This window comes from Devosia neptuniae, assembly GCF_025452235.1.
Classification (GTDB): Bacteria; Pseudomonadota; Alphaproteobacteria; order Rhizobiales; family Devosiaceae; genus Devosia.
Window position 1 is genome coordinate 57,672 of the sequence record NZ_CP104965.1, and the last position, 56,527, is coordinate 114,198.

Below are 56,527 nucleotides of genomic sequence, written 5' to 3' on the forward strand. Positions count from 1 at the left end.
CAGCGGCAAATTGGGCCGCGCCGTGCTGCGCGATCTGGTGGCGCATGGCTATGAGGTGCTCAATATCGACCAGCAGGCGCTCCCCGAGCCGATCTGCCCGACGGTTCGGATCGACCTCACCAATTTCGGCGAAGTCGCCGCCGCCATTCTGGGCGGGGTGGACGAGCGCAAGGGGCCGTTCGACGCCGTGGTGCATCTGGCCGCCATTCCGGCGCCGGGCCTGGCCGCCAATGCCCGCACCTTCGCCAACAACGTCACCACCAGCTACAATGTGTTCGAGGCCTGCCGCCTGGCCGACATCAAGAATGTGGTGTTTGCCTCGAGCGAAACCGTACTGGGCCTGCCCTTCGACACCCCCCCGCCATATGCCCCGGTCGATGAAGACTATTTCCCGCGCCCGGAAAGCGCCTATTCACTGGGCAAGCTGCTCGACGAAACCATGGCCGCCCAATATTGCCGCTGGGACCCGTCGCTGCGCATGGTGGGCCTGCGCTTTTCCAACGTCATGTATCCGGAAGACTATAAGGCCTTCCCCAAATTCGACGCCGATCCGCGCAGCCGCAAATGGAACCTATGGGGCTATATCGACGCCCGCGACGGCGCCCAGGCCGTCCGCCGCTCCATCCAGGCCGATTTCACCGGCTTTGAAGCCTTCATCATCGCCAATGCCGACACTGTCATGAGCCGCTCCAACATGTCGCTCCTGGCCGAAGTGTTCCCCAATGTGGAGCAAAAGGGCAATATCGCCACCAACAGCACCTTGCTGAGTATTGAAAAAGCCAAACGGTTTTTGGGGTATTCCCCGCAGTTTAGTTGGCGGAACGAGGTGTGAGGCAGATCACGCCATGATCATCGTCCTGAACGGTTATCCGGGCGTCGGAAAACTCACCATCGGCCGGGAACTCACATCGATGATTTCCGGCCGCCTGCTCGACATTCACAGTGTCTACAACATCGCCTTCGCCCTGACCGAGTTCAAATCGCCGGAATTCATGAAGACGATCGAAAAGATCGAAGCAATCGCCCATGACCTGATCCGAGCGCTGCCGGCCGAAGTTCCCGTTGTGCTCACGACAGTCCTCGCCGGCAGTAGCGACTGGGGCGACGCAGAATGGCAGCGGATCGTGCGGCTTGGCCATGAGCGGCCACCACTGCTCGTTGTTCACGTTCACTGCGATCTGGACGAAAACATCCGCCGTATCGAGGCACCGGGCCGTGGTGCGAAGAGGAAGCCACAGGACGCGGACATGGCACGCCGAAACCATGCAGGCGCTCAGCCGCTGGCAGGTACAGACGAAACCAACCTGCTACGACTCGACGTGACCGACCTCTCCCCAACCGAGGCCGCATCGGCAATCGCGGCCTGGGCTCAAAAAGCCCCGACTTGAGCACCTGCCTTCCCACCCACCGCATCTCCCTCGGGCTTCACCCGAGGGCCACTCCCAACACGGCACAAACGACGATCGATCCTCGGGTCAAGCCCGAGGAAGGCGCGGTGATGGGGCAAGATTCAGAGACCACAACTGGTCCCTCTCCACCCACGACGTCATTGGAGCTAAGCGTCAAAGCCCAGCCTTGATCATCTCCCGAATCTTTACCGCTTTCTCGAAGTGATCCAGAGCGTGGGTTTTGATCCACCACTCGGCGGCCTCCATCAGCAGTTGCGGATCATCGTTCCGATTGGCAAAAAATGCATAGAATGAGAGGCCAACGCCCGGCCCCTTCTTGGCGATCTTGTCTTCGCAAACCGATATCGCTTTCGCCCTCAAGCTGGCCCTCATCTACCCACCGCAATATGCCCAATCCCCTTGGCCGCAATCTCCGCAAAGCTCTCCTCATACCCCGCATCGGCATAGCGCATCACCCCCAACGCCGTATCATTGGTCAACGCATGCTCCAGCCGCTCATCGCCGCCCGGCGTGCCATCGGCCACCACGGTCACCCCAGCCGAGGTCATATAGCCCGCGTAACCCCCACCGCCCGAATGCACCACGACCAGATCGGCCATGGACGAGCACAGCAGCATCGCGTCCAGCAGCGGCCAATCGGCGATAGCGTCCGAGCCATCCTTCATCCGCTCGGTCATGATATTGGGATGCGCCATCGCCCCCGCATCCAGATGATCCCGGCTGAACGCCACCGGCCCGCTAAGCGTGCCATCACCCACCATGGCATTGACCGCCCGCGCCAGCGCCGTCCGCTCACCATGCCCCAGCCAGGCAATGCGCGCCGGCAGCCCCTCGAACGGCACATGCTGGCGCGCCAGCGCGATCCAATTGGTCACGATTCTGTTGTCGGGGAACATTTCGAGCAACTTGTCGTCGATCTTCCGAATGTCCTCGGGGTCGCCCGACAGCGCCATCCAGCGGAACGGCCCGATGGCGCGCGCAAATAGCGGCCGCAGATAAGCCTCGGTGAAAATCTTGATATCAAAGGCATTCTCCACACCGCCCGCCTTGGCGTGGGTGCGGATCAGATTGCCATTGTCGAACACTTCGCTGCCGGCCGCCTGAAACGCCAGCATGGCCCGCACATGATCGACAATCGAAGCCCGGCTCGCCGCCATCAGCTGCCCCGGTCCCTCCACCCGCAGACGCTTGACCTCCTCCAGCGACATCCCCTTAGGCACATAGCCATAGACCAGGTCATGCGCCGAGGTCTGATCGGTCACGATATCCGGGACAATGCCTCGCCGCGCGATTTCGGGATAAATCTCAGCCGCATTGCCGACCAGCCCAATCGAGGTCGCCCGCTTCTCCGCCACCGCCTTGTCCATCATCGCCAGCGCCGTATCGAGGTCCGGCGCAATCTCTTCGAGATAGCCGATTTCCTTCCGCTTTTTTGCGCGTTCAGCATCGATGTCCACACAGAGAATGGCGGCTCCCGCCATGCGCCCGGCCAGCGGCTGCGCCCCGCCCATGCCGCCCAGCCCCGCCGTCAGAATGAACCGTCCGGCCAGATCGCCGCCAAAACGGTTCTCGGCAATGCGCATGAAAATCTCATAGGTGCCCTGGATGACGCCCTGGCTGCCGATATATTGCCAGGCTCCCGCCGTCAGCCCGCCCCAGCAGATCAGCCCCTTTTTCTCCAGCTCATAGAACACCTCGGCCTTGGCCCATTGCCCCACAATGTTGCAATTGGCCATGATCACCAGCGGCGCCTTGGCGTGGGTTTTTAAAAGCCCAATCGGCTTGCCCGATTGGATGATCAGCGTCTGATCCTCATCCATTTTCAGCAGCGTTTCGACAATCGCCTTATGGCTCGCCCAATTGCGCGCCGCTTTGCCGAGCGCTGCATAAACGATCAGCTCATCGGGATTTTCCCCCACGCTCAGCACATTCTCGAGCAGCCGCAGCAAAGCCTCCTGCCGCCACCCCTTGGCGCGCAATTCGGGGCCGCCGGGAATGGGAAAGTTGGGATGGCGGGGATTGGGTGTGGGCATGGCTGCGTTTCCAGTAGACCTCATCCTGAGCCTGTCGAAGGACGAGGTCGTGGCACCTCGGCAGGCGACCTCGTGGTTCGACAAGCTCACCATGAGGTCTTCGGTGAGCTTGGGAGAGTTACAATTTCGGCGGCAGTGTCCGCACAAACGCCACTGCCGCCTCGAGCAGTTGCCGCCGCAAGTCGTCATCGGCGCAGGTATCGAGCCCCGCCCGCACCCAGCCGCTCATCTGCCGACCCGACATGATCATCGGCGCGACGTCGTCCAGTTCCAGCGCCCATGCATCATTGTCCTTGCCCAGCCGCACCATCAGCCCCACATCGCGGGCGCCGCACAGCATGTGGCCATCGAGCAGCCAGACCAGCCCGCCGAACATCGGCTTCTCGCTCAGCCCCGGCCGATCGCCCAAGTCCTCGCGCACCAATTCCTCAAGCCCAGGATCGCGTGCCATGGCTCAGCCCTTGGCCCCATCCAACGCATAGCGCGCCAGTTCGATCCCCATGGCCTTTTCGACCGATGGATAAACCGTTGGATCAAGTACGGACGAGCTGAGCGGAATGACCTTCTTGGGCACATGCAGCACGAAAATCTGCATGCCCTCCTGCAATTGCCCCACGCTCAGCGGTTCGCCCTCGGGGGAGAGCGTCGTGATCACATCGGGGAACGTGGCGATGCGCGCGCCGTCGCGGCCGTCCACCGCCATATATTCGTTCATCACATGCAGCACCGAACCATCCGACAGCGTCACCGCGCCAATATCGAAGGCCTCCTTGGTGTAGAGCACCGCCTTCTTGATGATCTTGCCCTCGACCAGAATGCTGCCGCCTGTGGTCTTGGCGATGGTGTCGATCACCGCCGTGCCGCCCTTGCCCTCGGCTGCAATGATTGCCTCGCCCAATTTCAGCGCCAGCGAAATGCCCCCCAGGGCCGCGTGTTTCCTCACATAGCTGGCCCGCACCGGATTGCGGCACGAAGCGATAAACCCGCCCGACATGTCCGAGGCCGTGCGCAAAATCGGCGACACCTTGGCCGTCGCGCCTTTGACCACCAATTCGATATAGCGGTTCTCGCTGCGATTACCGCCCACCGCCGTCTGGATCATCGGCTCGGGCGATCCCGCCAGCCCGATACTGCCCATGTCGCCCGTCGGATGCGCCCGCACATCGCCCACCGCGTCGACAACCTTGGTGCCCAGAATGGCCGATGGCAGCCAGCCATTCAGCGTCGAGGATTTCCCATTCTGCCCGATCATCAACCCGCTGAGCTTTTCCCCCAACGCGTCCTGCAGCATGGACACCGCCTTGATGTAATCCACCCCCTGCATTTCCCAGGGCGTGGTTGAAGCCGGCGCGCCGATGGCCGCGGCCGTTGCCACCCAGTCATTGGCATCCAGCTCGTGAATGCTCACTAGTTCGGGCTTGCCGACGCTCACCGCCGCATAGCCCAGCATGCGTCCATGATCGGCCCAGCCGCCACCGCCGGCGGCATAGACGGAGCCGCCTTTGACAGCCGCCTCGACGTCTTTTTCAGTCAGAATCCGGCCCATTATTCTGTCTCCTGCAATTGCTTGTCGAGCGCGATCACGGCATCCAGCAAAACCTGGGCGCCCAGCGCGATATCTTCCGTGCTCGCAAATTCATCCGGCGCATGGCTGCGGCCATCCACGCAGGGCACGAAGATCATCGCCGCCTTGGTGATCCGCGCCATCCAGGCCGTGTCATGCCCCGCCCCCGACGCCATCCGCCGATGCCGCGCGCCCGCGCTTTCGCAGGCCGCGCCCAGCACAGCTAGCAGATCAGGGTCGCAAGGCGTCGGCTGATTGTCCGAAACAATGCGCGGCGCCTGCACGCTCACACCGGTCTTTTCGGCAATCGCCGCAACACCGCGTTCCAGTTCATCAATGAACCGCTCCATATCATCGCGCAGTTCCGCCCGCGCATCGATCAGCATGCGCACCCGCGCCGGCACCACATTGGCCGCATTGGGCGTCATTTCGAATTCACCCACCGTGGCGGCAAAATGGGTATCGCCCGCCGCCAGCGCCTTGCCCAATTCCTCGACCCCCAGCGCAATCCAGGCCGCCGTGGTCAGTGCATCCTTGCGGGCGGACATCGGCGTCGTCCCGGCATGGTCCGCCCTGCCCTCGACGACAATCTCGATCCGCGTAATCCCGGCAATCGCCGTTACTAAGCCCACATCAAGCTGCTCGTTCTGCAACACCGGCCCCTGCTCGATATGCAGTTCCAGAAACGCCTTGATATCGTCGCGCTGCGCCAGTGCATGGGGCACCCCGCCCACCTTGGTGATGGCCCGTTCCAGCGTCACCCCATCATGCGTGCGCGCCAGCCATTCAGCCGGCCGTGTGCCGCTCATGCCCCGGCTGCCAATGCAGGACACGCCAAAAATCGAGACTTCCTCAGCCAGAAAATCCACCACTTCAAGCGTGTGATCGAGCACCACGCCCTGGTCCCGCAGCGCCCGCGCCACCTCGAGTGCTACCACCACCCCGGCAATGCCGTCGAACCGCCCACCATCGGGCACGGTATCGGAATGGCTGCCGATCATGATCGAACCCAGCTCTGGGCGTCCCCCCCCACAACGAACCCAGCTCTGGGCGTTTCCCCGGCACGACACCCACAAGATTGCCCGCCGCATCGATCTGGCTGACTGCGCCGGCCTCTTGCATGGCGTGTTCCAGCCAGGCACGCCCTTCCAGAAACATCGGGGTGAAAGCCCGCCGCGTCCAAGGGCGATCCGGCTCGGTGATGGCGGCGAGAGCATCGATATCGGCGGCGATACGGTCGGCGCGGATGGGGGCATTGGGGATCACCGCGAAAGCCCTTCCGGCCGAACAAACCGCCCCGTCCCAGGCTCGGCCACCTTCACCCCATCAAACACCTGCCGCCCGCGCAGATATGTCAACCCCACAGTCCACGGCAGCTCAATCCCATTATACGGCGACCAGCCCACCACATTGTGCCCACTCTCCGCCGCGTCATAAATCTTGGGCCGCTCGAACAGCACCGCGATATCGGCATCCTTGCCCGCACTCAGCACGCCTTTGCGCCCCAGCCGGAAATGCCGCGCCGGGTTCTCCGCCATCAGCCGCGCCGCCCAGGTCAGGGAAATATCGCGTTCCAGCGCACCCTTGACGAAGAGCGGCACCATGACTTCGAGCCCCGGCACGCCCGAGGCATTGGCCAGCATGTCGGGATTGGTCTTGCGGTTTTCCGACCAGCTCACATGGTCGGTAGAGACCAGCGTGACATTGCCCGCCCGCACATGCTCCCAGAGCTTTTCCACCTCCGCCCGCGAGCGGATCGGGGGATTGATCTTGGCCTTGCCGCCCAGCCGGGCAACGTCATGTTCTTCGTCCAGCGTCAGGTAATGAATGCAGCATTCAATGGTGGCATCGAACCCCTGATCGCGATAGCTGCGCGCAATCTCATAGCCCCGCCCCAACGAGCAATGCACGACATGCGCCGGGCACCCGGTCTGCGCCCCCGTCTCATAAATCTGCAGGCTAGCCAGCAATTCAGTCAGCGGCGGCCGGCTCAACCCATGCGCGCGATAATCGGTAATGCCAAGCGCCTTGACCTTCGCGATGGCCGCGCGCACCGCCTCGTCATCCTCATTATGCACGCCCGCCGTCAGCCCGGTCGGCGCAATGGCGGCAAAGCATTCCTCGAGCAGTGCCGGCGGAATGCGCGGGAACCGCACGGGGTCAGTGCCAAAAGTCGAAAACTTGAACGCGGCGACACCCGCCTCGACCTGTTCCAAAATCCGGCTGGCGCCCTCTTCCGGCTTGATCGTGCCATACAGCGCAAAATCCACCCTCGCCTGCGGGCTGGCATGCGCCACCTTCTGGCGCACCGCCTCGGCGGAGCTGACCAGATTGCCCTCGTCATAGGGCATGTCGACAATTGTGGTCACCCCGCCCGCCGCCGCCGAGCGCGTCGACCAGATGAAATCCTCCTGGTCCTTCTGGCTCAGCGAATGGGTCTGTGCATCGATCGCTCCGGGCAGGATCAGCGCCTTGCCTAGCTCGTGCCGCTCATGCGCCGCTGGCGCCACGCCCTCCCCCACATGCACGATTTTGCCATCGCGCACGGCCACATAGCCATTCTCGATAATGGTAGATGGCAGCACGACAGTGCCGGACAGAACGAGATCGAAATCGGACATTTTTTGCCTCTATTGTTCTAAGCCTACCGGGCCTCCCCTCTCCCCTTGAGGGAGAAGGTGGATGGCGCGCAGCGCCAGACGGGTGAGGGGTTGCCTCCACAAACTGGGCGCGTTGAGGGATCGCGGCCCCCTCATCCGCCCTTTCGGCGGAGAAGGAAGGCGGTGCACGGTCTTCACGCCGCCGCCCTCCCCAATTGCCCGGTCCGCGCCATCAGCACCCGCTCCAGCGCCGAGAGCGCGTCATAAATCAATACCGCCAGCACGCCCACGATCAGCCCACCCTGCAGCACAAAGGCGGTATTGTTGGACAAGAGCCCAGCGATGATCACCTCGCCCAGCGTCCTTGCCGCGACGGTCGAGCCGATGGTCGCGGTGGCCAGCGAAATCACCGTCGATAGCCGTATCCCCGCCAGGATCACTGGCAGCGCCAACGGTAGTTCGACCTTGATCAGCCGTTGCCAGCCGGTCATGCCCACGCCCTTGGCCGCATCGGTCACCGCCGGCGGCAGATTGGTCAGCCCGGTCAGCGTGTTCTCGAAAATCGGCAGCAGTCCATAAAGAAACAGCGCCACCAGCGTCGGGGCCGTGCCAAAGCCCAGCATGGGCACAGCCAGCGCCAGCACCGCCACCGGCGGAAAGGTCTGCCCGATATTGGCGAGCGAGCGCGACAGCGGCAAAAACTCCGCCCCGAAAGGCCGTGTCACCACAATGGCCAGCCCCACCGCCACAATAGTCGCGGCCAATGTCGCCGTCGCCACGATGGCCAGGTGGTTCAGCGTCAGGTCGAGCAGGCCACCCTGATTGTAAATCGCCGGCTGCCCGTTCTTGGTGAACAGCTCGAAAAACCCGGCAAAGGTCTCCGGCCGGACGAGGAACACGACCAGCACCAGCAGCGCAAAAATTCTGATCAACAGCCCGGTCTTCATTGCGGTCGCGCCGCCAGCTTGGCCAATTGGGCTAGCGTGACCTGGCCCACAATCTGCCCATCGCGCCGCACCGGCAGCGCGGGCCGGCCCGACCACAGCAATTCGGCATAGGCATCGCGCAGCGAGGCCCCGGCCTCCACCGGCTCGCCAGCGGCTTCCCCCGCCTCGATATGATCCGCCACCTTGGCCAGCGACAGCAGCCGGAATGGCCGCTCGCTGGTGCCGATCAATTCGGCCACAAAGGGCGTTGCCGGATTGGCGATGATTTCGGCGGGCTTGGCAAATTGCAGCAGCTTGCCCTTGTCCATCACCGCGATCTTGTCGCCTAGATGGATCGCCTCTTCCATGTCGTGCGTCACCAGCACAATCGTGGTGCCGAACTTGCGCTGGATGGCGAGCAGGTCCTCCTGCGCCTTGGCGCGGATCACCGGGTCGAGCGCGCCATAGGGCTCGTCCATCAGTAGGATATTGGGCTCAGCCGCCAGCGCCCGCGCCACGCCCACACGCTGTTGCTGCCCGCCCGAAAGCTCATTGGGCAGCCGGTCGCGGAACTGGGCGGGATCAAGCTGAAACAGGCTGAGCAATTCATCGACCCGCGCGGCGGTCTTCTTTTTGTCCCAGCCGAGCAGCTTGGGTACCGTCGCCACATTCTGCCCCACCGTACGATGCGGAAACAGCCCATGCCCCTGAATGGCATAGCCAATCCGCCGCCGCAGCTCATAGGCCGGCACATTGCTGATATCCTCGCCATCGATACGAATGGACCCCGAAGTCTGCGTCACCAGCTTGTTGATCATCCGCATCAGCGTGGTCTTGCCGGAACCCGACGTGCCCACAATGACGCAAATGCTGCGGGGGTCGATGGTCATGGTGACCTGATCGACCACCGCCGTTTCGCCATAGACCTTGGTGATGTCGTCGATTTCGATCATGCGCTGCGCCCTCCGCGAGACGTCATTTCCACCAAGGCGTCGAGCACCACTGCCGCGGCAAAGGCTAAAGCCACCGTCGGCACTGCCCCCAACAGCACCAGGTCCATTGCCGTCTGCCCAATGCCTTGGAACACGAAGACGCCAAAGCCGCCGCCCCCGATCAGCGCGGCGATGGTGGCCAGCCCGATATTCTGCACCAGCACGATGCGAATGCCGGTCAGGATGACCGGAAAAGCCAGCGGCAATTCCACCGCAAACAGGCGCTGCGAGCCGGTCATCCCCATGCCCTTGGCCGCATCGACCGCGGCCGGCGACACGCTTTGCAGCCCCACCACAGTGTTGGACACGATGGGCAGCAGCGAATAGGCGAACAGCGCCACCATGGCCGGCGCCACGCCAATACCCGAAATGCCGATGGCCGACGCGCCCGGAATATTGGCCGCCACCCACGCCAAGGGGGCGATCAGCAGGCCGAACAGGGCAATGGACGGAATAGTCTGCACAATATTGAGCACATTGAGTACCGCCGCCCGCAGCGGCTTGACCTTGTAGCAAAGAATGCCGACCGGCACGCCCACGATGGTGGCAATCGCCACCGAGCCAAAGGCCAGCCCCAGATGCGTGCGCGCCTCCTGCCAGAAAGCCGGCGCGCGGGTGGCATATTCCTTGAGCATGGAAAGATCATTCCACGCCCCGCTCCACAGCAGCGCACCAATCGCCAGCGCGACCACCAGCAGGATAGTCAGTCGCACCCATGGCCTGAACCGCAGCCGCGTCAGTGCGTCAGCCACCATCAGCGCAAAGCCAAACACCAAAAGCCAGAACCCGGCCCCGGGCGACACCCGCGCAAACGTATTATCCGGCGGCGTCAGATAGCTCCCCGACCAGCCGATCAGAATGGCCAGCACACCAAGCACGACAAACCCGGCGATCAGTTTGACCAGCGTCGGAAAGCGCAGCAGCGCGACAATGAAACCGGCCAGCAGCACACAAATGAGCACACCCGATGGCAAAGCCGGCAATGCATCGAGCAGCGAACGTGGCTCGCCCAGCACGATGCGATTGGCCCGGAACAAGGCAAACGGCAAAGCCGCCCCTGCTGCCGCGATTAACGCGATCAGCACGCCCAGCTTGTCGAGCGCCAACCAGGTAGGGCGGCTCGCTATCGAAGATGTTTCGGCGATGCTCATGCTGGCTCCAACTCTGCGCGATGTGGAGAGGCTTGCGATAGTCGGAGAGCCCCGATGCAATCCCCTCCCCCTTGAGGGGAGGGCTAGGGTGGGGGTGCTGCGGTCCCAACATGCTCGATGCCGTTGGAGGGTTCAGCACCCCCACCCTCAATCCCTCCCCTCAAGGGGGAGGGAGGCAGATCGCGGCTCACTGGGTGGGGGTATCGACGCCCCACCCCCATCAGTCATCAATCCAGAAAGCCGCCCTTGGTCAGGTAGTCCGTCGCGACAGCCGAAGCCGCCTCGCCGCCAACCTGTACGCGGCCATTGAGGTCCTGCAGCACTTCGAGCGTCAGCCCGGCAAACACCGGCTTGAGCAGCTCTTCGATCTGCGGATATTCGGTCAGCACGGCCTCGCGGATGATCGGGGCGGGCTGGTAAACCGGCTGCACGCCCTTGTCGTCCTCAAGCACTTTGAGGCCCGAGGGCGCGATGCCGCCATCCGTGCCATAGACCATGGCGGCATTGACGCCGTTGGTCTGCTGCGCGGCAGCAGCAATGGTCGCCGCCGTATCGCCACCCGACAGCGTCACCAGCTGGTCGGGCTTCAGCGTGAAGCCATAAACTTCCTGGAACTTGGGCAAAGCTGCCGGCGAGTTCACGAACTCGGCCGATGCGGCGAGTTTGACCTGCCCGCCACCCGCAACCCAGGCGCCGAATTCGCTGAACGTCACCAGCTTATTGGCGTCTGCCACGTCGGCACGCAGGGCCACGGCCCAGGTATTGTTGGCCGGCGAAGGGGTCAGCCAGACGATCTTGTTGGCGTCGTAATCGAGCTTGGCCGCCTCGGCATAGGCGCTTTCGGCATTGTTCCAGAGCGGATCATCGGCCTTGTCGAAGAAGAAGGCCGCATTGCCGGTATATTCGGGATAGATGTCGATTTCGCCGGCCGTGATCGCCTCGCGCACGATTGGCGTGCCGCCGAGCTGGATGCGGTCGGTGACCGGGATGTCATTGGCTTCAAGCACCTGCTTGATGATGTTGCCAAGCACCCCGCCCTCGGTGTCGATCTTGGAGGAAACGACGACCTGGGCATTGGCTGATGTCACCGAGATGGCGAGCGCAGCGACGGCGCTGAGAAGCGTGGATTTGAGGCGCATTGGTTTCTCCGTTTTCTCCGGGCTGTCGGGCCCGGCTGTCCCTAACCTAACGTCTTGGTAGAATTGAGCGAGGCCGCAAATTCTAGGTAATGGGCCCCAGTGCGAAAAACTCGTCCAACTCCATAATCGCCGAGTGAGAAATTAGTTCGTTCATCAACTCGTCGGAGGCCAATGCATGCTCGATGGCCTCCACCTCGGCCGATAGCGGGCGGTCCTGCCAATATGTGTCAGCATGCCGGCGTACCAGCGAATAGATGATGCCCGGAACATTGCCGGGATTGTCGTCCGAAATATCCATGGCCTGCGCCGCCAGCATGGCCTCAAGCGCCGCCAACCGCCGCAAAGCCAGCACCTGCCGCTCCAGCCGCTCGACGACCAGCGGCAGAAAGGTGGCTTCATCCTCAATGCCGCCGGCCACCACCATGGAATTGGCCGAGATCGGATTGGTCATGGTCAGCACGCGCGCAAACAGCTCGCCCGCCAGCTTGATGATCGGCCCGAACCCCGTAGCAATAGCGCCCGGCTGCACCAGGTTGACCGGCAGACCCCGCCGCTGGCCATTGCCCAGCAGCACGCAGCGATTGAACGAATTGCGCGCGATATGGGCCAGCCCCAATTGCGCGGTCTGCAAAAACACCGTGACATCAAGTGGGAGCGAGCCACCCGAGGTGATCACCTGTCCGCCCGCCACCACCGGATTGTCATCCGTCCGTCCGGTCGCCGCCAGCAAGATCTTGCCCGCCGCCACCAGCGTCTCATAGCCGGTCGCAAACACCTGACTCATCATGCGCAGGCTGAGCGGATCCTGGATATGGGTGGCATCGGGCCAGTCCCAGCCCTTGGCGTTGAAATAGAGCCAGGCGCCAATTCCCGCCTCGCGCTCAGTGCCGACATGGGCCACCGCCTTCCACGGATCGCGCGAGGCGCCCAGCGCCCCCGCCGTGGTCAGTCCCGTCGCCAGCATCACGCGCACGGCAGCGGCAGCATCGCGGATCGCGGCGGCGGCGGCCGCATAACCCACGGCATTGGTCGAAATCGACGCCAGGCTATCGCGCGGCGCCAGCCGGAACGGCTTGAGTCCCGCTGCCGACAGCGCGGTCTCCGCCGGCTGGCGGTGGCCATCGAACATGGCCTCGCCCGCCCCCGTCAGCACCGCCCCGATCTGCCCCATCAGCCCGATATCGGCGCAACCGATCGATCCCGTGCGCCGCACCACCGGCACCACATCGGCCGAGAGCAGCGCCAGATAGGCCTCCACCAGATCGGTGGTGCAGCCCACCCGTCCGGTCAGCGCCATATTGACGCGAATAGCCATGGCCGTGCGCACGATCGGATTGGAAAACGCCTCGCCCGTGCCGAAGTGATGCGCCCGCACCAGTCCTAGATTGAAGGCGTCGAGCTGGTCGGGCGTCCACTCCACATCCTTCATGGCCCCAACGCCCGTGGTCGAGCCATAAACCGGTTGCCCCGCCGCAATGGCCTGCTCGACCACTTCGCGCGCCGCCGCCACCCGCATCATGGCATCGGGATCGGCCACCAGCCGCGCCTTGCGCGCGCCGATCCGGGCAAGATCGGCAAAGCTCAGCGGCTTGCCGCTCAGGGTAATGGGAAGGCCGCTTATGCTCATTGCCAGTTCGTTCATAAGCAGCACGCTATTGGATCGCACGCAGGGATGGGATATCCCAAATACTGAACAGGCTATGCGGTTTTTCTAAGCATGGACCGGGCCTGCTCAGATGGTGGGCACATGGATACGGCAAGCCTGATCGCGATGGACCTGGTGCTGCGCACGCGCAGCCTGCGCGGCGCGGCACGCACATTGAACCGCCCCGTCTCCACTATTGCTGCGGCCATCGCCAGGGTCGAGGCGGAAATCTCGGTGCGGCTGGTAGAAAAGGCCGGGTCGGGCCTCGTCGCCAGTCTCGAAGCCATTCGGCTGGAGCCTGAAATCGCCGCTGCCGCCCAGCTAGCCCGCCAGATCACCGGGGATCGCCCCATCAAGTTCGAAGCGCTGGAGCGGTTCGGGCAAGTGGTGGCGCAGGGCAGCATTCGCCGTGCCGCCCGCGCCCTGGGCATGGGTCAGCCGCAATTGACCCGCCAGGTCACCCATCTCGAAGCCCTTCTCGGCGTCTCGCTTCTCGTACGCGGCAGCGTCGGCTCCTCAGTCACAGAGCAAGGCGCCGTCTTGGCCGCCACCGCCGAAAACCTGCTAACCGCTTGGCGAAACATCTCTCGCGCTGCCGAAGAGCGTTTCCGCAAATCCGCCGCCACCGCCCGGCTGGGCTCGATCATCCCCCTTGGCTATGAAAGCGAGATCGCCCGGCTCCTCGCCAACCTCGCCGCCCGCTGGCTCGACGAGCGCCCCCGCGCCCCGCTCTTTGTCAGCTCCACCACGGCCGAGGACCTATTGGCCGGCCTCAAGAAAGGCCTGTTCGACGCCGCGTTTCTCGATATCGATCACCTCCCCGCCGATCTCGATGGCCGCATTGTCAGCACCACGCCCCTCGCCGTGGTCAGCACCCAGCCCGCCGGCAGCATTGCCGATGCGCTGCTCTTGAGCCCGCTGGCCGTGCCCAGCGCCCGCAGTGGGCTGCGCCAGCGTATCAACCGCATTCTAGATGACCATCTGAGCGACACCGAGCGCAGCGCCATCCGCCTCATCGAGATCGACTCGATCCCGGTCATTCTCAATCTGGTGCTGCATCACGGTTTCGTCTCGGTGCTGCCGCAGGCCTCCGTTGCCCGCATTCGCGGCGATCTGACGCAAATGCCGCTGCCGGCCCGCTATGACATGGCCTTTCAGCTCTGCTGGCCGCGCGGCAATGCCACAATTGCCCAGGCAATCCTCTCCACCATCGACCGAACCGCGCCCGAAAGTCTCATTGCCAATAGCGGTGAACGCGCTACTCATCGCCAGGATCAATCGACAGTCAGCTGAGTGTCGATTGGTCCCGAATGGAGCCTCCGACCGTGCAGACACAGCTGACCGACCACCCGTATCGCACTGCCATCATGGACGAGGTGCATGCGCGCCCCGTCGAGATTATCGAAGCGGAATGCCGCATTCGCCGGCTGGTCTTTGTCATGCCGTCCGAAGCCGGCGCCATGATGCGCGTATTTCACCGCTTCGAGCAATTCTGCCGCGATGCTGGTGTCGCCGTGCCCGGCCCATCGAGCCGCCAGCATGGTTTTGACCGCGACAACCGGCACATTACCTGGGAATTCCACACCGAATTCGTCACCATCACCTGGCGCAGTGCCCTCAAGGACAAGCAGAACTATCCCGACGGCATTGGCCTAGCTGCCATCGAGGATGGCCTACTGATCGGCGCCACCCGCATTGACGTCATTGCCGACAAGACCGTGCCCGAAGCCCTGCTGCCCGCCTTCTCGCTGCCAAGCCTGTGCGTCGCCGACGTTGAAAGCGGCAAGGCGCAGGTCGCGACCGATTTCGTGCCCGATGCCGACAAGTTCACCCGCTTCGAATTTGCCGCCGGTGGCCTTTCGGTCCTGCGCCGCTCGATCATCATCCGGCGCCTATTGGAAGTGGAAACCTACCGCACCATGGCCCTGCTCGCTCTGCCGCTGGCCCGCGAAGTCTCCCCCAGCCTGCGCGCCACCGAGATCGAGCTGACCGCTTTGATGGAGAGCCTCTCGGAAGCCACGACGTCCGAGACCGTGCAGACCGCGCTCACCGCGCTCGACGCCCTTTCGGTCCGCTCGGGCCAACTCTCCGAGCGGCTGGGCTATCGCTTTGCCGCCTGCCACGCCTATGGCGATATCCTGCGCACGCGCCTCGCCGGCCTGCGCGAAAGCTCGACTGCTTTCGGCTCCAGCCTCACTCACTATATCGGCAATCGGGTCGATCCGGGCCTTGCCACCTGCGCCGCCATGGAAAAGCGGCTTTCCGTCCTCTCTAGCAAGATCGAGCGCGCCATCAGCCTGCTCAATGTCCGCATCGGCGTGGACATGCAGCAGCAGAACAACGCCGTGCTCGACAATATCGCCCAGACCGCCCGCAGCCAGTTCTACCTGCAGCGCACGGTGGAAGGCCTGTCCACCATCGCCATCAGCTATTACCTGCTCGGCATTTTGAGCTATATGCTGGCCGGCCCCCTGGAAGAGTTCCACTTCAACAAAGTCATGACCCTCTCCATCGCCGCCCCCTTCGTAGTCCTCGCCGTCTGGCTCATGGCCCGCAGCGTGCGGAAAGCCCACACCGTTAAGTGATCAATTAAGCGTTGTGGCGGGACCCGGCTAATACTAAAGTGATCACTTAACCGGAGTGATCACCATGGCCCGTTATCTGATGCAGTTACTGGAAGCCCGCAAGCGGATGTGGGTTGAAAGACTGGAGCGCCTAGCCGCCTATCTGGCGAAGAATTAGCCCCCTCATCCGCCCTTCGGGCACCTTCTCCCACGAGGGGAGAAGGAAGGGGTTGGGGCCATCCCATGCCTCGACCCCCGCACATCCCACAATGTCATTCCCGCGAAAGCGGGAACCTCCGTTTCCTTCTCTAGCCCTCTGAAACAGAGGTCCCCGCTTTCGCGGGGATGACACCGTGGTTGGGAACTGAGTGTGTAACTACTTCATCCAAAACATCGGCACGAGATCGGTGGACAGCGGCTCATTCTGCTCATTGGTCGCCATCACATCGGCCATATGCGCCCACCAGCGCTTCATCACCTCAGTGCCCGGTAGATCACCCATCGTATGGTCCACCCGCCGCCACAGCACGCCGAACAGGACATTGGTCTCTTCGTCCAGATGGATCGAATAGTCCTTCACCCCCGCCTCGTGCAGCAGCTCGACCAGTTCGGGGAAAATCTCGTCATGGCGCTTTTTGTATTCCGCCGCCTTGCCGGGATTCAGAAGCATCTTGAACGCATGCTTTTCGTAGCCGCCATCCACGATCATGCGCGCTGCCTCCACATTCTGAACAGGATGGGCAGCGCGATCACCGTGATCAGCAGCCCGCCGATAAAGATCGACATGACGATACCCGGCACATTGAGCAGCCCCAGCCCGAAGGTCACCAGCCCCATGATCAGCGCCGCCAGCACGACGCCGACAATCGAGCCCGCCCCGCCCAGGATCGACACCCCGCCCAGCACCACCATGGTAATGGCCTCAAGCTCGAAGCCCTCGGCAATGGATGGCCTTGTCGAGCCCAGCCGTGCCGTCAGCAGCACGGAAGCGATGCCGCTCATCAGCCCCGTCAGGCAAAACAGGATGAACTTGATGCGATCGACCCGCACGCCGGAGAATTGCGCCGCGACATCATTATTGCCGATGGCAAATACCCGCCGGCCGAAATTGGTGCGGTGCAGCAACACGAAATAGATCACCGCAAACACCAGGAACAGCACCAGCTCGAACGAGATCACCCACCACACATAGCCCTGCCCGAACCAGCCAAAGCTGGCCGGATAATTGCCAAAGCTCTTGTCGCCCAGGATGATGTAGGAAATGCCGCGGAACAGGCTCATCGTGCCGATGGTGACCACAATGGAGGGCAGTTTCAGCCCTGTCACCAGAAAGCCGTTAAACGCCCCGCACAGCAGCCCCACGCCCACACCGACCGCCACCAGCACCGGCGTATCGGCGCCATATTGCAGCGCCAGCCCCATCATGGTGGAGGCCAGCGCGATGATCGCCGCGACCGACAGATCGATCTCGCCCGAGATGATCAACAGCGCCATAGCCAGCGCGATCAGCGCCTTCTCGGTGAAGTTGAAGGTGAGATCGCTCAGGCTCCACTCATTGAGGAAATAGGGCGAGGCGTTGGAATTGAAGATGAAGATCGCCACCGCCACGAGAACCAGCAGGCTCTCCCAGCTCAACAGTGTCGACTTCAGGGGATTATCGAGCCGATTGGGCAGCTGGCGCCCGGTTGTTACGTCAGACATGGGCGGCCTCCGCCGATTTCAAAATCACCCGGCCCTTGCGCCGTTCGCCCCGCGCATTGAGGATCACCGCCAACAGGATCGCCGTGCCGGAAATGGCCATCTGCCAGAACGGGGAAATATTGATCACCGGCAGCGCATTGTTGATCACGCCCAGGAACAGCGCCCCCAGCAGCGCCCCGGCCACCGTGCCGATGCCACCAGCAATCGAGATGCCCCCGATCACGCAGGCCGCCACAATGGTCAGCTCATACCCGCTCGCCACTTCCACCGAGGCGATCACATAGCGCGAAATCCAGAGATAACCGCACAGCCCAGAGACAGCCCCCGCCAGCACGAAGGCCATGAACTTGGTCAGCCCGACATTGATGCCGGCATAGACCGAGGCCGTCGGATTGACCCCGATGGCATAGAGCGCCCGCCCCAAAGGCGTGCGCGTCATCAGCAGGAAAAACAGGATCGCGACCACAATGGCGATCCAGCTCAATACCGGCAGCCCCAGCACCACGGCGCGCTGCAGCTGAATAAAGTCCGGGCTCATCTGCGCTGCATTGACCCAGGCGCCGCCCGAAATGACGAACACCAGCCCACGGAAAATGGTGAGCGTGCCCAGCGTCACGACGATGGGCGGAATATTGAGCTTCCACACCAGCACGCCATTGAACGCGCCCAAAAGCCCCCCGATCACCACGCACAGCGCCATGATCAGCGGAATGGGAATGGCGGGATAGGCGGCGTTGAGCATGGCCGCGATCATCCCGGTCAGCGCCAGATTGGCCGCCATGCTGAGATCGATCGAGCGGGTCAGGATCATCGCCATCTGCCCCAAAGCCAGCATCATCAGGATCGATGTGTCGTTGAAAATGGTCAGCAGATTGCCCGGCTGGGAAAAGCGCGGGAAGCGCAGCGTCACCAGAATGATGACGGCGATAATGGCCAGGCCCAGCCAGATTTCACGATGTTTGGCGAGCGACTTCATGCTGCGACTTCCTCGGCGATACCGGCGGCCAGGCGCACCAGCGTTTCGGGGGCCAGCCCCTTATTGTCCAATGTGTCCACGATCCGCCCTTCGCGCATCACTACGATCCGGTCGCTCATACCCATCACTTCGGGCAGTTCCGAGGACACCATGATCACGCTCAGCCCCTGCGCCACCAGCTCGGCCATAAAGCCATGCACCGCGGCCTTGGAGCCGATATCGATGCCCTTGGTAGGCTCATCCAGAATGATCACCTTGGGCAGCGTTGCCAGCCATTTGGCGATCACCACTTTCTGCTGATTGCCGCCCGACAGGGTGGACACATTCTGGCTCAGCGAGGATGCGCGCAGGTCCAGCCGCTCGGTATAGGTCCGCGCCAGCTTGAATTCCTCGGCCATGCGCAAGAAGCCGGAGCGCGAGGTCTTTTGCAGCGAGGGCAGCGAGACATTCATAAAAATCGGTTCGCCCGTGATCACGCCCTGCTTGCCGCGCTCCTCGGGCACATAAACAATGCCCGCCTCGACCGCATCGGCAGGAGACTTGGGGTTGATCACCGCCCCATCCAGCACCAGCGCGCCATGCGACGGCCGCGTCATGCCGAACACGGCCTGCATCACTTCGCTGCGCCCCGCACCGACGAGGCCATAAAAGCCCAGGATTTCGCCCTTACGAACGGCAAAGGAAATATCGGCAAATTCGGTTGGGTGGCTCAGCCCCTTGGCCTCGAGCACCATAGGACCAATCTCGGCCTTGCGCTCGGGAAAAATATGATCGACCGAGCGCCCGACCATCAGCTTGACGATGTCGCTCTGCTTGGTGTCCTTGATCAGCCCCTTGCCCACCTGCTCGCCATCGCGGAACACGGTGAAACGGTCGGCAATGCGGTAGATTTCATCGAATTTGTGCGAGATGAAGAGGATCGCCTTGCCGTCCTGCTTGAGCAGATCGATCAGCACGTAAAGCTCTTCGATCTCCTTCTGGCTCAGCGCCGCAGTCGGCTCATCCATGATCACGACCTGCGCATCGATGGACAGCGCCCGCGCCACCGCGACCAGGTGCTTTTTGGCAATGCCCAATTCCTTGAGCTTGATATCGGGATCGATCCCCGCGGCCATCGACTCCAGCGTCTTGCGCGATTCAGCGCGCATGGTCTTCCAGTCGATCATGCCAAACCGGTTGCGCGGGGCATGGCCGAGATAGATGTTTTCGGCCACCGTCAGCTCGTCGAACAGCACGGTTTCCTGATGGATCGCCGTGACGCCCGCTTCAAACGCCGAATGCGCCGTGGGCAGGCTCAGCGCCTTGCCCGATACTGTGATCTGGCCTTCATCGGGTTGATAAATCCCCGTCATGATCTTGACCAGCGTCGACTTGCCGGCCCCGTTTTCGCCAATCAGCGCGGTCACCTGGCCGGGATAGAGCTCCAGCGACACATTATGCAGCGCCCGCACGCCGGGAAACGTCTTGGTGATACCGGCGAGAGTGAGGATGGGGTCTTGGTTCATGTCGGATGTCTTTGTCTTTCACCAAGTCATTCCCGCGAAAGCGGGAACCGCCGTTTTCTGAAACAGGGGTTCCCGCTTTCGCGGGAATGACTCCGCGGGAGAAGGAGGCCCGGCGCCGAAGCGCCGGACCAGTAGCGGGATCAATAGATCTTGGAGAATTCTTCGATATTGGACTTGTCGAACTGGAACGGCGCGGCCATTGGGGCCGAGTTGGTGTCGTCCAGCGTGATTTCGCCAACGCGGCCGATCGAGAACACGGCACCTGGCTTGGCTTCTTCGCCCTTGATCAGGTCATTGGCCAGATAGATGGCCGAGTAACCCAGATCGATCGGGTTCCACAAAGCCACGGCCTGCGAAGCGCCATTATCGATGAACTGCTTGAATTCGCTCGGCAGAGCCAGGCCGGTCACGTTGATCTTGCCGATCAGGTTCTGGTCGGTCACCACCTGGGCGGCAGCCACGACGCCGACCGTGGTCGGGGCAATGATAGCCTTGAGGTTGGGGTAGGATGCGATCAGGCCCTTGGCTTCGTCGGTCGACTTCACCGAGTCATCGTCGCCATAGACGGTTGCCACCAGATTGATGTTCGGGAACTTCTCGGGCAGCACGGCCTTGGCGGCTTCGATCCAGGCATTCTGGTTGGTCGCGGTCGAGGCGGCCGACAGGATCGCCACGTCGCCACCTTCAGGCAGATAGTCGGCCGCCAGCTTGATGATGGTTTCGCCGATCAGATTGGTGTCGGACGGGTTGAGGTGGATCTGGCGGCCGGCTTCGGCAACGCCGCTATCAAACGAGATCACCTTGATGCCGCGCTGCATGGCCTTCTGCAATGCCGGTACCAGAGCGTCCGGGTCATTGGCCGAAATGGCGATGGCGTCGACCTGCTGAGCGATCAGTGAGTTGATGACTTCGATCTGGGCTTCGGCAGTGGCAGCGGTTGGGCCCGTATAGATGACTTCGACGTCACCCAGTTCCTTGGCCGCTTCCTGGGCGCCCTTGTTGGCGGCGTCGAAGAAGCCGTTACCCAGCGACTTGACGACCAGCGCGATGCGGGTCTGGGCGAAAGCGGGGCTGGCGAGCAGCACTGCTACGGCAGTGGTCGCGGCCAGGACTTTAAGCAGTTTCATTTTATTCCCTCCCTGGGACGTTTGGTCTTACGATTTGGCTCAGGCCACCGAATTTCGGACGGCCTCAGCACTGGTTTCCACGACGATGAGCCGCACGCCTGCCGTTTCCAGCATTTGGCGATCTGCGTCGCGGATGCCGCTGTCGGTGATGACAGCGGTTATTCGGTCGAGCCCACACAGGATGAGGCTCGATCTGCCCGAAAACTTGGATGAATCTGCCAGCACGATCAGCTCATCCGCCTGGCCGATCAGGCCCAGTTCGGATTGAACGATCATCGGATCGGCTTCCATCAGGCCGTGCTGGCCGATGCCCTGGCAGCCGATAAACATGCGCTTGGCGTAAAAATGGGAGGCCACCACACCGCCAAAGGGCGACAGGATGACGTTCTGCTCGCGATAGATGGTGCCACCGGGAATAACCACGGAATTGCGGGAATTCTGGATCAGGAATTCGGCTATGGCGAAGGAATTGGTGAACACGCTCAGCCGCCGCGCTGTCAGGTGGTGCACCATCTGATAGGTCGTCGTGCCGCCATTGATGATGATCGGCTCGCCATCCCGACACAGGTCCGCCGCTGCGCGGGCAATGGCGCGCTTGGCGTTCATGTTGATGGTTTCGTTCACCGAGAAGGGCCGGCCCATCAGCCCACCCTGCTCGGGCGGATTGACCGCTTCGGCGCCGCCGCGCACCCGGCGCAGCTGGCCTTGCACATGCAAAGCCGCAATGTCGCGGCGGATTGTCGCTTCCGAAGTGCCGGTCATATCCACCAGCTCGGCGACAGTCGCGACGGGCCGTGCCTGGACGGCGGCCAGAATGACCCTGTGGCGCTCGGTTTCGTGCAAATGACTTCTCCCTGGGCCTTTGAGTTTCATCAAAACCAATCAGTGTCAATCATGATTTTGCCATGACCGATCAGTATCAACGAAATCTGATCGTTGATGATTGTTTCTGATTGACAGCTTGACGAGAACTATGGCCATGTCCGGCCAACTTTCCACTATCCAACTCTCTGGGAGGAGTATCATGTCCACCACCGCGCCCAAGCGCCTTGCGAACCTTTGGGATGACGCCAAGGCCGCCTCGATGAGCGAGCCCGAGCGCCTTGTTTACCGTTCCAACCTGCTCGGATCGGACAAGCGCGTCACCAATTACGGCGGCGGCAATACCTCTTCCAAAATCTGGCAAAAAGACCCACTGACCGGTCAGGACGTTGAAGTCCTCTGGGTCAAGGGTTCGGGCGGCGACAGCGCTTCGATCAAGCTCGATGGCTTTTCGACCCTCTATATGGACAAGCTGAGGGCCCTGAAGGGGCTCTATCGCGGCGTCGAGTTTGAAGACGAGATGGTGGGCTATCTCCCCCACGCCACGTTCAATCTGAACCCCCGCGCCGCTTCGATCGACACCCCGCTCCACGCCTATGTGAACCGCCCCTTCGTTGACCACATGCACCCGGACGCGATCATCGCTATCGCGGCGTCGGAGAATTCCAAGGAACTCACCAAGCAAATCTTTGGCGACACCATTGGCTGGCTGCCCTGGAAGAAGCCCGGCTTTGAGCTGGGTCTGTGGCTAGGCAAATTCTGCGAGGAAAACCCCAATGCCAAGGGCCTGATCCTTGAATCGCATGGCCTGTTCACCTGGGGCGACACGCCCAAGGAATGCTACGAAACCACGATCGGCATCATCAATCAGGCGATCGAGTGGTTCGAGCAGCAGACCGAAGGCAAGACGATCTTTGGTGGCGAAGCCGTCAAGTCATTGCCTGCGGAAGAGCGTCGCGCCATCGCTGCCAAGCTGATGCCGAAAATTCGCGGCCTTATCTCGGAAGACAGCCACAAGCTGGGCCATTTCGACGACAGCGCCGCCGTGCTGGAATTCGTCAATTCCAAGGACCTGCGCCCGTTGGCCGCCCTGGGCACCTCCTGCCCCGACCACTTCCTGCGCACCAAAATCCGTCCGCTGGTGATCGAGTTCGATCCGGCCGATCCCGATGTGGATGCGGTCATTGCAAAAATCCCTGAGGATATCGCCGCCTATCGCGTCGATTACCAGGCCTATTACGACCGCTGCAAACACGACAATTCGCCCGCCGTGCGCGACCCGAATGCCGTGGTTTACCTGATGCCGGGCGTGGGCATGTTCACCTTCGCCAAGGACAAGGCCACCGCCCGCATTTCCGGCGAGTTCTATGTCAACGCCATCAATGTGATGCGCGGCGCTTCGACCGTCTCCACCTATGTCGGCCTACCCGAGCAGGAAGCCTTCGACATCGAATATTGGCTGCTTGAAGAAGCCAAGCTCTCCCGCATGCCCAAGCCGAAGTCCCTGGCCGGTCAGATCGCCCTGGTCACCGGCGGCGCTGGAGGCATTGGCAAGGCCACTGCTGTCCGTCTCCTCCGTGAAGGCGCCTGCGTTGTCCTCGCCGATATCGACGAGACCGCTTTGGCCGGTGCAACCGAAGAGCTGGGCAAGGCATTCGGCGCTGATTTCGTCCGCCCCGTCATCGTCAACGTCACCAAGGAAGAGGCCGTTATCTCCGGCTTCGCCCATGCCGTGGTCGAATTCGGTGGCCTCGACATCCTGGTGTCCAATGCCGGCCTCGCCTCCTCGGCCCCGATCGAGGAGACCACGCTCGAGCTTTGGAACAAGAACATGGACATCCTGTCCACGGGCTATTTCCTGGTGAGCCGCGAAGCCTTCCGCCTATTCCGCAAGCAGAAGATCGGCGGCAATGTAGTGTTCGTCGCGTCCAAGAATGGCTTGGCCGCTTCCCCCAACGCTAGCGCCTATTGCACCGCCAAGGCCGCCGAAATCCATCTCGCCCGCTGCCTTGCCCTTGAAGGCGCCAGCGAGCAGATCCGCGTCAACACCGTCAATCCGGACGCCGTTTTGCGCGGCTCCAAGATTTGGGCCGGCGAATGGCTCGAGCAGCGCGCCTCGACCTACAAGACCGACAAGGACGGCCTCGAGGAAATGTACCGCGAGCGCTCCATGCTCAAGCGCTCCGTGTTCCCCGAGGACATCGCCGAAGCCATCTACTTCTTCGCCTCGGACGCCTCGGCCAAGTCCACCGGCAACATCATCAATGTCGACGCGGGCAACGCCCAGTCATTCACGCGGTAAGAAAAGGGCACAATCCAGCCCACCCACGGTGTCACCCCGGCATAGGCCGGGGCCCATCTTGAGATCTCAGGATGGATCCCGGATCAAGTCCGGGATGACATCGAGTGTGTGGATTGAGCGGAGGAAATCATGACCGATCACATCATCGACCCGTCCATCATCGAAGCAGAAAATGCCGATCGCGTGGATGATCTGCATGCCGATTACGAAAGCCTGGGCGAGCGTCTGGACCGGCGCGGCATCGATATCGACACCATCAAGGCCAAGGTCGCCGAATTTAACGTGGCCGTTCCCTCCTGGGGCGTCGGCACCGGCGGCACCCGCTTTGCCCGCTTCCCGGGTCTGGGCGAGCCGCGCGACATCTTCGACAAGATCGAGGATTGCGCCGTCATCGCCCAGCTGACCCAGGCCACCAATACCGTTTCGCTGCATATCCCGTGGGACAAGGCCGATCCCAATCGCCTCAAGCAGGCGGCATCGCGCTTCAGCCTCGGCTTTGACGCGATGAATTCCAACACCTTCTCCGATGCCAAGGGCCAGTTGCAGTCCTACAAATTCGGCTCGCTCTCCTCCGCCGATGCGGCCACGCGCCAGCAGGCCATCGAGCACAATCTTGAATGCATCGAAATCGGCAAGACCATCGGCTCCAAGGCGCTGACCGTATGGATCGGCGATGGCTCGAACTTCCCCGGCCAGACCAATTTCGCCACCCAGTTCGAGCATTACCTCGACTCGATGAAGGCGGTTTATGCCGAGCTGCCAGATGACTGGCGCATCTATACCGAACACAAGATGTATGAGCCGGCCTTCTACTCCACCGTCGTGCAGGATTGGGGCACCAATTACATCATCGCCAAGGAGCTGGGCGACAAGGCCTATTGCCTGGTCGATCTGGGCCACCACGCGCCCAATGTGAACATCGAGATGATCGTCTCCCGCCTCGCCCAGTTCGGCAAGCTTGGCGGCTTCCATTTCAATGACAGCAAGTATGGCGACGACGACCTCGATGCCGGCGCCATCGATCCCTATCGCCTGTTCCTCGTGTTCAACGAACTGGTCGATGCCGAAGCGCGCTACGCGGATTTCCACCCCGCCCACATGCTCGATCAGTCGCATAACGTGACCGATCCGATCGAGTCGCTGATGCTGTCCGCTTCGGATGTGCAGCGGGCCTATGCGCAGGCGCTACTGGTTAACCGCGACGCCCTTCAAGGTGCACAGTCCGCTAACGATGCACTCGCCGCAACGCAGGAATTGCGTCACGCTTATCGCACCGATGTGGAGCCCATCCTGGCCATGGCCCGCCTCGAAAAAGGCGGCGCCATCGACCTGCTCGGCACCTACCGTGCTGCCGGCTACCGCGCCAAAGTCGCCGAAATCCGCCCCGCGGTCGAGGGTGGTTCTGGCGGCATCGTCTAAGCCATCGCGCCCTGAAAATACCAGGCCCGGCAGCAGTGCCGGGCCTTTTTCATTTCCCCAAAGACGCCGCCAGTGGCAGCAGCCAATCGCGGAAAGCCTTGATTTTCGGGGCGTTGCGGCGTGCCTCCGGATAAACCAGATAATAGGCATGCCCATCGCTCGCCAGCAGATCAAACGGCTGGATCAACCGCCCCGCCGCAATATCCTCGGCATAAAATGCCGGCGTCAGCATCGCCACACCACGCCCGGCTATGGCCGCAGCAGCCTCCAGATTCTGCGCCCCCAGCCGGCTGATCGGCCGCATATCCAGCGAATAGCCAAACACCCCCGCCTGCTCGAACCACAGCGCAAACCACGGATCGTCGGCATCCACCATCGGCAATTTCAGCAGGTCTTCCGGACGCTTAACGCCGCCAATGCTTTCAGCCAGCTTTGGGCTTAACATTGGCGAAAAATCGGCTGGCAATAGCTTATGCCCGGTCAATCCGGGCGCGATTGACTTGCCCCCGCGAATGGCAAGATCGAATTCCTCGGCCGCAAAATCGATCACGCGAGGCGAGCTTTCGAGCCGCACCGCCAGTTCGGGGTGTTCGACCTGGAACAGGCCGAGATGCTGCACGAGAAAATGACTGGCGAAGGTAGGGACCGATGAAATGCTGAGCGTCCCCGCCACCCGTCCCTGCGTCTCGGCAAAGGCCGCGTGCAACGTGTCAAACGCCGCGCTGACCTCGGGCGCCAGCCGCGCGCCGGCCTCGGTCAGCGCGATCTGCCGGGGTCGGCGCAGGAAGAGCGGCGTGCCGACGCGCTCCTCCAGAATCTTGATCTGGTAGCTCACCGCAGCCTGCGTCATGCCCAGTTCGACCGCCGCGCGGGTGAAGCTCAAATGGCGGGCAACGGCCTCGAAGGCGCGGATCGCGGTCAGCGGCGGTAATGTGCTCATGGATCAAATCTCCTTATGCACCTAGATCGAGCTTTAGTTGGAAACCGCCCGTGTTACCAGCCAAATTACGATCATGGAAACCAAGACCGGAGCCATCCCCATAAGGATGGTCATAGCCATGATTGCCCTGACAAAGCCCGTAGCCGCAGTTTTCCGCCTGCCCCACTGGCGCCTTCCGCGCCTTACCAGCACCGAGCGTCGCCGCAAGCAGGCAATGATCGACCTCGTCCACGCCTCGCCCTATTTGCTGCGGGATATCGGGGTCACCGAAGGCATGATTGCCAAGCGGAGGTAGTGACGGCTAACCCGTCGACACGCGCCGAAACACCGCCCGGCCCTGAGGCGTCGCGGTTATACGGTAACGGGCGGCCATTGGACCTTCCGAAACAGATAGAGTGGGCCAATGGCCGCCCGTCACGATCCGCTTTTGTGCAGGGTCCGGTTCAGGCGGTACCATTCTTGCAGGTCCGGCTGCCGAGTTTCCAACCCCACTGGACAGGCGCCCCCATCCCACGGTCTCCCCACCCGGCCCTGCGTCGGGGCCGCGTAACTGGCGGGAATGGGGTCATGATGGCACGGGGTTTGGAGGCGGGGATAAGATTGATAGATTGGGGCAATATATCACCGCGTCTCCCTCGGGCTCGACCCGAGGGCCTATCTGGTCCGGCGCAAGCGGTCAGTGGCCCTCGGGTCGAGCCCGAGGGAGAACGGTGGGGAGGAGAACTGGTGCCCTCAAGTGTCAATCAATCACGCTATCATCCCGGCGCAGGCCGGGATCCATGCTGAAGGCTATTCGAGCATCGCATGCGTGGAGAAAGCACAGCATGGATTCCGGCCTGCGCCGGAATGACACCGTGGGTGGTACGAGTTCCGAGGGAACACTCCCTTTCATGAGGAGGATGGGTGGGCGGTGCTCCCAGCCTCGATGCCCTCTTGCATCCGGAGGCGCGATTTTACTACTTTCATCCCATGTCCAAGACCACGCCCGCAACGCTGGCCCTCACCAAGGCCGGCATCCCCTTCGCCACCGTCACCTATGATTATGACCCCGACGCCGACCGCGTCGGGTTGCAGGCGGCCGAGGCCATGGGCGTGCCACCGTCCATCGTGCTCAAGACCCTGATGGCCGAGGTGGATGGCAAGCCAGTCTGCGTCGTCGTGCCCTCGGACGAGGAAGTGAACATGAAAAAGCTCGCCGCAGCCTTTGGGGGCAAATCAGCACATATGATGAAGCCCGCCGACGCGGAACGCCTGACGGGCTACAAGGTGGGCGGCATCAGCCCGTTCGGTCAGAAAAAGCCGGTGCCCACCGCTATCGAGGAATTGGCGACGCTGGAAGACGAAATCTTCCTCAATGGCGGCCAGAGAGGCCTGCAAATCCGCATGAAGCCGGATGATCTGGTTGCCGCGCTGGGTGGGAAAGCGGCGGATTTGATCCGCTAGCGCCAGTAGACCTCATCCTGAGCTTGTCGAAGGACGAGGTCGTGGCACCCAATCCTTCACTCGCTCGACCTCGTGGTTCGACAAGCTCACCATGAGGTCTCTGCAGTGTCCCAGAAAAGACAAAAGGCGCCCGATTGGACGCCTTCATCTCAAGTCTATGTCGGCAGTTCGGCTTAGTTGCCGAAGGTGCCGCGAGCGATGTTCTTGATGTCGCCCTTGGTGATGCCCAGGTCGTTGAGCTGGCGGGTGTCGAGAGCGTTCAGCTCACGCAGGGTGCGCTGGTACTGAGCAAACTGTGCGATTTTCTGGCGGATGGTCATTTGGTTTCCCCTTCGTTTTGATGACCCTTATGTATAGCCAGCCAGTCGTGATTAGAAGATGGACTCTATGCACATCCGTTATGCACTCAGTGCAAACAAAATGGGCAGAACATTCATATTCGCGTCAGGTTGAATTTTAGGCAAATGCCTAATAATCCACAGGCGATGACCATCAAGCCCTTGATATTCATCATTAAAATGGCCGCCTTTCACGAGGCGTTCAAATTGACGCTTTGGTAACCACGCTGAAACGAGCCATGCAGCCAATGCCATTCGCGCAGGGCTTGGATGGTCGTCAAACCCGGTCCCACACGCCAAAAGCCTAATATCGAGAGGCCCTTTACACCCACACATCGTGGCATCCACATAGCCCCTTGACCTTCCCATGATGGGAAGCCTTATATGCTGTGGGACGAGGTAAAAAGCCATGAATGAACACGTCCATACCAAGCCCATTTCCATCGATATCGAAGGCATGACCTGCGCGTCCTGCGTCGCCCGCGTCGAGAAGGCCCTGCTCAAGGTTCCGTCCGTCGCCTCGGCTTCGGTCAACCTGGCCACCGAGCGCGCCACCGTGCAACTGCACGAGCCGACCCACACCGATGCGCTGGTCGCCGCCATTGCCAAGGCCGGCTACAAGGGCAGCCAGACGCCCGAGCATCACGACCACCACAATCATGCCGGCCACCAGCATCACGACGAGGACGCCGCCGTGCTGCGCCGCGACGTGATCATCGCCGCAATCCTCACCCTGCCCGTCTTCGTGCTGGAAATGCTGGGCCATCTCTACATGCCCTTCCACATGTGGCTGATGTCCGTCGTTTCGATGGATGTGCTCTATGTGGGCTATTTCATCGCCACCTCCATCGTGCTGTTCGTGCCCGGCTGGCGCTTCTTCAAGATCGGCATTCCGGCCTTGCTGCGCGGCGCTCCGGAAATGAATTCGCTGGTCGCCCTGGGTGCCGGCGCGGCCTATCTCTATTCGGTGGTCGTCACTTTCGCGCCGCAGGTGCTGCCGGCGCAGACGCAATATGTCTATTACGAAGCCGCCGCCGTCATCGTCACGCTGATCCTGGTTGGTCGGTGGCTCGAGGCCATGGCCAAGGGCCGCACGGGCGAGGCCATTCAGCGCCTGGTGCGCGAACAGGCCAAGACCGCTCGCGTGCAGCGCGATGGCAAGGTGATCGAGTTGCCCATCGAGCAGGTCAAGGCCGGCGACATTGTCGTCGTCCGCCCCGGCGAGAAGATTGCTGTCGATGGCGAGATCGTCGAAGGCGCCAGCAATATCAATGAATCCATGATCTCGGGCGAGCCCCTGCCCGTCGCCAAGACAGTGGGCGCCAATGTCATCGGCGGCACGCTCAACACCAATGGCAGCTTCAGCTTCCGCGCTACCAAGGTCGGCGGCGATACCATGCTCGCCCAGATCATCCGCATGGTCGAGGAAGCCCAGGGCGGCAAACTCCCAATCCAGCAGGTGGTCGACCAGATCACCATGTGGTTCGTCCCCGCCGTCATCGCGCTGGCCATTGCGACCTTCGCCGTCTGGACCCTCTGGGGGCCGACGCCCGCCTATGTCTTCGGCCTGGTCAATGCCGTTGCCGTGCTGATCATCGCCTGCCCCTGTGCCATGGGCCTGGCCACCCCCACCTCCATCATGGTGGGCACCGGCCGCGCTGCCGAGCTGGGTGTGCTGTTCCGCAAGAGCGAAGCCCTCCAGCAGTTGCGTGACGTCGCGATCGTCGCCTTCGACAAGACCGGCACCCTGACATCAGGCAAACCCACGCTGACCGATCTCATCCTCGATGATGATTTCGAGCATGACGAAGTGCTGGCCCTGATTGCCGCCGTGGAGGCCAAGTCGGAACACCCGATCGCCGAGGCCATTGTCACTGCCGCCGAAAAGCAGGGACTTGCCCTGGGTGCGGTCACCGAGTTCGAGGCGATTGCCGGCAATGGCGTCCGCGCCCGCGTCGATGGGCGACTGGTCACCATCGGCTCGCAGCGTCACCTCAACCATCTCGACTTCTCTGACTTCAGCACGGCCATCGACAAGCTCGCCGACGAAGGCAAGACCCCCGTCTTTGCCGCCATTGACGACAAGCTGGCCGCAGCAATCGTGGTCGCCGACACGATCAAGCCGACGAGCAAGGCGGTTATCGCTGCGCTGCACGCCATGGGCGTCAAGACCGCGATGATCTCGGGTGACAATAAACGTACGGCCGAGGCCATTGCCCGCCAGTTGGGCATTGACGAAGTCCGTGCCGAAGTGCTGCCCGCCGACAAGGTCGCCGCCATCAAGTCGCTGCGCCAGCTGGGCAAAATCGCCTATGTCGGGGATGGTATCAACGATGCCCCGGCTTTGGCCGAAGCCGATATCGGCATTGCCGTGGGCACCGGCACGGACGCCGCCATCGAAAGCGCCGACGTGGTCCTGCTCGGCGGCGACCTCAAGGGGGTGCTCAATGCCCTCACCGTCAGCCGCGCCACGATGAAGAACATCTGGGAAAACCTGTTCTGGGCGTTTGGCTACAATGTGCTGCTGATCCCGGTGGCTGCCGGCGTGCTCTATCCGAGCTTCGGCATCCTGCTTTCCCCAATGATCGGGGCCGGTGCCATGGCGCTGTCCAGCGTCTTCGTGGTCGGCAATGCCCAGCGCCTGCGCGGGGTGAAGCCGGCCAATCTGCAAGGAGAAACCGCATGAATATCGGGCAAGCCAGCAGCGCTTCGGGCGTTTCGGCCAAGATGATCCGCTATTACGAATCCATCGGCCTGATCAGCCCGCCCAACCGCACCGAGAGCAATTACCGCGTCTATGGCGCCGACGAGGTACATACGTTGCGCTTCGTCAAACGCGCCCGCACGCTGGGCTTTTCGGTCGAGGAAACGGCCACGCTGCTGGGCCTCTGGCAGGACAAATCCCGCGCCAGCGCCGAAGTCAAGGATATCGCCACCGCCCATATCGGGGCGCTGGAAACCAAGATCACCGAGCTGCAATCCATGGTCAAAACCCTAAAACACCTGGCCCATTGCTGCTCGGGCGACAACCGCCCCAATTGCCCGATCCTGGACGATCTGGCCGGAAAACCTGCAAGTAAAGGACACTGAAATGAGCGAAAAAACCGTCTTTGCCGTCAACGACATGACCTGCGGCCATTGCGTGGGCACCGTGCGCAGGGCGCTGGAAGAGGCCCTGCCCGGCGCTGATATCTCGGTCGATCTGGCCAGCCATCGGGTGGAATTCACCGGCGACCGCCGCGTGGGGGAAGAGGCCATCCGCGAGGCCGGATATACGCCGGAAGCGGCGTAACCCACAACGGAGGTCCCCGCGACAGCAGGGACCTCCGCTATTGAAGGCCGTCGCGACCTATTCTCCCCGCTTCGCCAACCAATCCTCCATCCAGGCGATCTCGCTTTCCTGCGCGGCAATGACGCCCTCGGCCAGCTTCTTCACCTCGGGGTCGCTCCCATATTCCAGCACGATCTTGGCCATCGCCACCGCCCCCTGATGGTGCGGGATCATGCCCCGGATGAAGTCCACGTCGGCGTCGCCGGAATAGTCGATCTCCATCTGGCCATGCATGTCCATATTGGCGGCCTTATAGGCCTCGGTCGCGGGCTCGAGGCCGGCCGCCATGGCGCCGTGGCCGGAATGGTCCTGCGCAAAGGCGGGCGACGCTACGCCCAGCAGCAGGGCAGAAACAAGCAACAGGGATTTCATCGGTAGTCTCCTTGAAATTGGATGGCATGGTTGTGCGGCTTTACCCAATGGGAAGGTCAAGCCCACGTCTTCGCATTGACAAACGGCCAGCCAATTTGTTACTTAACTCTATGCTTAACCAACAATCCAATCTCGATCTGATGTTCCAGGCCCTGGCCGATCCGACGCGGCGCGCCATGGTGGATCGCCTCAGCCGCGGCCCCGCTTCAGTCAGCGAACTGGCCAAGCCCTTCGACATGTCGCTGCCTGCCGTCGTGCAACACCTGCAGGCGCTGGAGGCCAGTGGCCTCGTCAGTTCGCAAAAAGTCGGCCGCGTCCGCACCTGCCAGATCGAGCCGGAGGCGCTGAGCCTCGCCGAGCAATGGATCAATGACCGCCGCACCACCTGGGTTCGGCGGCTTGATCGCCTGGGCGAGTTTTTGGCCGAGACGGAGCCGGAGACACGGACCTAACAGCCTGGGTGCTCACCCGTGCTGCAACCGCTGCAGTATCTCGTCGAACTTGGCCATGGACGCGTTGGCGCCCCATTCCATGCCGCTATCCACCACGCCCTGGCGCGTCTCAAAGCTGTCGAGCCGGGCGATGGAGCGATAGAACACCTTGCCGTCTCGCGCTTCGAAATGGTGCTCCTCGTAGAAGCGGTCATCCTCTTCGAACTGCCCTTCGACCACGAAGGTGTTCTTGATCAGGCTTTTGGGCTGCACATCGAGATAAGTGCCGAAGAACACCACTTCCGTGCCGTCGCCCATGGACGAGACAATCCGCCACTTGCCGCCTTTGCGCACATCATATTCGACAATCTCATTGTCCTCGCGCGGCCCCCACCAATAGGCGACGTGTTCGGGCTGGGTCCAAACTGTCCAGACCAGATCGAGCGGGGCATTGAAGGTGCGCGACATGATGATGATCGGCTCGTCGGCCGGCAATTCGGTCTTGAACAGGTTCTGTTGAGCGGCACTCATGATCGTTCCTCCTAGTTCTTGCTGTCGGTTTTGGGCGTTTGCAATTTGGCGAGATAGGCGTCAAGTTGATCAAGATTCTGCTCCCAGAACCGGCGGTAGCTTTCGACCAGTCCCGCCACGTCGCGCATTGGCCCGGCCTCCAATTTGCAGGGGCGCCATTGCGCCTGCTTGCTCCGGCTGATCAGGCCCGCGCTTTCCAGCACCTTGATGTGCTTGGACACAGCGGCCAGCGTCATGTCGAACGGCTCGGCCAATTCGTTGACGCTCGCTTCCCCTTGCGCCAATCGGGCAAGGATGGCGCGTCGCGTCGGATCGGCCAGCGCGGAAAGCGTGATGCTCAAGCTGTCCATTATTCAACCATCTTGTATAATACTAATTAGTTGAATACATGCCTTGGCGGGGCTTGTCAACCACCGCGCTTATGCGTCATCTGCCGGCAAAGGAGCGGGCGATGAAAACAATCCTGATCGTGGGCATCGGCGCGGGCAATCCCGAGCACCTGACCATCCAGGCCATCAATGCGCTCAACCGCGCCGATGTGCTGTTCATTCCTGACAAGGGCGCCGGCAAGGCCGATCTCGCCGATCTGCGCCGCGACATCTGCGATCGCTATGTGACCAATCCCGCCGGCCGCCGCGTCGAATACGCCGTGCCCAAGCGCGACGCCGCCAATCCCGATTATGGCGCGGGCGTGCATGACTGGCACGACGCCCTCGCCGCCATCTTTGCCCGATTGATCCATGCTGAAGTGCCAGACAATGGCGCCTGCGCCTTCCTCGTCTGGGGCGATCCCGGCCTGTATGACAGCACGATCCGCATCATCGAGCGGCTCGACAAGGCAGCCTTCAGAATCGAAATCATCCCCGGCATCACCGCGATCCAAGCCCTCACCGCCGCCCATGGCATTGCGCTGAACCGCATTGGCGAGCCGGTCCACATCACTACCGGCCGCAAACTCGGCGACGAAGGCGTGCGCAGCGACAGCGTGGTTATGCTCGACGGCCAAACCGCCTTCGCCGCATTGGACAATCCCGACCTCGATATTTTCTGGGGCGCCTATCTCGGCACGCCGGACGAAATCCTCATCGAGGGGCCGCTGCTGGAGGTGCGCGACCGCATCATCGAAACCCGTAGCGCCGCCCGCGCCCAGCATGGCTGGATCATGGATACCTATCTGCTGCGCAAGCGGGAGGGGTGATAACCCGCCCCGGATCGTATAAAGATCATCGTTCACCAATCACGAGCCCGACTTGTCCCAGGCCCTCTCCATCGCCGCCGCACCAAAAGCGCTCCCCGCGCTGCGGCGTGGCGCATGCCCGAGCCTGGATGAGCCGATGCAGACCGGCGATGGTCTGCTGGCCCGGCTCCGCATTCCCAATGGCCGCCTGACGCCGCGCCAATTGCAGGCCATAGCCAAAACCGCCGCCCAACACGGCAATGGCCAGCTCGAAATCACCGCCCGCGGCAATCTGCAGGTCCGCGGCCTCATGCCCCAGACCACGGGTGATTTCGCCACCGCCATCCAGGCCATCACCGCCATCGAACGCGGCCTTGTCGTCGAAACCCCGCCCTTGGCCGGCCAGGACCCACTTGAGCGCGCCGATCCGCGTCCAATCGCCCAGGCCATTCGTGCGCTCGGCACCACCGGCCTCGGCCCCAAGGTCACCGTCGTTGTCGATGGCAACGGCCAGATCGATCTCAACGCCCTGGGCGCCGATATCCGCCTTGCTGCCGCCAACGCCGATCATTGGCACCTGCGCGTCGGCACCAAGACTGTCGGCACCGTCGCCACCACCGACGCAGTCGACGCTGCGCGCATCATCCTGGAGCTCATAGCCAATCGTGGCGAAGCCGCCCGTGGCCGCGACCTCGCCCCCGAGACAATCCGAACGGCTCTCGCCCCTCTTCTTGCAAATGATGTCGCGGCTGTCCCGCGCCCGGCGACCAACGCCGTCGGTGATTTCACTCTCAACGCTTCCTTCGCCACTGGCATCGCCCTGCCCTTCGGCTCGGTCAGCAGTTCAACCCTTATCGAACTCGCCAACATCGCCAGAGGCTTGGGCATCACCGAACTGCTTCTGGCGCCCCACCGCGCCCTGATTGCACTGGCGCCCGATACCGCACTCCTCCACGCTTGGCGCGATGAAGCTGCTAATCTGGGCTTCATCACCACTCCAGATGATCCGCGCCGCGCCATCAGCGCCTGTATCGGCAGCGATGGCTGCGCCTCCGGCCATATCGCCGCCCGCGCGCTTGCCGCCCGATTGGCCGAGCGCCACGCCGCCCTGTTCGACGGCTCGATGACGCTTCACGTCTCGGGTTGCGTCAAGGGCTGCGCCCATCCGCGCGCTGCGTCGCTCACTCTTGTGGGCACGGCGACCAATTGCGCCCTTGTGTCAAACGGGCTGGCGGGCGATACGCCGCTGGTCGAGATTGCCCCGGCCCGACTGGAATCGGCGTTTGCCCACCTGGTGCAGCAGCGCCTGCCCGGCGAAACCAGCGCCGCATGCCTCGCCCGGCTGGGCGCCTCGACAATCGCCGGACTGTTCCGGCAGGAATGAGCATGACCGACTACGACTATATCAGGGATGGCGAGGCCATTTACGCCCAGTCTTTTGCCATCATCCGGGCCGAGGCCGACCTGTCCGCCTTCGCGCCCGACGAGGCCGATATCGCCATCCGCATGATCCACGCCGCCGGCATGGTCGAGGCGGCGCAGCATTTCGAATTCGGCCCCGGCTTTGCCGCCGCCGCCCGCACGGCTTTGGCCAATGGCGCGCCGATCTTGTGCGATGCCGAAATGGTCGCCCGGGGCATCACCGCCGCCCGCCTCCCCGCCAAAAACGAGGTCATCTGCACTTTGCGCGATCCGCAAACGCCTGATCTCGCTGCCCAGCTCGGCACTACCCGCTCGGCCGCGGCGCTACAGCTCTGGCTGCCGCGCCTTGCCGGCTCCGTCGTCGCCATCGGCAATGCGCCCACCGCGCTGTTCCACCTGCTCGAATTGCTGCGCGACGGCGCCCCCAAGCCTGCCGCCATTCTCGGCATGCCGGTCGGCTTTGTCGGCGCCGCCGAATCCAAGGCGGCCCTTTCTGAGAATTCCTACGGCGTGCCCTATGCCATCGTACGCGGGCGCCTGGGCGGTTCGGCCATGACATCGGCCGCGCTCAACGCTTTGGCGAGGTCCGGCATATGAGCGGCAAACTCATTGGCGTCGGCACCGGCCCGGGCGATCCGGAATTGCTCACGCTCAAGGCCATGCGCGCCATCGCGGCGGCTGATGTGGTCGCCTATTTCGCCAAGGCGGGCAATGCCAGCAATGCCCGTGCCATCGTCGCCGAGCACATCATGCGCGGCCAGATCGAGGAAGCGCTTGATTACCCGGTGACCACCGAGATCGACCGCCGCCACGCCGATTATAAAGCCGCGACCAACGCCTTCTATGCCGCCGCCGCCGAACGCGTCGCCGCCCATCTCGATGCCGGCCGCACTGTCGCCGTGCTCAGCGAGGGCGATCCGCTGTTTTACGGCTCCTATATGCATCTGCATGTCCGCCTCGCCCATCGCTACGACACAGAGGTCATTCCCGGTATCACCGCCATGTCCGGCTGCTGGTCCAGCGCCGGCCTGCCGCTAGTGCAGGGCGATGACGTGCTCTCGGTCCTGCCTGGCACGCTGGACGAAGTCGAGCTCAGCCGGCGCTTGGTCGAAGCCGATGCCGCGGTGATCATGAAGGTGGGCCGCAATTTGCCAAAGATCCGCCGCGCCATCGAAGAAGCCGGCAAGCTCGAAGACGCGGTCTATGTCGAGCGCGGCACGATGGCGAACGGCCACTCGATCAAGCTGATCGACAAGCAAGACGACATCGCCCCCTATTTTGCTCTGGTGCTGGTTCCCGGGTGGAGCTCTCGCCCATGACCGGACGCCTTACCGTTGTCGGCACCGGCCCGGGCAATCCCGACCAGACCACGCCCGAGGCCCTGGCTGCCATCGCCGCGGCCAGGCAATTCTTCGGCTACGGCCCTTATCTCGACCGCCTCGATCTGCGCTCCGATCAGCAACGCATCGCCTCGGATAATCGCGAAGAACTCAGCCGCGCCAAAGCCGCGCTCAAAGCCGCTGCCGCCGGCAACAATGTCTGCGTCGTATCCGGTGGTGATCCCGGCGTCTTCGCCATGGCCGCCGCCATTTGCGAGGCCATCGAAGAAGGCCCGCCCGCCTGGCGCAATCTCGATCTCGATATCGTCCCCGGCGTCACTGCAATGCTCGCCGTCGCCGCCAAGGCCGGCGCACCGCTCGGCCACGATTTCTGCGCCATTTCCCTGTCGGATAACCTCAAGCCCTGGACCGTCATCGAGCAGCGCCTGCGTGCCGTGGCCGGTGCGGGGCTGGTCATCGCGCTCTACAATCCCATCAGCAAGGCCCGCCCCTGGCAACTGGGCACGGCCTTTGCCATCCTGCGCGAAGTACTGCCCTGGACCACCCCGGTGATTTTCGGTCGCGCCGCCGGGCGCAGCGATGAAATCATCACGGTCGCCAGTCTAGCCGAAGCCAAGGCCGAGCAAGCCGACATGGCCACCTGCGTCATTATCGGCTCGCCCGAAACCCGCGTCATCGAGCGCCCCGGCCGCGCGCCCATCGTCTATTCGCCGCGCTCCACCGGGGGCCCGCAATGAGCTGGCTATCGGTGGTCGGCATTGGCGAGGACGGTCTTGCCGGGCTCGGCCAGGCGGCACGCGACGCCATTGCCAAGGCCGAGATCGTCTTCGGCGGCGCCCGCCATCTTGAGCTTGCCGCCCCCGCCGTCACCGGCGAAGCCCGCCCCTGGCTCAGCCCTTTTTCCGCGTCCATCGAAGCCGTATTGGCCGAACGCGGCCGCCCCGTCTGCGTGTTGGCCTCGGGCGATCCCTTCCATTACGGCGTAGGCGCCACGCTGGCCCGCCACCTCGACGCTTCGCAAATGGCCGTCTATCCGCACTCGTCCGCCTTCAGCCTCGCGGCTGGCCGGCTGGGTTGGGCGCTGCAGGACATTACGAGCCTGTCGCTGCACGGTCGCCCGCTCGATCTTATCCGCCCGCATCTGCATCCTGCCGCCCGCATTCTGGCGCTGACCTCCGACGAGCATGGCCCCGCGGCGCTGGCAAAGCTGCTGACCGAGGCTGGTTTCGGCATTTCCATTCTCACCGTGCTTGAAGCCTTGGGAGGCCCTCGCGAACGCATCCGCTCGCAGGTCGCCATGAGCTTTGCGCTGAGCGATATCGATCCGCTCAATATCTGCGCTGTTACCGTCGTCCCCCTGCCCGGCGCGCGCATCCTGCCGCTGACGCCGGGGCTGGATGATGGCTTGTTCGAGCATGATGGGCAGATCACCAAGCGGGAAATCCGCGCCCTCACCCTCTCCGCCCTCGCGCCGCGCCGTGGCGAATTGCTGTGGGATATCGGCGCCGGTTCGGGTTCCATCGCCATCGAATGGCTGCTCGCGGACCCATCGATGAAAGCCATCGCCATTGAGGCCAATCCTGAGCGCAGCGCCCGCATCAGACACAACGCCGCCAATTTCGGTGTCCCCGATCTGAACTTGATCACCGGCACCGCGCCCCAAATCTTGGCGGGTCTTGAATCCCCCCACGCCATCTTCATAGGCGGCGGCGGATCCGATCCGGGCGTGCTCGACGCGGCCATCGCTGCCCTCCGCCCCGGTGGGCGCCTCGTCGCCAATGCCGTCACGCTAGAGATGGAAGCTCTGCTTCTCGCCAGCCATGCCGAACACGGCGGCAGCCTCACCCGCATCGACATCGCGCGCCCCAGTCCGGTTGGCTCCATGACAGCCTGGCGCCCCGCCATGCCGATCACGCAATGGGCGTGGATGAAGGGATGAACGACATCAGGCATATTCCATGACAGTCCACTTTATCGGCGCCGGCCCCGGCGCAGCCGATCTCATAACCGTGCGCGGCCGCGATCTGCTCGCCCGCTGCCCGGTTTGCCTTTATGCCGGCTCCATCGTGCCGCCTGAGATGCTGGCCTGGTGCGCGCCCGGCGCGCGGCTGGTCGACACTGCCCCGCTCTCGCTCGATGAAATCGAAGCCGAATATCAGGCGGCCCATGCTGCCGGGCAGGACGTAGCGCGGCTGCATTCGGGCGACCTCTCGATGTGGAGCGCCGTCGCCGAGCAGATGCGGCGGCTCGACCGGCTCGGCATCCCCTATACGCTGACGCCCGGGGTCCCGGCCTTTGCTGCTGCCGCCGCCACTCTGGGCCGCGAGCTCACCATTCCGGCCGAGGCGCAGAGCCTGGTGCTCACCCGCGTCTCCGGTCGTGCCTCGCCCATGCCCGAGGGCGAAACCCTCGCCGGCTTCGGCGCCAGTGGCGCTACGCTCGCCATTCATCTGGCCATTCATGCGCTGGATCGGGTCGTGGCCGAGCTGACGCCGCTCTATGGCGCCGATTGCCCGGTGGCCATCGTCGCCCATGCCAGTTGGCCCAATGAGAAGATCATTCGCGGTACGCTGGGTACGATCGAGGCTGCGTTCGCTGCCGACCCGGTGGAGCGCACGGCGATTATCTTTGTCGGCCGCACGCTGGGCGCCGAAGGCTTCCGCGAAAGCGCACTGTACGATCCGGATTACCAACGCCGGTTTCGCGGCCGTGATGGGTTGTAGCTAGGCCGCCTTGGCCCGCGACAGCTCTGCCGTCTTGGTCAACACCCAAGCCAGTCCCACCAGGAACAGCAACCCGCCACCGAGCAGCAGTCCATCCCATAGCGGATGCGCGTCCATCGGCGCTTTCACCACCTGCAGCGCCATGCTCAGCACGGTGCCGGCTGCGAACACGGCCAGGCCCTGCCGGCCCATCAGCCGGAATGGAGCCGCGATCCAGGATTGGGCGAGGGTCCGCATGATTGGCAGATGTCCCAGCACGTAGAATAGCGCCAGCGCATGCAGCAGCCGCGGCAAGGTCAGGAAGGTCTTGTCGAACCAGATCAGGTAAAACGGCGTGCCCATGCTGCCGAACCAGCCCATGGTACCATTCATCGCCTTGCCGATCGGCGGCACTTTCATCCAGATCAGGGTGAACACCAGGATGGCAGCGGCCAGGCCGAACAGCACCGGCTGATAGGGGATGAACCGCTTGCCCACCTTCATCGCCATGCCGGAAAGCAGGCCGAGGACAAAAACCAGCTGCCAGGAGAACGGGTTGAAGAACCAGCCGCCCTCGTTGGGAAAGTTCGGGAAGTTGAGGCGGAATTCGCCAGCGATGGCCCAGAGCAGCACCGACGCCAGCGCCAACGGCACGGGCCAGCGCAGCCCCACGATGATCAGCAGCGGCGTTACCAGCAGCAGCGTCATGTAAAGTGGCAGGATATTGAGATAGCCCAGCTGGTGGGTCAGCAGCGGAATGCCCACCATGGTCCCCAGCGGCTGCTGGAACAGCGGGGCGATATTGTTCTTGGCCAGCAATTCGCCCAGCCCCAGCCACTTGGCCGCCGCCGCGAAGATGGCAAGGCTCAGGATGGTGATGGTGATATGGACGAAATAGAGCTGGCGCGCCCGCGCCCACACTTTGGCGGTGGCGGCCCAGAGCGAGCCGGTGCGGAAGCGGTTGGAATAGGCCAGGCCCGAGGCCATGCCGGACATGAAGACGAAGGCTTCGGCCGCATCGGAAAAGCCGAAATTGCGGCTGGTCAGGCCCTCGTAGAACGTGCCCGGCACGTGATTGATGAAGATCATCAGCAGCGCCAGCCCGCGGAACATGTCCAGCCGCTCATCGCGACCAGACTGCGGCGCGGCGGCTTTATCGCCGGCGATGGGTGCCCAGATGGCCCGCACCCAGCTCGGGCCCAGCAGCCCGGCGGCGCGGAACGGAACGGCTTCAGGCAGCGACATGTTCGGCCGACCTGGCGACCGCAACGTCGCTTGGATTACCCTGGATGGTCCAGCTCGCCATGATGGCCTGGTGCTCGGCCATCACCGGGGTCGGCGCAATTTCGCTATCGGTGCGGAAATAGAGCGGCCGCTTGGCATGAGAGGGGTGCGAGCTCATCGAGATCAGCAGCGGCGCAAAGATCGCCGGCAGGGCAGCCGGAGCCAACCACAGTGCCACCGACGGGGCAAAGATTGCCGTCGAGCCGAGCGCCAGCACACCGGTCAGCACGATCCACCAGCTGGCCTGGAAGGCGTCGTTGATGCTGATCCAGTTCTGCCCACGGCGGGTCGGCGGCCAGCCACCATCAAGCCCGAGCAGCACCTGCATCACCGCGCGGCTCTGCAGCATCAGCATGACCGGAGCCAATACCGTGGAAAACGCCACTTCGGTAACGATCGAGAGCAGCACGACATGAGTGCCGCCAAAATGCCGGTTGCGGCCATCGATGGCGCCGCGCACCAGGATCATCAGCTTGGGCACCACCAATACGACAGCCACGGCCACGCCCACCGCCCAGATCGGCACGGGATGCTCGACGCCGAAGCCGGAAAAGGCCGAGCGCTGGTCAGGGAACAACGCCGCCAGCACGCTGGTGAACAGCAGCGTCAGCCACAGGGGCGAGGCCATATAGGCCATGATGCCCTGGATGAAGGTGAACCGGCTCCAGAACTTGAGTCCTGGCGCGCCGATCAGCCGGCGGTGCTGCAGATTGCCCTGGCACCAGCGGCGATCGCGCTTGGCATATTCGATCAGGTTTTCCGGGCCTTCCTCGAAGGAGCCGCCCAGTTCGGGATCGACCTTGACGGTCCAGCCGGCGCGCGACAGCAAAGCCGCCTCGACATAGTCATGGCTCAGTATATGCCCGCCATAAGGCGGCTTGCCCGACAGCACCGGCAGCCCGCACGAAGCGGCAAAGGCCGAGACGCGCACAATGGCATTGTGCCCCCAATAAGGGCCTTCGCTGCCCTGCATCAGGGCGGCGCCCCGCGCAAAGGAGGGCGACATGTAGCAGGCGGAAAACTGCATGGAACGGCCGAATACCGTTGCGGCATTGATCACCTGCGGCACGGTCTGCAACAGGCCGAGATTATCGTCCCGGTCCATGCGGCGCGCCATCTCGCCAATGGTTGCGCCTTCCATCAGGCTATCGGCATCCAGGATCAGCGCATAATCATAGGCGCCGCCCGAGCGGGCGATGAAATCCTCGATATTGCCAGCCTTGCGGCCGGTGTTTTTTTCGCGGCGGCGATAGAAAATGCGGCCTGCGCTCATCGGCTCGCGCAACAGATGCTCGAACCACACGATTTCCTGCGCCGCAGTCTCCAGCACCGTGGTGTCGGACAGCACGGCAATGTGGAAGCGGTCGGCGATATCCAGCGCCACCAGGCTCCGGTTCATCGCCGCGATGCGCGAAAATGTCGCGACCGGGTCCTCGTTATAGATCGGCACCAGAATGGCGGTCAGCCCCTCGGGCTTTTCCCTGGGATCGAAATCGGGCTTTCGCGCGGGCGCAAATACGCCCAGCACAGCCGCCGCCGCGCCCCATACCAGCCAGAAGCTGGTGAAGGTGACGAGGATGGCGCGCACGATATCGAGCGTCGTCAGCCCCCCTTCCCCGGTAAAACGGAGAAAGAGATATCCCCCCGCTGCACTGAGCGTGACGGCTACCAGCAGCGTTAGGGACCGTATCAGGATCGGCCGGGTCATTGGTCTCAATCAGTCAAAAATTGCAGACAAAAGGCTGGCGCATCAGCGCCAGGACAAGACCAGAAAGGCGTTGCGCACAACGTCCATCAGCGACTTTTGCCGCTCCAGGCGTTGCTTGGGCATAGCTAGGGGTGCATCGGGTAGGGCGATGGCGTAGAGAAATTCGCTCGAATGTTTCATGCCGTGGGTCTCCACTGGTAGAGCCAGGTTTCAGTAAGTTGACGGCCTAACCCCACCAGATAGGCCCTCAGTTCCAACGGTGTCGTGCCGTCAGTCTCCACGTCGAAGACCAGACGCCATGCACCGTTGGCATCAATGCGCGAGAGCGCAGTATGTTGCGCTACGCCACCCGCGACCGTTGCCACCACATCTGGCGGCGTTTCAGCTGAAAGGCCCGACAATTCACCGCCGACAAAGTCGACCACGAATTTGCGCAGGTTGGCGGCGTTCTCCACCCCGGATACACCACCCTGCCCTGCACGCGTCTCGGCCACATAAGCCAAACTCGAATTCTTGTCGGGATTAAGGTCACCCCACACAAGACGATAACCAAATTCCCGTTCATCCCCAGCTTTTACAGGGGCTTCCGGCACCCAGAAAGCGCCGATATTATCGTCCGCTTCAAAGCGCGCCGGAATTTCGATCAGCCGCACATGGCCCTGGCCCCAATTATTGGTGGGCTCGACGCGCAGCGAAGGGCGACGCTCGTAATGAGCGCCGGCGTCCTGATAGGTCTCGAAGTCGCGGCCGCGCTGATAGAGGCCGTACGCCTTGGGATTGGCTTCCCAGAGATAGGAATTGCCCAGGGTCGTGGAATTGTTGAGCGCGCGCCACATCACTTCCCCATTTTCCCGCTCGATCAGCAGGCCATTGGTGTCGTGCACCTGGGGGCGGTAATCGTCGAAGCTGCCGCGATTGGCATCGCCGAACAGGAACATCGAGGTCAGCGGGGCAACGCCCAGCTCCTTGACATCGCTGCGGAAATTGAGCCGCGCCGTCACCTCCATGATCGTTTCCTGCTGCTCGCCATGCGGCGGGGAGATCACGAAACGATAGGCGCCGGTCACGCTGGGGCCTTCCATGGCCGCATAAAGCGTCATCGGCACATCGGCCGAAGCGGGCTTTTCGACATAGAATTCGGAAAAGACCGGGAACTCTTCTGGCACATCGAGCCAGGAATTCAGCACGATGCCGCGGGCGCTCTGGCCATAGACATTGTTGCGCCCCAATGCGCGGAAATAGCTGGCGCCAAGGAATGTCGCGAGCTCGTCATACTTGTCGGCAATATTGAGCGGATAATTGAGCCGAATGCCGGCGACACCGGGGAACTCGCCCACCGTGGCGACGCGCGCTGCGGTCTCGGCGTCATGATAATCGAAATCGGCGGCCGTGAAGGTCACGAGCTTGGCTTGGCCATCGATCAGTTCGTAGAGCTTGACCGGCTCCTTGAACAACCAGCCCATGTGGAAGGCCTGTACCTGATAACCTAGGTTATCCTTGGCCCACACGCCGTGGTCAGGCCGGAACTGGATGCGCATATGGGCGTCATAATCCAGGCCCTGCAGGCCCTCGGGCAGTTGGAACGTCACCGGCTGGAACGGGCTGGCCGCCAAATCCTTCATGCGGGCGCTGAAGGAGTCGAAATCGAAAGCGAATTGGTCGGGCAGTTCGGCCTGGGCGAAGGCTTTGGTGCTGAGCGCAGTGGTCGACAAGAGGGCGACTGCGCCTATCCCGAAAAGGACATCGCGGCGATTCGGCAGGCTGTTGATGTGACGCTTCAAGTAAACACTACCCGTTCGGTGTTGTATTGCATGGTTTCCGGCTTAATTCGAACGCCGGATAGCCGTAAAAGTTGACGCATGGGCGCCATGCAACTACCGCATGGCTCCCGGTGACCCGCCGCGAACCCTTAACGATCCGTTGACGGCAAGGGTTGCTCGCGTTGTCGTGATATGTCGATAAAGTTTGGGGCAGGTTTAGGGCAGGCCCACCGCGTAGCCGATGGCCGCCAGGCGCATAGGTAACGGTATGCCCCGCGGACCGGGCGTTTGCAGCGTTGAGATTTGTTTAAGAGTTTGGGCTTGGTGGGTGCGGGCGGCGATCACGCTCCCGGCAGGAATCCAAATTGGGCATTGTGCAGCCGCGCATAGGCTCCGCCCCGCGCCAGCAGTTCGGCGTGAGCGCCCTGCTCCACAATGCCCGTCTCATCGAGCACCACGATCCGGTCGGCATGCTGGATGGTCGCCAGCCGGTGCGCAATGACCAGCGTCGTGCGGCCCTTGGACAATTCCGCGAGGGATTGCTGGATGGCGACTTCCGTTGCCGTATCCAACGCCGAAGTGGCCTCGTCCAGAATCAGGATGGGCGGGTTCTTGAGAAAAATCCGCGCGATCGCCACGCGCTGCTTCTGCCCGCCCGAGAGTTTGACGCCGCGTTCGCCCACCACGGTATCGAGCCCATCGGACAACCGTTCGATCACCTTGTCGAAGCGGGCATTGCGCGCCGCCGCCATGATTGCCTCGTCGGAGGCGCCGAGCTGGCCATAGGCGATGTTCTCGCGGATGGTGCCGCCGAACAGGAACACGTCCTGCTGCACAATGCCGATCTGGCTGCGCAACGAGGCCTGCGTCATGTCGCGGATATCCATGCCATCGATGCTGATCGCGCCGCTATCGAGTTCATAGAAGCGCGGCAGCAGCGAGCAGAGCGTCGTCTTGCCCGCGCCCGAGGGACCGACCACGGCTACGGTTTCCCCGGCCTTGATCGTCAGGTTCAACCCGTCGAGCACCTTGCGGCCGTGCTCGTAGGAAAACCCGGCATCGGCAAAGACGATGTCGCCCTTGAGGTTGCGTACCGCTTTGGCATTGGGCCGGTCGGCAATATCCGGCTCGGTATCGATCAGCGTAGTAAAGCGGCGGAAGCCGGCAATGCCCTTGGGATAGCTTTCCAGCACGCCGGTGATCTTGTCGACCGGGCGCATGAACACATTGACCAGCAGCAGGAAGCTGACAAAGCCGCCATTGGTCAGATCGCCCTCTACCACGAGCCAGGCGCCGACCAGCATGACCACAAGCTGCACCAGGCGGGTGCTGAGATAGGTGATGGTGATGCTGGCCGTCATGTAGGCATAGGCCTGCAATTTGGTCTTGCGGTAATTGTTATTGTTGCCGGCAAAGAGATTGGCCTCGTGCGGCTCATTGGCGAAGGCCTTGACCACGCGAATGCCGCCGATCGAGTCCTCAATACGGGTATTGAACTCGCCGACCTGCCGGAACAGGGTGCGCCAGTTCTGCGTCATCTTGGCGCCGTAGCGGCTGACCAGCCAGGTCATGACCGGCACGATCAGCGTGGTGATCAGCGCCAGTTGCCAATTGACCGTGAACATCAAAGCAAAGGCGCCGAGGAAGGTCATGATGGCGATGAAGACATCTTCGGGGCCGTGGTGGGCGACTTCCCCGACATCTTCGAGGTCCTTGGTCACATGGGTGATCAGGTGGCCGGTCTTGTTGTTGTCGAAGAAGCGGAAGCTGAGCTTTTGCAGGTGATCGAACACCTGGCGGCGCATGTCGGTCTCGATGCTGATGCCCAGCATGTGGCCGAAATAATTGACCACGCCCATAAGCACCGCATTGAAAATATAGATGGCCAGCAGCGCGGCTCCGGCAATCAGAATGAAGCCGAATTCGGAGCGGGGCAGCAATTGATCGATGAAATAGGCCACCGCCATGGGGAAGGCCAGCTCGAGCAGGCCCGCGACAATGGCGCAGCCGAAATCCAGCGCGAACAGGCCCTTATAGGGGGCGTAATAGGAAAAAAAGCGAGCCAGCATCGATCAGGTCAATTCAGTCCGGCGGTTCAGCCGTGGCCGACAGGCGCCAGCATGCGCAAGTCGAACGGGTCCGCCTCATCGGCAATGCTGGCATTTGCCGCAATTGCCTGCTGCAGCGCAACTATATCGAGCACATTGCAGGGCTCCCAGCCGCAGGGGCAGCCGTCGGGATCAAGATGGGCATCGGCGACTTCGCGATAAATCGAACCAATAGCGGCAGCCAGGTATTCGAGCGCATCGAGGGGTGACAGACGGGTCGAAGCCAGCGTGCCGGAATAGGATGCCATCAGCGCCGCGCGGATGGCGGTGAAGGTGGCATCGGGCTTTTCGGAATTGTGTGGCATAGGACCCTCGCGAGTTCGACGGCAGCATTTTGCGCTGCCGCCGGTCCTTTAGCCTGTTTTCCGCGATAAAGTCGAGTGCGTTTGTCAGCTTTATGTCGGGCTATGTCGGGCCAGTGCCTTGATCACCTGCTTGGCGGTGACGCGGCCGATCTGGTGGCCGGCGTCGTCCAGCACGCCGACCCATTCATGCTCGGCGAAGAGGGGCAGCACATCTTCGCAGCGGGCGTTCATCGGGACCGAGTATTCGCAGGGCTCGACGTCGCCACGTTGCATGATGGAGCGGACATGGATGGCGCGGGCCTTGTTCACTTCGCGGACGAATTCCTCGATATGGGCGTTGGCGGGCTTGAGGACAATTTCCTCAGGTTTTCCAACCTGTTGCACCGCGCCATCTTTCAAAACGGCGATGCGATTGCCGATTTTGAGGGCTTCGTCGAAGTCGTGGGTGATGAACAGGATAGTCTTGTTGAGGCTCTGTTGCAGCTCGATCAACTGGTCCTGCATGCCCGAGCGGATCAGGGGATCGAGGGCTGAAAAGGCCTCGTCCATCAGGATGATATCGGTGTCCATGGCCAGCGCCCGGGCGAGGCCGACGCGTTGTTGCTGGCCGCCGGAGAGCTGGCGGGTGCGGCTGTTTTCGTAGCCGGAGAGGCCGACGGTGTCGATCCATTTGGCGGCTTTTTCCAGCCGTTCCTCGCGGCCGACGCCGCGCACTTCGAGGCCATAGGCGACGTTGTCGATAACCGAGCGATGCGGCAACAGACCGAATTTCTGGAACACCATCGCCACCTTGGTGCGGCGGTATTTGCGTAGCTCGTCGAGGCTTAATGCTAACACACTGTTACCCTCGACGACGATTTCACCCGCAGTTGGTTCAATCAGGCGGTTCACATGGCGAATGAGGGTGGACTTGCCCGATCCCGACAGGCCCATGACCACGAAAATCTGGCCGCGCTCGATATCAAGCGAGACATTGTCGAGCCCAACAACGTGGTCGGTCTGCGCCTGCACCTCGGCCTTGGACTTGCCCGACTGGAGCAGCGCGAGAGCCGCCTGTGGGTCGCTGCCGAAAATCTTGGTGACGCCGCGCATGGCGATCGCCAGGTCGGTCGTCGTTTCGGTTTGCATGGATGTCATGGCGTTCATTTATCTGGCCTCCGCCAAGCCGATGCGGCCCTGAAGCTGTTTGCCGAAAGACTGGGTGATGCGATCGAAGACGATGGCGAGGGCGACGATGCCCAGGCCGGCGAAGAGGCCGCGGCTGACTTCGAGCCGTCCGATGCCCTGCAGAACCTGATAACCCAGGCCACCAGCGCCGATCATCGAGGCGATGACGACCATGGACAACGCCATCATCGTGGTCTGATTGATGCCGGCGAGAATGGTGGGGAGCGCCAGCGGGATCTGCACGCCGAACAGGCGCTGGGTGGGGTTGGTGCCGAAGGCGCGGCTGGCTTCCATCACCGCCGGATCGACCGAGCGCAGGCCGAGATCGGTCAGCCGCACCAGAGGTGGGGCGGCATAGACGACAGTGGCGATCAGCGCGGGAATCTTGCCGGGGCCAAAGATCATCACCGTGGGGATGAGATAGACGAAGCCGGGCAGCGTCTGCATCAGATCGAGCACCGGGGTGATGAGCTGGCGCACCCGAGCCGAGCGGGACATAGAAACGCCGACCGGAATCGAGATGACAATGGCGGTTATGGTGGCGGCAAGCATCAGGGCCATGGTGGTCATGGCGTCCTTCCACAGCTCCATCACACCAAGGAACAGCAGCGAGAACAGCACGATGAGTGGCAATTTCCAGCTGCGCGAGGCGAGCCAGGCAATGCCGGTGAGGATGGCCACGATCAGCCACCAGGGGGTGGCGATCAGCAGGTCCTCGATGGCCTTGAGCAGCATGAGCAGCGGATAGGCGGCGGCTTCGAAGCCATCGCCCCAATGGCGCACGACCCAATTGAGGCCGTCGTCGATCGCCCGACGCAGGGGCTTGGTATCAATCAATTGCGGAAACAAGGTTTGTCACTTTCTTCTGGCCCGAAAGGGGCAAATTTGTTCAGCACGATCCCAAAGGGCGCCGGAGAGGCACGCTTGGGGATCACGCGGAAAACGGGGTGAGGTGGGTGAGGGAGCGGGCCCCAACCGCGGTGTCATTCCCGCGAAAGCGGGAACCTCTGTTTTTCTTGCCGGGCATCCCGAAACGGAGGTTCCCGCTTTCGCGGGAATGACATTGTGGGGGATGTCGGCTCGGGGCACTTGGAGGGGGCAGCACCCCCACCCTCAATCCCTCCCCACAAGGGGGAGGGAGGCGGATCGGGGCTCTCGAAAGCTCGCCCTTTAGAGGCTTGCCCTCACCTTTTCGGCGACTTCAGCGGGCACCCAGCCGGTCCACACGTCTTCCTTGGTCTTGAGGAAGTTTTCGGCGGTGGCGGCGGCGTCGGCCTGGTTTTCGTCGCCATAGACCAGCAATTCGCTGATTTCGGCGTTGGTCAGGCCAACCTTGGTGAAATAGTCCGCCACATTGGGTGCTTCTTCGCTGAGCCAGGCGGCCGCGCCGACGATTGCGGGCGAGGACGGATAGGCGGTGACGCCGGCCGGCTCGGTGCAATCGGGATCGGTGTTGCAAGCGTAGACTTCGGGCTTGGTCTCGCCCATGTCGAGCGCTACGGCGTCGAATTTACCGAGGATCGCGGTGGGGCCCCAATAGTAGAAGAGGATTGGCTCTTCACGGGTGAAGGCACGGGCAATGGAGGCGTCAAGGGCGCCGCCAGAGCCGGGCGAGAACAGGGTCCAGTTTTCGCTCATGTCATAGGCGTCGAACAGGGCCGTGGTGGCCAATTCACAGCCCCAGCCCGGCGGGCAGGAATAGAGGCGGCCTTTGCTCGTATCCTCTGGATCGGGGAAGACGCCGGGATTGGCAATGGCTGTTTCGGCGCTGACGATTTCGGGGTGGGCTTCCTGGGTGTAGCGGGGAATGAACCACCCCTCGATCGTGCCATCGGTGATGGCTTCGCCCAGCTTGGTCACCGAGCCATCGGCGAGGGCGGCATCCCATTGGTCTTGCACGGTGCTGGTCCACAGTTCGGGCGCCACAGCGGGCGAACCGCGCGTCACCATGGAGCTGGTGGTGGGAACCGTGTCGCCGGTGACGATGGCGACATCGCATCCGAAACCGGCTTCCAGAATTCTAGCGTGAATGTGCGCCAAGGCGGCCGCGGAGGGCCAGGTCATCTCGGCAATATCGATGGTGCGGTCGGTGCCACAGGCAGCTTCGGCGCTATCCTGAGCAATGGCGGGAACACTAATCGCAGACAAAAAGGCAAGTGCGATCGCGGCGGCAATGCCACCGGATTTCAATATCATCAGGTCGTCTCCTGGATTTATGTGATGGCCGGACCATAGGGAGACAGTCTCGATGTGTCAAATCGGACAATACTTGCCAGTTTAAAGAAGAAACGGCGCGTGAGTTCTTTGCAGATCAACTAATGCTGACACATTTGATATTGAATGTTTGCTGGCGCATGTTCTTTCGAACCGCTGGAAGCGACGCTCGATTTGTGTGTTGAAGCAAAAAATAATCTCGTGCCGCGAGATGGCCGCAAATTGGGCGGGTTTGGGCGGCGGTGGGCTCCCCCAGCTTCAACCAACCACGATGTCATTCCGGCGAAGGCCGGAATCCATGCTGAAGGCTATCCCGGCGCTGGATGTGTTTGGGTGGCCACGGACATGGATTCCGGCCTTCGCCGGAATGACGCGGTGGTGGGGATGGTGGGGTGGGGCCACCGAGAGTAGATCAACCACCGCATCTCCCTCGGGCTTGACCCGAGGGTCGTTCGCCGCTTGTGCCGGGCTGAGAGTGGCCCTCGGGTCAAGCCCGAGGGAGATGCGGTGGGTGGGAGGCTAGTGGGGCAAGGCCCCTGCCCCTCAGGCGCCGGTTAGCCGCCAGACGACATCGCCGACGTCGTCGGCAACCAGCAGGCTGCCGTCGGCGCCAAGGGTTACGCCCACGGGGCGGCCGTAGGAGGTTTTTTCGTCGGGGGCGAGGAAGCCGCTGAGCAGCTCGACCGGGTTGCCGGTGGGGCGACCGTCGACGAAGGGAACGAGGATGACCTTGTAGCCGCTGAGGATGCTGCGGTTCCAGGAGCCGTGCTGACCGATGGCCATGCCTTCGGGAATGCCGGGCAATGTGCCGGCCGGGACCCAGCAGAGGCCCAGCGAGGCGGTGTGGCCGCCCAGCGCGTAGTCGGGCGTGAGCGCCTTGGCGACCATGGCCGGGTCCTGCGGCACGCGGTCATCGACGGTCTGACCCCAATAGCAATAGGGCCAGCCATAGAAGCCGCCATCCTTGACCGAGGTCAGGTAATCGGGCGGGGTTTCGTCGCCGATGCCGTCGCGTTCATTGACGACCGTGTGCAGGACGCCGGTGGTCGGCTCGAAGGCCATGCCGACGGCATTGCGCAGGCCCGAGGCGAAGATGCGGCTTTTGCCGGTAACCAGATCCAGCTCGTGGATCGCGGCGCGGTTTTCCTCTTCCGCCATGCCGTTTTCGGCGATGTTGCTCTGCGAGCCGACGCCGATGAAGAGCTTGGTGCCGTCGGGGCTGGCGAGCAGGCTGCGTGTCCAGTGGCCGCCGGGCTTGAGATCGAGCAGTTTGCGGCCGGGGGCGGTGATGCGGGTTTCGCCGTCAACATAGGGGAAGGCCACGACGCCATCGGTGTTGCCGACATAGAACGTGTCGCCGACGAGGGCCATGCCGAAGGGCTGGCTCAGGCCTTCGAGGAAGATTTCGCGGAGTTCCGGCACGCCATCGCCATTGGTGTCACGCAAGAGGGTGATGCGGTTGGCGTTGATTTCGAGTGCGCCGACCCGGCGCATGACGCGATTGCGGAACCAGTCGACCACGCCCTTGACCTGCTGCGGCAGGGAGGCGGATTCGGCGACGAGGACGTCGCCATTGGGCAGGACATAAATCCAGCGAGGATGGACCAGCTTACTGGCAAAGGCGGTGACCGCCAGGCCCTTGGCGACGGTCGGCTTGTGGCCGGGCTGCCAGCCCATGGCCTTGGGCGTTTTCATGACCGGCAGGCTACCCTGCGAAACGGCGGTGGGAATGGTTGGATTGGTACCCATGGCGGCTGGCAGATTGACGCCATTGCGGCTGCGGCCGCGCAGATACCAGACGACGCCAGCGATCAATATGACCAAGACGACAAGGACAAGAAAACTGTTCCCAGTCATAGACGTTTCTCCCAGGGCGGATTGGTGCCCGATTTGTTTTTGATGCGGTGAGCGCGCGTGAGGGATCGCGCCGGGCGGGAATAGCTTTTTGCCACTCCAGGGAGGTTACGTCCACGGGAAATCGGGACCGAATGATGCAGGAACGCCAGTAGACCTCATCCTGAGCTTGTCGAAGGACGAGGTCGTGGCACCCCAGCCTCCACTCGCTCGACCTCGTGGTTCGACAGGCTCACCATGAGGTCTTCTTGGGAGCAGCGCTCACCCAAGCAAAAGCAGGCTATCCCGGTGTGGGATAGCCTGCTTGATCTTGGTGGCGATTGCCGGACTTATTGAGCCGGGGTCGGCTCGCCCAGGGAGAGCATCAGGCGGTTGGCCCAGTTGAAGAAAGCCGAGGTGGAGATGACATCGGCGACTTCGAAGTCATCGAGGCCATTGGCGCGCAATTGGGCGATTTCGGTTTCGCCGAAGCGGGCGGGTGTGTCGGTGAGGGCGACGGCGGCGTGTTTGACGCTGTTCCAGCGCTCGCCCAGGTCAGCGCCCAGGCCGTCATCGAGCAGGCGCTGCACGTCGTCGCGGCGCTTGGAATGGGTGGAGGCGAAGCGCGAATGGACCGAGGCGCAGAAAATGCAGCCATTGTGGCGCGAAGTGGCCGTGGCCGAGAGCTCCCGCTCGGCGCGCGGCAGGCCGCCATTGGGATTGTAGAAAATGTCCTTGTCGGCCTTGGTGCGGGCTTCGAGCACTTCGGGGTCGCGCGCCAGCAGCATGAAATAGGGCGATTTGGACCGCGAGGCATCGACGAGGCCGGCCCAATGACGATCGGTCAGGTCCGCCTCGGTGAGGGGATCGAGCCATGGAATCCAGCCCAGTTCAGCCTGGGTGAAGGCGACGGGCGGCACATTATCCGGGTGAGAAATCGTTGTGGTCATCGTGGGTTCCTCAGGAGTTGGCGCCGGCCGCGAGGGCCTGGGAGAAGGTTGCTTCTGTCGTGGTTTGGCTGGCGGAGGCGGCGAGCGCGGTCAGCCCTTCGACCAGGCGCACCTGGAAGGCGAGATAGGCGACGAGCTGGGAGAGGGTGACAATGCCGTCATTGCTCCAGCCGGCATCGAGCAGGGTTTGCAGGGCCTGCCGGCTCGCGTCGCGCGGGCGGAAGACCAGCAAATGGGCGTGTTCGAAGGCGGCGGATAGCTTGGCGCCGAGGAATTGGCGGCTGTCCGGCGCCGCGGCGTAGTGCAGGCCGGGCTTGTTCTCAGGGGAGAGCGGGCCGGCGGGATAATCGCCATAGGGCCCCTGCACTGCGCCGCGCTCGGTTTCGCTGCCGACGATAACGGCGAGGGCCGGGCCGCCTTCGAGCAGGGTCAGGCGGTGGATATAGTGATCGGTCAGCCCCAATTGGCCGTGCAGGCCCGCCACGAACCCGGCAATGGCGAAGCGCTCGAGCAGGGAGACGGCGCCGGCATCTTGGGGGGAGAACAGCGCGTCATAGGCTTTTTGCACATTGTCGCGCGCGATTTCGCGGTGGCGGCGGATCTGGTCGAGGCGCGAGCCGGCGGTGATGGAGAGCAATTGATCGATCAGGTCGGCATGTTGGGCACCCATGGGGAGCTCCTTTCATGGTGAAGACGGGTTTCAGCCGGCCACGGCAACGCGCGGCAGCTGGGAGGCAAGGGTGCGCCAGCCCAGAGCGGGCGCGACCTGGGTGGCGATGAGTTCGAGCGAGCGCAGGATCAGCTCGTGCGGCGGATCGACGGAGTGGACCTGGAAGGAAATGTCGGTGGCGCGTTCCAGCGTGTCGTCGGCGGCAAGGCTGGTCGCGACGTCGTCCACAGTGCCGACATGGGTGTCGAAGGCGCGGATCAGGTCGGTGAGGCTATCGCCGTTGATGATGTGGCCGATGGCAGCGAATTTTTCAGCGATGCGGCGCAGGCCGATATCGGCCCAGTGCAGCGCGGTTTGCTGGTCATCGGCGACGAAAAGGGTGCGGGAGGCGAGGATGCGGGGTTCGCGGCCGGGCGGGAGGGCGGCGAGATAGGCGTCGATGATGGGGTGCTGGAGTTCGGCCAGGGTCGCGTTGGGTCTGTCCTTGTCGCGGGGCTGGGTGCGCGAGAGCATGAGGCCATCGCCCGCCTCCCCTGCCCTGCGGCCGCCATCGACCGAGAAGGTGGCTTGCCAGATGCGGTCGAGCAGGCCCTTGCCTTCGGGGTAGAGATGATTGCCGCCGCCGACGTCTTCGCCGGCCAGGGCCTTGCGGACGATGGCGAGATTGGCGGCGTGGATGGGGCCGCGCTGGGCGCTGTCGAGGCCGAAGGCGCCGAATGAACTGGGCGTGCCGCCGCTGCCGACGCCCAGTTCGAGGCGGCCATTGCTGAGCAGGTCAAAGACTGCAGCGTCTTCGGCGACGCGGAGGGGCGCTTCGAGCGGCAGGGTGACGATGCCGGTGCCCAGGCGAATGGTGCGGGTTTGCGCGGCGACGTGGGAGAGGAAGACGAAGGGCGCGGGCAGACCACCCTCATCATGGCTGAAATGGTGCTGGGCGACCCAAGCGGCGTCAAAGCCGTGGCGCTCGGCGGCGATGATCTGTTCGGCGGCGAGGCGATAGCGTTCGCCGGGGCTGGCATCGTCGAGGAGGCGGGTGAAAAAGCCGAGGCGTTTGCCATTGTGCCGGGTCATTGGGCTGCTCCTGCATAGTATCGGGCGGGCGTCGAGAGGTGCCGGCCGGGGATGGCGGCGATGAGTTCGCGCGTGTAGTCGGCGCTTGGCTGGGTGAAGACGGTTTCGACTGTTCCGGTTTCGACGGCGCGTCCGGCCTGCATCACGGTGACGGTGTGGGCCACCTGGCGGACCACGGCAAGGTCGTGGGTGACGAACAGATAGGTCAGGCCGAGGCGGTCTTGCAGGGATTGGAGGAGGCGCAGGATTTGGGCCTGGACCGTGACGTCGAGGGCGGAGACGGCTTCGTCGAGCACGAGGACGCGGGGCTCAAGGATGAGGGCGCGGGCGATGGCAACGCGCTGGCGTTGACCGCCGGAGAGGGCTCGGGCGCTGCGGTCCAGGGTGTCGGCGGGGAGGCCGACCTGATCGAGCAGGGCTTTGACGCGATCGAGGCGTTCGGCTTTGCCCACGGGCTCGAAATTGCGCAGCGGCTCGCCGATGATTTCGGACACGCTCTGGCGCGGATCGAGCGAGGCGAAGGGGTTTTGGTAGACCAATTGCACATTGCGCCGGAACTGGCGCAGGGGTTCGCCGGAAAGTGCGGTGATCTCGGTGCCGAGGATCGTGACGCGGCCTGATGTGGGGCGCTGGAAGCCGACCACGGTGCGGGCTGTGGTGGTTTTGCCGGAGCCGGATTCACCGACAATGGCGTGGGTGGTTCCAGCGGCGACGGTGAAGGATAGATCATCGACCGCGCGGAAGAAGTTGCGGGAGCCGACGGGGAAATCCTGGGTCAGGCCGGCGACGGCGATGGCCTCGGGCGCGGCGGCGGGGGCGGTGCGAAATGCTGCGGGCGCGAGGGATGGGGCGTCGGCCAGCAGGCGCTTGGTGTAGTCGCTGCGCGGGGTGCCCAGCACCTGGCGGGCGGGGCCCTGCTCCTGCACCTGGCCTTGTTTGAGCACGATGATCCGGTCGGCCCGGTCGGCGGCGACGCCGAGGTCGTGGGTGACCAGCAGGACCGAAGTGCCGAATTCGGCGCGCAGTTCATCGATGAGATCGAGAATGCGGCGCTGCACGGTGACGTCGAGCGCGCTGGTCGGTTCGTCGGCAATCAGCAGCGCCGGACGCAGGGCGATGGCTATGGCGATCAGCACGCGCTGCTTCATGCCGCCGGAGAGTTCATGCGGATATTGGCCATAGCGCAATTCGGGCTGATCGAGGCCGACGCGGGCCAGCAATTCGATGACGCGCTGGCGGCGCTCCTTGCCGTCGCGCACGCCATGCAGGCGCAGGATTTCGGCAGTCTGGGCGCCGATGGTCAGCACGGGATTGAGCGAGGTGCCGGGGTCTTGCGGGACGAGGCTAACGCTTTTGCCACGAACATGGTCGAGGCGCCGATCGGCCCAATGGGCGATGTCGGTGCCGTTAAGGCGGATGGCGCCGCGCTCGATGCGGCCATTGTCGGGCAAGAGGCCAATCACGGCCTGGGCTGTGGTGGTCTTGCCGGAGCCGGACTCGCCCACGAGCGCGACGACTTCGCCAGCGCCGACCGTGAAGGACACGTCCTGCACGA

54 protein-coding genes and 2 pseudogenes (2 of these 56 only partly in view) are annotated in these 56,527 nt (G+C 62.9%); 19 read left to right on the forward strand and 37 right to left on the reverse strand.

The window, feature by feature from the left end:
• Window positions 1–832 carry the 3' portion of an NAD-dependent epimerase/dehydratase family protein gene (locus N8A98_RS02810; RefSeq protein ID WP_262168972.1) on the forward strand. 26 nt of this gene lie to the left of the window's left edge, so the window shows 832 of its 858 coding nt (coding positions 27–858); the start codon falls outside the window, past its left edge; its stop codon occupies window positions 830–832.
• 13 nt (window positions 833–845) lie between these two features.
• Window positions 846–1,388: an ATP-binding protein gene (locus N8A98_RS02815; protein WP_262168975.1), complete on the forward strand. Its 543-nt coding sequence runs from the start codon at window positions 846–848 to the stop codon at window positions 1,386–1,388.
• A 174-nt stretch (window positions 1,389–1,562) separates the two neighbouring features.
• Here N8A98_RS02815 and N8A98_RS02820 read toward each other — a convergent pair whose 3' ends face one another.
• From N8A98_RS02820 to N8A98_RS02870, 11 genes and pseudogenes are all read right to left on the reverse strand, one after another.
• Window positions 1,563–1,781: a DUF6500 family protein gene (locus N8A98_RS02820; RefSeq protein WP_262168977.1), complete on the reverse strand. Its 219-nt coding sequence runs from the start codon at window positions 1,779–1,781 to the stop codon at window positions 1,563–1,565.
• Complete coding sequence (locus N8A98_RS02825; protein WP_262168980.1) at window positions 1,778–3,442, reverse strand: thiourocanate hydratase; 1,665 nt, start codon at window positions 3,440–3,442, stop codon at window positions 1,778–1,780. The genes N8A98_RS02820 and N8A98_RS02825 overlap by 4 nt, the downstream gene beginning before the upstream one ends.
• Window positions 3,443–3,560: 118 nt before the next feature.
• The gene (locus N8A98_RS02830) at window positions 3,561–3,893 is read right to left on the reverse strand and encodes a TfoX/Sxy family protein (RefSeq protein ID WP_262168981.1); all 333 of its coding nucleotides are present in this window, start codon (window positions 3,891–3,893) and stop codon (window positions 3,561–3,563) included.
• Window positions 3,894–3,896: 3 nt separating this feature from the next.
• Window positions 3,897–4,988, reverse strand: coding sequence for a thiohydantoin desulfurase (locus N8A98_RS02835; protein ID WP_262168984.1), 1,092 nt, complete (start codon window positions 4,986–4,988; stop codon window positions 3,897–3,899).
• A pseudogene (locus tag N8A98_RS02840) lies at window positions 4,988–6,272 on the reverse strand (Zn-dependent hydrolase). The gene N8A98_RS02835 and the pseudogene N8A98_RS02840 overlap by 1 nt, the downstream one beginning before the upstream one ends.
• Window positions 6,269–7,627, reverse strand: coding sequence for a hydantoin-5-propionate amidohydrolase (locus N8A98_RS02845; RefSeq protein WP_262168985.1), 1,359 nt, complete (start codon window positions 7,625–7,627; stop codon window positions 6,269–6,271). The pseudogene N8A98_RS02840 and the gene N8A98_RS02845 overlap by 4 nt, the downstream one beginning before the upstream one ends.
• A gap of 173 nt (window positions 7,628–7,800) precedes the next feature.
• Window positions 7,801–8,553 (reverse strand): ABC transporter permease, encoded by a 753-nt coding sequence (locus N8A98_RS02850; RefSeq protein WP_262168987.1) that lies wholly within the window; start codon window positions 8,551–8,553, stop codon window positions 7,801–7,803.
• Window positions 8,550–9,485, reverse strand: coding sequence for an ABC transporter ATP-binding protein (locus N8A98_RS02855; protein ID WP_262168989.1), 936 nt, complete (start codon window positions 9,483–9,485; stop codon window positions 8,550–8,552). The genes N8A98_RS02850 and N8A98_RS02855 overlap by 4 nt, the downstream gene beginning before the upstream one ends.
• Entirely contained in the window at window positions 9,482–10,675 is a 1,194-nt protein-coding gene (locus N8A98_RS02860) for an ABC transporter permease (RefSeq protein ID WP_262168991.1), read from the reverse strand. The genes N8A98_RS02855 and N8A98_RS02860 overlap by 4 nt, the downstream gene beginning before the upstream one ends.
• Window positions 10,676–10,902: 227 nt before the next feature.
• Window positions 10,903–11,814 (reverse strand): glycine betaine ABC transporter substrate-binding protein OsmF, encoded by a 912-nt coding sequence (gene osmF, locus N8A98_RS02865; RefSeq protein WP_262168993.1) that lies wholly within the window; start codon window positions 11,812–11,814, stop codon window positions 10,903–10,905.
• A gap of 82 nt (window positions 11,815–11,896) precedes the next feature.
• A pseudogene (locus tag N8A98_RS02870) lies at window positions 11,897–13,442 on the reverse strand (aromatic amino acid ammonia-lyase); the annotation flags it as partial.
• A gap of 119 nt (window positions 13,443–13,561) precedes the next feature.
• Between N8A98_RS02870 and N8A98_RS02875 the strand changes: the two are divergent.
• Window positions 13,562–14,752, forward strand: coding sequence for a LysR family transcriptional regulator (locus N8A98_RS02875; protein WP_262168997.1), 1,191 nt, complete (start codon window positions 13,562–13,564; stop codon window positions 14,750–14,752).
• 32 nt (window positions 14,753–14,784) lie between these two features.
• Complete coding sequence (locus tag N8A98_RS02880) at window positions 14,785–16,044, forward strand: DUF3422 domain-containing protein (protein WP_262168998.1); 1,260 nt, start codon at window positions 14,785–14,787, stop codon at window positions 16,042–16,044.
• Window positions 16,045–16,399: 355 nt separating this feature from the next.
• On the opposite strand, the gene rhaM is transcribed toward N8A98_RS02880, so the two are convergent.
• From rhaM to N8A98_RS02910, 6 genes are all read right to left on the reverse strand, one after another.
• Window positions 16,400–16,732, reverse strand: a complete 333-nt coding sequence (gene rhaM / locus N8A98_RS02885) for an L-rhamnose mutarotase (RefSeq protein WP_262169000.1) — start codon at window positions 16,730–16,732, stop codon at window positions 16,400–16,402.
• A complete protein-coding gene (locus tag N8A98_RS02890) occupies window positions 16,729–17,724 on the reverse strand; it encodes an ABC transporter permease (protein ID WP_262169002.1) in 996 nt (331 codons plus the stop codon). The genes rhaM and N8A98_RS02890 overlap by 4 nt, the downstream gene beginning before the upstream one ends.
• Window positions 17,717–18,700 (reverse strand): ABC transporter permease, encoded by a 984-nt coding sequence (locus N8A98_RS02895; protein WP_262169003.1) that lies wholly within the window; start codon window positions 18,698–18,700, stop codon window positions 17,717–17,719. The genes N8A98_RS02890 and N8A98_RS02895 overlap by 8 nt, the downstream gene beginning before the upstream one ends.
• Entirely contained in the window at window positions 18,697–20,205 is a 1,509-nt protein-coding gene (locus N8A98_RS02900) for a sugar ABC transporter ATP-binding protein (RefSeq protein ID WP_262169005.1), read from the reverse strand. The genes N8A98_RS02895 and N8A98_RS02900 overlap by 4 nt, the downstream gene beginning before the upstream one ends.
• Before the next feature lie 140 nt (window positions 20,206–20,345).
• On the reverse strand, window positions 20,346–21,332 hold the full coding sequence (rhaS, locus tag N8A98_RS02905; protein WP_262169007.1) for a rhamnose ABC transporter substrate-binding protein: 987 nt from the start codon (window positions 21,330–21,332) through the stop codon (window positions 20,346–20,348).
• A 39-nt stretch (window positions 21,333–21,371) separates the two neighbouring features.
• Complete coding sequence (locus N8A98_RS02910) at window positions 21,372–22,175, reverse strand: DeoR/GlpR family DNA-binding transcription regulator (RefSeq protein ID WP_113123194.1); 804 nt, start codon at window positions 22,173–22,175, stop codon at window positions 21,372–21,374.
• Window positions 22,176–22,356: 181 nt separating this feature from the next.
• Between N8A98_RS02910 and N8A98_RS02915 the strand changes: the two genes are divergently transcribed.
• Both N8A98_RS02915 and rhaI read left to right on the forward strand, forming a co-directional pair.
• On the forward strand, window positions 22,357–24,456 hold the full coding sequence (locus tag N8A98_RS02915; protein WP_262169009.1) for a bifunctional rhamnulose-1-phosphate aldolase/short-chain dehydrogenase: 2,100 nt from the start codon (window positions 22,357–22,359) through the stop codon (window positions 24,454–24,456).
• A 129-nt stretch (window positions 24,457–24,585) separates the two neighbouring features.
• Complete coding sequence (gene rhaI / locus N8A98_RS02920; protein WP_262169010.1) at window positions 24,586–25,875, forward strand: L-rhamnose catabolism isomerase; 1,290 nt, start codon at window positions 24,586–24,588, stop codon at window positions 25,873–25,875.
• Between the two features lie 49 nt (window positions 25,876–25,924).
• On the opposite strand, the gene N8A98_RS02925 is transcribed toward rhaI, so the two are convergent.
• A complete protein-coding gene (locus tag N8A98_RS02925; RefSeq protein WP_262169012.1) occupies window positions 25,925–26,815 on the reverse strand; it encodes a LysR substrate-binding domain-containing protein in 891 nt (296 codons plus the stop codon).
• 118 nt (window positions 26,816–26,933) lie between these two features.
• Between N8A98_RS02925 and N8A98_RS02930 the strand changes: the two genes are divergently transcribed.
• Window positions 26,934–27,110: a hypothetical protein gene (locus tag N8A98_RS02930; protein ID WP_262169013.1), complete on the forward strand. Its 177-nt coding sequence runs from the start codon at window positions 26,934–26,936 to the stop codon at window positions 27,108–27,110.
• A gap of 674 nt (window positions 27,111–27,784) precedes the next feature.
• Complete coding sequence (gene ybaK, locus N8A98_RS02935) at window positions 27,785–28,258, forward strand: Cys-tRNA(Pro) deacylase (RefSeq protein ID WP_262172132.1); 474 nt, start codon at window positions 27,785–27,787, stop codon at window positions 28,256–28,258.
• Window positions 28,259–28,431: 173 nt separating this feature from the next.
• Here ybaK and N8A98_RS02940 read toward each other — a convergent pair whose 3' ends face one another.
• Together N8A98_RS02940 and N8A98_RS02945 are read right to left on the reverse strand one after the other, a co-directional pair.
• Window positions 28,432–28,578, reverse strand: coding sequence for a DUF1127 domain-containing protein (locus N8A98_RS02940; RefSeq protein WP_113121314.1), 147 nt, complete (start codon window positions 28,576–28,578; stop codon window positions 28,432–28,434).
• Window positions 28,579–28,656: 78 nt separating this feature from the next.
• Complete coding sequence (locus N8A98_RS02945; protein WP_262169016.1) at window positions 28,657–29,007, reverse strand: hypothetical protein; 351 nt, start codon at window positions 29,005–29,007, stop codon at window positions 28,657–28,659.
• Here N8A98_RS02945 and N8A98_RS02950 point away from each other — a divergent pair.
• The 3 genes from N8A98_RS02950 to N8A98_RS02960 are packed head-to-tail and all read left to right on the forward strand — an operon-like array spanning window position 29,006 to window position 31,888.
• A complete protein-coding gene (locus tag N8A98_RS02950; protein WP_262169017.1) occupies window positions 29,006–31,282 on the forward strand; it encodes a heavy metal translocating P-type ATPase in 2,277 nt (758 codons plus the stop codon). The two genes, N8A98_RS02945 and N8A98_RS02950, sit on opposite strands and share 2 nt — an antisense overlap.
• Window positions 31,279–31,686, forward strand: coding sequence for a Cu(I)-responsive transcriptional regulator (gene cueR, locus N8A98_RS02955; protein WP_262169019.1), 408 nt, complete (start codon window positions 31,279–31,281; stop codon window positions 31,684–31,686). The genes N8A98_RS02950 and cueR overlap by 4 nt, the downstream gene beginning before the upstream one ends.
• A 1-nt stretch (window position 31,687) precedes the next feature.
• Complete coding sequence (locus N8A98_RS02960; RefSeq protein WP_262169022.1) at window positions 31,688–31,888, forward strand: heavy-metal-associated domain-containing protein; 201 nt, start codon at window positions 31,688–31,690, stop codon at window positions 31,886–31,888.
• A 57-nt stretch (window positions 31,889–31,945) separates the two neighbouring features.
• Here the strand turns inward: N8A98_RS02960 and copM are convergent, their stop codons facing one another.
• On the reverse strand, window positions 31,946–32,299 hold the full coding sequence (gene copM / locus N8A98_RS02965; protein WP_262169024.1) for a CopM family metallochaperone: 354 nt from the start codon (window positions 32,297–32,299) through the stop codon (window positions 31,946–31,948).
• A 110-nt stretch (window positions 32,300–32,409) separates the two neighbouring features.
• On the opposite strand from copM, the gene N8A98_RS02970 reads away from it, so the two are divergent.
• Window positions 32,410–32,751, forward strand: a complete 342-nt coding sequence (locus tag N8A98_RS02970; RefSeq protein ID WP_113121318.1) for an ArsR/SmtB family transcription factor — start codon at window positions 32,410–32,412, stop codon at window positions 32,749–32,751.
• 12 nt (window positions 32,752–32,763) lie between these two features.
• Here N8A98_RS02970 and N8A98_RS02975 read toward each other — a convergent pair whose 3' ends face one another.
• Both N8A98_RS02975 and N8A98_RS02980 read right to left on the reverse strand, forming a co-directional pair.
• Window positions 32,764–33,261 (reverse strand): SRPBCC domain-containing protein, encoded by a 498-nt coding sequence (locus N8A98_RS02975; RefSeq protein WP_262169026.1) that lies wholly within the window; start codon window positions 33,259–33,261, stop codon window positions 32,764–32,766.
• An 11-nt stretch (window positions 33,262–33,272) separates the two neighbouring features.
• Entirely contained in the window at window positions 33,273–33,611 is a 339-nt protein-coding gene (locus N8A98_RS02980) for an ArsR/SmtB family transcription factor (RefSeq protein ID WP_262169028.1), read from the reverse strand.
• Window positions 33,612–33,712: 101 nt separating this feature from the next.
• Here N8A98_RS02980 and cobF point away from each other — a divergent pair, with 101 nt between their 5' ends.
• From cobF to cobM, 7 genes are read left to right on the forward strand one after another with little or no spacing between them, the layout of a single operon-like run.
• Window positions 33,713–34,459: a precorrin-6A synthase (deacetylating) gene (gene cobF, locus N8A98_RS02985; protein ID WP_262169030.1), complete on the forward strand. Its 747-nt coding sequence runs from the start codon at window positions 33,713–33,715 to the stop codon at window positions 34,457–34,459.
• Between the two features lie 52 nt (window positions 34,460–34,511).
• Entirely contained in the window at window positions 34,512–35,822 is a 1,311-nt protein-coding gene (gene cobG, locus N8A98_RS02990; RefSeq protein ID WP_262169032.1) for a precorrin-3B synthase, read from the forward strand.
• A 2-nt stretch (window positions 35,823–35,824) separates the two neighbouring features.
• The gene (locus N8A98_RS02995) at window positions 35,825–36,457 is read left to right on the forward strand and encodes a precorrin-8X methylmutase (protein ID WP_262169033.1); all 633 of its coding nucleotides are present in this window, start codon (window positions 35,825–35,827) and stop codon (window positions 36,455–36,457) included.
• A complete protein-coding gene (locus N8A98_RS03000) occupies window positions 36,454–37,179 on the forward strand; it encodes a precorrin-2 C(20)-methyltransferase (RefSeq protein WP_262169035.1) in 726 nt (241 codons plus the stop codon). The genes N8A98_RS02995 and N8A98_RS03000 overlap by 4 nt, the downstream gene beginning before the upstream one ends.
• Window positions 37,176–37,937 (forward strand): precorrin-3B C(17)-methyltransferase, encoded by a 762-nt coding sequence (locus N8A98_RS03005; protein WP_262169037.1) that lies wholly within the window; start codon window positions 37,176–37,178, stop codon window positions 37,935–37,937. Before N8A98_RS03000 ends, N8A98_RS03005 begins: the two co-directional genes overlap by 4 nt.
• Window positions 37,934–39,139, forward strand: coding sequence for a precorrin-6y C5,15-methyltransferase (decarboxylating) subunit CbiE (cbiE, locus tag N8A98_RS03010; protein ID WP_262169040.1), 1,206 nt, complete (start codon window positions 37,934–37,936; stop codon window positions 39,137–39,139). Before N8A98_RS03005 ends, cbiE begins: the two co-directional genes overlap by 4 nt.
• A 19-nt stretch (window positions 39,140–39,158) precedes the next feature.
• Window positions 39,159–39,923: a precorrin-4 C(11)-methyltransferase gene (gene cobM, locus N8A98_RS03015; protein ID WP_262169041.1), complete on the forward strand. Its 765-nt coding sequence runs from the start codon at window positions 39,159–39,161 to the stop codon at window positions 39,921–39,923.
• Here cobM and N8A98_RS03020 read toward each other — a convergent pair whose 3' ends face one another.
• From N8A98_RS03020 to N8A98_RS03085, 14 genes are all read right to left on the reverse strand, one after another.
• Window positions 39,924–41,147 (reverse strand): OpgC family protein, encoded by a 1,224-nt coding sequence (locus tag N8A98_RS03020; protein ID WP_262169042.1) that lies wholly within the window; start codon window positions 41,145–41,147, stop codon window positions 39,924–39,926.
• Window positions 41,134–42,894 carry a glucans biosynthesis glucosyltransferase MdoH gene (mdoH, locus tag N8A98_RS03025; RefSeq protein ID WP_262169045.1) on the reverse strand — a complete coding sequence of 587 codons (1,761 nt, stop codon included), beginning with the start codon at window positions 42,892–42,894 and terminating at the stop codon, window positions 41,134–41,136. The genes N8A98_RS03020 and mdoH overlap by 14 nt, the downstream gene beginning before the upstream one ends.
• Window positions 42,895–42,936: 42 nt before the next feature.
• Entirely contained in the window at window positions 42,937–43,074 is a 138-nt protein-coding gene (locus N8A98_RS03030) for a hypothetical protein (protein WP_162740180.1), read from the reverse strand.
• Window positions 43,071–44,606, reverse strand: coding sequence for an OpgD/OpgG family glucan biosynthesis protein (locus N8A98_RS03035; protein WP_262169048.1), 1,536 nt, complete (start codon window positions 44,604–44,606; stop codon window positions 43,071–43,073). Before N8A98_RS03035 ends, N8A98_RS03030 begins: the two co-directional genes overlap by 4 nt.
• A 389-nt stretch (window positions 44,607–44,995) precedes the next feature.
• Window positions 44,996–46,723 (reverse strand): ABC transporter ATP-binding protein, encoded by a 1,728-nt coding sequence (locus N8A98_RS03040; protein ID WP_262169049.1) that lies wholly within the window; start codon window positions 46,721–46,723, stop codon window positions 44,996–44,998.
• Window positions 46,724–46,749: 26 nt separating this feature from the next.
• Entirely contained in the window at window positions 46,750–47,067 is a 318-nt protein-coding gene (locus N8A98_RS03045; protein ID WP_262169051.1) for a hypothetical protein, read from the reverse strand.
• Window positions 47,068–47,157: 90 nt separating this feature from the next.
• The gene (locus tag N8A98_RS03050) at window positions 47,158–48,213 is read right to left on the reverse strand and encodes a quaternary amine ABC transporter ATP-binding protein (protein ID WP_262169053.1); all 1,056 of its coding nucleotides are present in this window, start codon (window positions 48,211–48,213) and stop codon (window positions 47,158–47,160) included.
• Window positions 48,214–49,083: an ABC transporter permease gene (locus N8A98_RS03055; RefSeq protein WP_262169054.1), complete on the reverse strand. Its 870-nt coding sequence runs from the start codon at window positions 49,081–49,083 to the stop codon at window positions 48,214–48,216.
• A gap of 321 nt (window positions 49,084–49,404) precedes the next feature.
• Window positions 49,405–50,430 (reverse strand): glycine betaine ABC transporter substrate-binding protein, encoded by a 1,026-nt coding sequence (locus N8A98_RS03060; protein ID WP_262169056.1) that lies wholly within the window; start codon window positions 50,428–50,430, stop codon window positions 49,405–49,407.
• A 561-nt stretch (window positions 50,431–50,991) separates the two neighbouring features.
• On the reverse strand, window positions 50,992–52,305 hold the full coding sequence (locus N8A98_RS03065; RefSeq protein ID WP_262169059.1) for a PQQ-dependent sugar dehydrogenase: 1,314 nt from the start codon (window positions 52,303–52,305) through the stop codon (window positions 50,992–50,994).
• 326 nt (window positions 52,306–52,631) lie between these two features.
• Entirely contained in the window at window positions 52,632–53,231 is a 600-nt protein-coding gene (locus N8A98_RS03070) for an alkylhydroperoxidase domain protein (RefSeq protein ID WP_262169061.1), read from the reverse strand.
• A 10-nt stretch (window positions 53,232–53,241) separates the two neighbouring features.
• Complete coding sequence (locus N8A98_RS03075) at window positions 53,242–53,901, reverse strand: CMD domain protein (RefSeq protein WP_262169063.1); 660 nt, start codon at window positions 53,899–53,901, stop codon at window positions 53,242–53,244.
• Window positions 53,902–53,931: 30 nt separating this feature from the next.
• Window positions 53,932–54,972: a putative FMN-dependent luciferase-like monooxygenase gene (locus tag N8A98_RS03080; RefSeq protein WP_262169065.1), complete on the reverse strand. Its 1,041-nt coding sequence runs from the start codon at window positions 54,970–54,972 to the stop codon at window positions 53,932–53,934.
• Window positions 54,969–56,527, reverse strand: partial view of a dipeptide ABC transporter ATP-binding protein gene (locus N8A98_RS03085; RefSeq protein ID WP_262169068.1) — the 3' portion only. 91 nt of this gene lie beyond the right edge of the window; the window shows 1,559 of its 1,650 coding nt (coding positions 92–1,650); its start codon lies off the right edge, out of view; its stop codon occupies window positions 54,969–54,971. The genes N8A98_RS03080 and N8A98_RS03085 overlap by 4 nt, the downstream gene beginning before the upstream one ends.

Bases quoted from the DNA above. Each gene is read 5' to 3' on its own strand.
- N8A98_RS03000 (WP_262169035.1), top strand. From the start codon at position 36,454: ATGAGCGGCAAACTCATTGGCGTCGGCACCGGCCCGGGCGATCCGGAA.
- mdoH (WP_262169045.1), bottom strand. From the start codon at position 42,894: ATGACCCGGCCGATCCTGATACGGTCCCTAACGCTGCTGGTAGCCGTC.
- N8A98_RS02950 (WP_262169017.1), top strand. From the start codon at position 29,006: ATGAATGAACACGTCCATACCAAGCCCATTTCCATCGATATCGAAGGC.
- N8A98_RS02845 (WP_262168985.1), bottom strand. From the start codon at position 7,627: ATGTCCGATTTCGATCTCGTTCTGTCCGGCACTGTCGTGCTGCCATCT.
- cbiE (WP_262169040.1), top strand. From the start codon at position 37,934: ATGAGCTGGCTATCGGTGGTCGGCATTGGCGAGGACGGTCTTGCCGGG.
- N8A98_RS03060 (WP_262169056.1), bottom strand. From the start codon at position 50,430: ATGATATTGAAATCCGGTGGCATTGCCGCCGCGATCGCACTTGCCTTT.
- rhaM (WP_262169000.1), bottom strand. From the start codon at position 16,732: ATGATCGTGGATGGCGGCTACGAAAAGCATGCGTTCAAGATGCTTCTG.
- N8A98_RS02925 (WP_262169012.1), bottom strand. From the start codon at position 26,815: ATGAGCACATTACCGCCGCTGACCGCGATCCGCGCCTTCGAGGCCGTT.
- N8A98_RS03080 (WP_262169065.1), bottom strand. From the start codon at position 54,972: ATGACCCGGCACAATGGCAAACGCCTCGGCTTTTTCACCCGCCTCCTC.
- ybaK (WP_262172132.1), top strand. From the start codon at position 27,785: ATGTCCAAGACCACGCCCGCAACGCTGGCCCTCACCAAGGCCGGCATC.
- N8A98_RS02835 (WP_262168984.1), bottom strand. From the start codon at position 4,988: ATGGGCCGGATTCTGACTGAAAAAGACGTCGAGGCGGCTGTCAAAGGC.
- N8A98_RS02915 (WP_262169009.1), top strand. From the start codon at position 22,357: ATGTCCACCACCGCGCCCAAGCGCCTTGCGAACCTTTGGGATGACGCC.
- N8A98_RS02850 (WP_262168987.1), bottom strand. From the start codon at position 8,553: ATGAAGACCGGGCTGTTGATCAGAATTTTTGCGCTGCTGGTGCTGGTC.
- rhaI (WP_262169010.1), top strand. From the start codon at position 24,586: ATGACCGATCACATCATCGACCCGTCCATCATCGAAGCAGAAAATGCC.
- N8A98_RS02900 (WP_262169005.1), bottom strand. From the start codon at position 20,205: ATGAACCAAGACCCCATCCTCACTCTCGCCGGTATCACCAAGACGTTT.
- N8A98_RS02960 (WP_262169022.1), top strand. From the start codon at position 31,688: ATGAGCGAAAAAACCGTCTTTGCCGTCAACGACATGACCTGCGGCCAT.
- N8A98_RS03075 (WP_262169063.1), bottom strand. From the start codon at position 53,901: ATGGGTGCCCAACATGCCGACCTGATCGATCAATTGCTCTCCATCACC.
- cobF (WP_262169030.1), top strand. From the start codon at position 33,713: ATGAAAACAATCCTGATCGTGGGCATCGGCGCGGGCAATCCCGAGCAC.
- N8A98_RS02860 (WP_262168991.1), bottom strand. From the start codon at position 10,675: ATGAGCATCGCCGAAACATCTTCGATAGCGAGCCGCCCTACCTGGTTG.
- N8A98_RS03040 (WP_262169049.1), bottom strand. From the start codon at position 46,723: ATGCTGGCTCGCTTTTTTTCCTATTACGCCCCCTATAAGGGCCTGTTC.
- N8A98_RS02930 (WP_262169013.1), top strand. From the start codon at position 26,934: ATGATTGCCCTGACAAAGCCCGTAGCCGCAGTTTTCCGCCTGCCCCAC.
- N8A98_RS02980 (WP_262169028.1), bottom strand. From the start codon at position 33,611: ATGGACAGCTTGAGCATCACGCTTTCCGCGCTGGCCGATCCGACGCGA.
- cobM (WP_262169041.1), top strand. From the start codon at position 39,159: ATGACAGTCCACTTTATCGGCGCCGGCCCCGGCGCAGCCGATCTCATA.
- N8A98_RS02855 (WP_262168989.1), bottom strand. From the start codon at position 9,485: ATGATCGAAATCGACGACATCACCAAGGTCTATGGCGAAACGGCGGTG.
- N8A98_RS03030 (WP_162740180.1), bottom strand. From the start codon at position 43,074: ATGAAACATTCGAGCGAATTTCTCTACGCCATCGCCCTACCCGATGCA.
- N8A98_RS02825 (WP_262168980.1), bottom strand. From the start codon at position 3,442: ATGCCCACACCCAATCCCCGCCATCCCAACTTTCCCATTCCCGGCGGC.
- rhaS (WP_262169007.1), bottom strand. From the start codon at position 21,332: ATGAAACTGCTTAAAGTCCTGGCCGCGACCACTGCCGTAGCAGTGCTG.
- N8A98_RS03065 (WP_262169059.1), bottom strand. From the start codon at position 52,305: ATGACTGGGAACAGTTTTCTTGTCCTTGTCGTCTTGGTCATATTGATC.
- N8A98_RS02820 (WP_262168977.1), bottom strand. From the start codon at position 1,781: ATGAGGGCCAGCTTGAGGGCGAAAGCGATATCGGTTTGCGAAGACAAG.
- N8A98_RS03070 (WP_262169061.1), bottom strand. From the start codon at position 53,231: ATGACCACAACGATTTCTCACCCGGATAATGTGCCGCCCGTCGCCTTC.
- N8A98_RS02945 (WP_262169016.1), bottom strand. From the start codon at position 29,007: ATGGCTTTTTACCTCGTCCCACAGCATATAAGGCTTCCCATCATGGGA.
- N8A98_RS02875 (WP_262168997.1), top strand. From the start codon at position 13,562: ATGGATACGGCAAGCCTGATCGCGATGGACCTGGTGCTGCGCACGCGC.
- N8A98_RS03045 (WP_262169051.1), bottom strand. From the start codon at position 47,067: ATGCCACACAATTCCGAAAAGCCCGATGCCACCTTCACCGCCATCCGC.
- copM (WP_262169024.1), bottom strand. From the start codon at position 32,299: ATGAAATCCCTGTTGCTTGTTTCTGCCCTGCTGCTGGGCGTAGCGTCG.
- N8A98_RS02830 (WP_262168981.1), bottom strand. From the start codon at position 3,893: ATGGCACGCGATCCTGGGCTTGAGGAATTGGTGCGCGAGGACTTGGGC.
- N8A98_RS02975 (WP_262169026.1), bottom strand. From the start codon at position 33,261: ATGAGTGCCGCTCAACAGAACCTGTTCAAGACCGAATTGCCGGCCGAC.
- osmF (WP_262168993.1), bottom strand. From the start codon at position 11,814: ATGCGCCTCAAATCCACGCTTCTCAGCGCCGTCGCTGCGCTCGCCATC.
- N8A98_RS02995 (WP_262169033.1), top strand. From the start codon at position 35,825: ATGACCGACTACGACTATATCAGGGATGGCGAGGCCATTTACGCCCAG.
- N8A98_RS03020 (WP_262169042.1), bottom strand. From the start codon at position 41,147: ATGTCGCTGCCTGAAGCCGTTCCGTTCCGCGCCGCCGGGCTGCTGGGC.
- N8A98_RS02970 (WP_113121318.1), top strand. From the start codon at position 32,410: ATGCTTAACCAACAATCCAATCTCGATCTGATGTTCCAGGCCCTGGCC.
- N8A98_RS02895 (WP_262169003.1), bottom strand. From the start codon at position 18,700: ATGAAGTCGCTCGCCAAACATCGTGAAATCTGGCTGGGCCTGGCCATT.
- N8A98_RS02890 (WP_262169002.1), bottom strand. From the start codon at position 17,724: ATGTCTGACGTAACAACCGGGCGCCAGCTGCCCAATCGGCTCGATAAT.
- N8A98_RS03050 (WP_262169053.1), bottom strand. From the start codon at position 48,213: ATGAACGCCATGACATCCATGCAAACCGAAACGACGACCGACCTGGCG.
- N8A98_RS03005 (WP_262169037.1), top strand. From the start codon at position 37,176: ATGACCGGACGCCTTACCGTTGTCGGCACCGGCCCGGGCAATCCCGAC.
- N8A98_RS02815 (WP_262168975.1), top strand. From the start codon at position 846: ATGATCATCGTCCTGAACGGTTATCCGGGCGTCGGAAAACTCACCATC.
- cueR (WP_262169019.1), top strand. From the start codon at position 31,279: ATGAATATCGGGCAAGCCAGCAGCGCTTCGGGCGTTTCGGCCAAGATG.
- N8A98_RS02940 (WP_113121314.1), bottom strand. From the start codon at position 28,578: ATGACCATCCGCCAGAAAATCGCACAGTTTGCTCAGTACCAGCGCACC.